Annotated in this window: 56 protein-coding genes and 1 tRNA gene (1 of these 57 only partly in view); 33 read left to right on the top strand and 24 right to left on the bottom strand. The window is 69.2% G+C overall.

Annotated elements, in window-relative coordinates; genetic code table 11:
• Window positions 1–449: the 5' portion of a dienelactone hydrolase family protein gene (locus ACFYQ6_RS31340; protein WP_388766207.1), read on the bottom strand. It extends 436 nt beyond the left edge of the window; the window shows 449 of its 885 coding nt (coding positions 1–449); its start codon is at window positions 447–449; its stop codon lies beyond the left edge, outside the window.
• A 53-nt stretch (window positions 450–502) separates the two neighbouring features.
• Between ACFYQ6_RS31340 and ACFYQ6_RS31335 the strand changes: the two genes are divergently transcribed.
• Window positions 503–1,501 (top strand): GlxA family transcriptional regulator, encoded by a 999-nt coding sequence (locus tag ACFYQ6_RS31335; protein ID WP_388766204.1) that lies wholly within the window; start codon window positions 503–505, stop codon window positions 1,499–1,501.
• Between the two features lie 155 nt (window positions 1,502–1,656).
• Here the strand turns inward: ACFYQ6_RS31335 and ACFYQ6_RS31330 are convergent, their stop codons facing one another.
• The 5 genes from ACFYQ6_RS31330 to ACFYQ6_RS31310 form a co-directional block, all read right to left on the bottom strand.
• Window positions 1,657–2,211 (bottom strand): TIGR03086 family metal-binding protein, encoded by a 555-nt coding sequence (locus ACFYQ6_RS31330; protein ID WP_388766202.1) that lies wholly within the window; start codon window positions 2,209–2,211, stop codon window positions 1,657–1,659.
• 146 nt (window positions 2,212–2,357) lie between these two features.
• Window positions 2,358–2,861 carry a MarR family winged helix-turn-helix transcriptional regulator gene (locus tag ACFYQ6_RS31325; RefSeq protein WP_388766200.1) on the bottom strand — a complete coding sequence of 168 codons (504 nt, stop codon included), beginning with the start codon at window positions 2,859–2,861 and terminating at the stop codon, window positions 2,358–2,360.
• A 209-nt stretch (window positions 2,862–3,070) separates the two neighbouring features.
• On the bottom strand, window positions 3,071–3,643 hold the full coding sequence (locus ACFYQ6_RS31320) for an HNH endonuclease (protein ID WP_388766198.1): 573 nt from the start codon (window positions 3,641–3,643) through the stop codon (window positions 3,071–3,073).
• 524 nt (window positions 3,644–4,167) lie between these two features.
• Window positions 4,168–4,782: an NYN domain-containing protein gene (locus tag ACFYQ6_RS31315; protein ID WP_388766196.1), complete on the bottom strand. Its 615-nt coding sequence runs from the start codon at window positions 4,780–4,782 to the stop codon at window positions 4,168–4,170.
• A gap of 174 nt (window positions 4,783–4,956) precedes the next feature.
• Window positions 4,957–5,898, bottom strand: a complete 942-nt coding sequence (locus ACFYQ6_RS31310) for a restriction endonuclease (RefSeq protein ID WP_388766194.1) — start codon at window positions 5,896–5,898, stop codon at window positions 4,957–4,959.
• Between the two features lie 233 nt (window positions 5,899–6,131).
• Between ACFYQ6_RS31310 and ACFYQ6_RS31305 the strand changes: the two genes are divergently transcribed.
• Window positions 6,132–6,731, top strand: coding sequence for a hypothetical protein (locus tag ACFYQ6_RS31305; protein WP_388766192.1), 600 nt, complete (start codon window positions 6,132–6,134; stop codon window positions 6,729–6,731).
• A gap of 196 nt (window positions 6,732–6,927) precedes the next feature.
• On the opposite strand, the gene ACFYQ6_RS31300 is transcribed toward ACFYQ6_RS31305, so the two are convergent.
• The 3 genes from ACFYQ6_RS31300 to ACFYQ6_RS31290 all read right to left on the bottom strand — a co-directional run bounded on the left by ACFYQ6_RS31300 (window position 6,928) and on the right by ACFYQ6_RS31290 (window position 9,346).
• The gene (locus tag ACFYQ6_RS31300) at window positions 6,928–7,203 is read right to left on the bottom strand and encodes a hypothetical protein (RefSeq protein WP_388766190.1); all 276 of its coding nucleotides are present in this window, start codon (window positions 7,201–7,203) and stop codon (window positions 6,928–6,930) included.
• Window positions 7,204–8,018: 815 nt separating this feature from the next.
• On the bottom strand, window positions 8,019–8,576 hold the full coding sequence (locus tag ACFYQ6_RS31295) for a GNAT family N-acetyltransferase (protein WP_388766188.1): 558 nt from the start codon (window positions 8,574–8,576) through the stop codon (window positions 8,019–8,021).
• On the bottom strand, window positions 8,573–9,346 hold the full coding sequence (locus ACFYQ6_RS31290; RefSeq protein WP_388766186.1) for a GntR family transcriptional regulator: 774 nt from the start codon (window positions 9,344–9,346) through the stop codon (window positions 8,573–8,575). The genes ACFYQ6_RS31295 and ACFYQ6_RS31290 overlap by 4 nt, the downstream gene beginning before the upstream one ends.
• A gap of 156 nt (window positions 9,347–9,502) precedes the next feature.
• On the opposite strand from ACFYQ6_RS31290, the gene ACFYQ6_RS31285 reads away from it, so the two are divergent.
• The 11 genes from ACFYQ6_RS31285 to xerC all read left to right on the top strand — a co-directional run bounded on the left by ACFYQ6_RS31285 (window position 9,503) and on the right by xerC (window position 15,957).
• The gene (locus ACFYQ6_RS31285) at window positions 9,503–9,832 is read left to right on the top strand and encodes a hypothetical protein (RefSeq protein ID WP_388766184.1); all 330 of its coding nucleotides are present in this window, start codon (window positions 9,503–9,505) and stop codon (window positions 9,830–9,832) included.
• A 2-nt stretch (window positions 9,833–9,834) separates the two neighbouring features.
• Window positions 9,835–11,187, top strand: a complete 1,353-nt coding sequence (locus tag ACFYQ6_RS31280; RefSeq protein ID WP_388766182.1) for an FtsK/SpoIIIE domain-containing protein — start codon at window positions 9,835–9,837, stop codon at window positions 11,185–11,187.
• Between the two features lie 84 nt (window positions 11,188–11,271).
• Window positions 11,272–11,448 (top strand): hypothetical protein, encoded by a 177-nt coding sequence (locus tag ACFYQ6_RS31275; protein ID WP_388766179.1) that lies wholly within the window; start codon window positions 11,272–11,274, stop codon window positions 11,446–11,448.
• A gap of 76 nt (window positions 11,449–11,524) precedes the next feature.
• Window positions 11,525–12,193 (top strand): DUF2637 domain-containing protein, encoded by a 669-nt coding sequence (locus ACFYQ6_RS31270; protein ID WP_388766176.1) that lies wholly within the window; start codon window positions 11,525–11,527, stop codon window positions 12,191–12,193.
• Window positions 12,194–12,213: 20 nt separating this feature from the next.
• A complete protein-coding gene (locus ACFYQ6_RS31265; protein ID WP_386156877.1) occupies window positions 12,214–12,402 on the top strand; it encodes a mobile element transfer protein in 189 nt (62 codons plus the stop codon).
• A gap of 15 nt (window positions 12,403–12,417) precedes the next feature.
• Window positions 12,418–12,702 carry a hypothetical protein gene (locus ACFYQ6_RS31260; RefSeq protein ID WP_388766174.1) on the top strand — a complete coding sequence of 95 codons (285 nt, stop codon included), beginning with the start codon at window positions 12,418–12,420 and terminating at the stop codon, window positions 12,700–12,702.
• 91 nt (window positions 12,703–12,793) lie between these two features.
• Window positions 12,794–12,976, top strand: coding sequence for a hypothetical protein (locus ACFYQ6_RS31255; protein WP_388766171.1), 183 nt, complete (start codon window positions 12,794–12,796; stop codon window positions 12,974–12,976).
• Window positions 12,977–12,981: 5 nt separating this feature from the next.
• Window positions 12,982–13,176: a hypothetical protein gene (locus ACFYQ6_RS31250; protein WP_388766168.1), complete on the top strand. Its 195-nt coding sequence runs from the start codon at window positions 12,982–12,984 to the stop codon at window positions 13,174–13,176.
• A gap of 2 nt (window positions 13,177–13,178) precedes the next feature.
• Window positions 13,179–14,579 (top strand): replication initiator protein RepSA, encoded by a 1,401-nt coding sequence (repSA, locus tag ACFYQ6_RS31245; RefSeq protein ID WP_388766165.1) that lies wholly within the window; start codon window positions 13,179–13,181, stop codon window positions 14,577–14,579.
• Entirely contained in the window at window positions 14,573–14,794 is a 222-nt protein-coding gene (locus ACFYQ6_RS31240; RefSeq protein ID WP_388766161.1) for a helix-turn-helix domain-containing protein, read from the top strand. The genes repSA and ACFYQ6_RS31240 overlap by 7 nt, the downstream gene beginning before the upstream one ends.
• On the top strand, window positions 14,791–15,957 hold the full coding sequence (gene xerC, locus ACFYQ6_RS31235) for a tyrosine recombinase XerC (RefSeq protein ID WP_388766158.1): 1,167 nt from the start codon (window positions 14,791–14,793) through the stop codon (window positions 15,955–15,957). Before ACFYQ6_RS31240 ends, xerC begins: the two co-directional genes overlap by 4 nt.
• An 80-nt stretch (window positions 15,958–16,037) precedes the next feature.
• Here the strand turns inward: xerC and ACFYQ6_RS31230 are convergent.
• Both ACFYQ6_RS31230 and ACFYQ6_RS31225 read right to left on the bottom strand, forming a co-directional pair.
• Window positions 16,038–16,111 (bottom strand) — tRNA-Pro (locus ACFYQ6_RS31230).
• An 88-nt stretch (window positions 16,112–16,199) separates the two neighbouring features.
• On the bottom strand, window positions 16,200–17,138 hold the full coding sequence (locus ACFYQ6_RS31225; RefSeq protein WP_145809469.1) for a metallophosphoesterase: 939 nt from the start codon (window positions 17,136–17,138) through the stop codon (window positions 16,200–16,202).
• A 79-nt stretch (window positions 17,139–17,217) separates the two neighbouring features.
• Here ACFYQ6_RS31225 and ACFYQ6_RS31220 point away from each other — a divergent pair, with 79 nt between their 5' ends.
• A complete protein-coding gene (locus tag ACFYQ6_RS31220) occupies window positions 17,218–17,682 on the top strand; it encodes a GatB/YqeY domain-containing protein (protein WP_073750322.1) in 465 nt (154 codons plus the stop codon).
• Between the two features lie 145 nt (window positions 17,683–17,827).
• Here ACFYQ6_RS31220 and ACFYQ6_RS31215 read toward each other — a convergent pair whose 3' ends face one another.
• The gene (locus ACFYQ6_RS31215; protein WP_361579684.1) at window positions 17,828–20,053 is read right to left on the bottom strand and encodes a transglycosylase domain-containing protein; all 2,226 of its coding nucleotides are present in this window, start codon (window positions 20,051–20,053) and stop codon (window positions 17,828–17,830) included.
• Window positions 20,054–20,450: 397 nt separating this feature from the next.
• Between ACFYQ6_RS31215 and ACFYQ6_RS31210 the strand changes: the two genes are divergently transcribed.
• The gene (locus tag ACFYQ6_RS31210) at window positions 20,451–20,828 is read left to right on the top strand and encodes a WhiB family transcriptional regulator (RefSeq protein WP_361579682.1); all 378 of its coding nucleotides are present in this window, start codon (window positions 20,451–20,453) and stop codon (window positions 20,826–20,828) included.
• A gap of 51 nt (window positions 20,829–20,879) precedes the next feature.
• Here ACFYQ6_RS31210 and ACFYQ6_RS31205 read toward each other — a convergent pair whose 3' ends face one another.
• Window positions 20,880–22,388 carry an ArsA-related P-loop ATPase gene (locus tag ACFYQ6_RS31205; protein WP_361579680.1) on the bottom strand — a complete coding sequence of 503 codons (1,509 nt, stop codon included), beginning with the start codon at window positions 22,386–22,388 and terminating at the stop codon, window positions 20,880–20,882.
• On the bottom strand, window positions 22,385–23,419 hold the full coding sequence (locus ACFYQ6_RS31200; RefSeq protein ID WP_388766154.1) for an ArsA family ATPase: 1,035 nt from the start codon (window positions 23,417–23,419) through the stop codon (window positions 22,385–22,387). Before ACFYQ6_RS31200 ends, ACFYQ6_RS31205 begins: the two co-directional genes overlap by 4 nt.
• Window positions 23,420–23,490: 71 nt before the next feature.
• Between ACFYQ6_RS31200 and ACFYQ6_RS31195 the strand changes: the two genes are divergently transcribed.
• The 4 genes from ACFYQ6_RS31195 (at window position 23,491) to ACFYQ6_RS31180 (ending at window position 26,193) form a co-directional block, all read left to right on the top strand.
• Window positions 23,491–23,649, top strand: a complete 159-nt coding sequence (locus ACFYQ6_RS31195) for a DUF4177 domain-containing protein (RefSeq protein WP_019992579.1) — start codon at window positions 23,491–23,493, stop codon at window positions 23,647–23,649.
• Window positions 23,649–24,119 (top strand): RidA family protein, encoded by a 471-nt coding sequence (locus ACFYQ6_RS31190; RefSeq protein WP_031090861.1) that lies wholly within the window; start codon window positions 23,649–23,651, stop codon window positions 24,117–24,119. The genes ACFYQ6_RS31195 and ACFYQ6_RS31190 overlap by 1 nt, the downstream gene beginning before the upstream one ends.
• A gap of 302 nt (window positions 24,120–24,421) precedes the next feature.
• The gene (locus tag ACFYQ6_RS31185) at window positions 24,422–25,366 is read left to right on the top strand and encodes an NUDIX hydrolase (protein WP_361579676.1); all 945 of its coding nucleotides are present in this window, start codon (window positions 24,422–24,424) and stop codon (window positions 25,364–25,366) included.
• Complete coding sequence (locus tag ACFYQ6_RS31180) at window positions 25,363–26,193, top strand: MBL fold metallo-hydrolase (protein WP_361579674.1); 831 nt, start codon at window positions 25,363–25,365, stop codon at window positions 26,191–26,193. The genes ACFYQ6_RS31185 and ACFYQ6_RS31180 overlap by 4 nt, the downstream gene beginning before the upstream one ends.
• 122 nt (window positions 26,194–26,315) lie before the next feature.
• Here ACFYQ6_RS31180 and ACFYQ6_RS31175 read toward each other — a convergent pair whose 3' ends face one another.
• Complete coding sequence (locus tag ACFYQ6_RS31175) at window positions 26,316–26,990, bottom strand: Crp/Fnr family transcriptional regulator (RefSeq protein ID WP_014046869.1); 675 nt, start codon at window positions 26,988–26,990, stop codon at window positions 26,316–26,318.
• A gap of 253 nt (window positions 26,991–27,243) precedes the next feature.
• Here ACFYQ6_RS31175 and nth point away from each other — a divergent pair, with 253 nt between their 5' ends.
• From nth to ACFYQ6_RS31160, 3 genes are all read left to right on the top strand, one after another.
• Window positions 27,244–28,146, top strand: a complete 903-nt coding sequence (nth, locus tag ACFYQ6_RS31170; protein ID WP_388766151.1) for an endonuclease III — start codon at window positions 27,244–27,246, stop codon at window positions 28,144–28,146.
• Between the two features lie 208 nt (window positions 28,147–28,354).
• Window positions 28,355–29,092, top strand: coding sequence for a CoA pyrophosphatase (locus ACFYQ6_RS31165; protein ID WP_361579670.1), 738 nt, complete (start codon window positions 28,355–28,357; stop codon window positions 29,090–29,092).
• A gap of 91 nt (window positions 29,093–29,183) precedes the next feature.
• Complete coding sequence (locus tag ACFYQ6_RS31160) at window positions 29,184–30,389, top strand: MarP family serine protease (RefSeq protein WP_361579668.1); 1,206 nt, start codon at window positions 29,184–29,186, stop codon at window positions 30,387–30,389.
• 214 nt (window positions 30,390–30,603) lie between these two features.
• Here ACFYQ6_RS31160 and ACFYQ6_RS31155 read toward each other — a convergent pair whose 3' ends face one another.
• The 6 genes from ACFYQ6_RS31155 to ACFYQ6_RS31130 all read right to left on the bottom strand — a co-directional run bounded on the left by ACFYQ6_RS31155 (window position 30,604) and on the right by ACFYQ6_RS31130 (window position 38,961).
• A complete protein-coding gene (locus ACFYQ6_RS31155) occupies window positions 30,604–30,816 on the bottom strand; it encodes a hypothetical protein (RefSeq protein WP_361579666.1) in 213 nt (70 codons plus the stop codon).
• Window positions 30,817–30,920: 104 nt separating this feature from the next.
• Entirely contained in the window at window positions 30,921–31,898 is a 978-nt protein-coding gene (locus tag ACFYQ6_RS31150) for an alpha/beta hydrolase (RefSeq protein ID WP_361579664.1), read from the bottom strand.
• On the bottom strand, window positions 31,895–32,437 hold the full coding sequence (locus tag ACFYQ6_RS31145; RefSeq protein WP_361579662.1) for a phage holin family protein: 543 nt from the start codon (window positions 32,435–32,437) through the stop codon (window positions 31,895–31,897). Before ACFYQ6_RS31145 ends, ACFYQ6_RS31150 begins: the two co-directional genes overlap by 4 nt.
• Window positions 32,438–32,476: 39 nt before the next feature.
• Window positions 32,477–33,880 (bottom strand): Na+/H+ antiporter NhaA, encoded by a 1,404-nt coding sequence (gene nhaA, locus ACFYQ6_RS31140; protein ID WP_361579660.1) that lies wholly within the window; start codon window positions 33,878–33,880, stop codon window positions 32,477–32,479.
• Between the two features lie 419 nt (window positions 33,881–34,299).
• Window positions 34,300–36,267: an acetate--CoA ligase gene (gene acs, locus ACFYQ6_RS31135; protein WP_388766147.1), complete on the bottom strand. Its 1,968-nt coding sequence runs from the start codon at window positions 36,265–36,267 to the stop codon at window positions 34,300–34,302.
• 186 nt (window positions 36,268–36,453) lie between these two features.
• On the bottom strand, window positions 36,454–38,961 hold the full coding sequence (locus tag ACFYQ6_RS31130; protein WP_388766145.1) for a SulP family inorganic anion transporter: 2,508 nt from the start codon (window positions 38,959–38,961) through the stop codon (window positions 36,454–36,456).
• 299 nt (window positions 38,962–39,260) lie between these two features.
• Here ACFYQ6_RS31130 and ACFYQ6_RS31125 point away from each other — a divergent pair, with 299 nt between their 5' ends.
• Complete coding sequence (locus tag ACFYQ6_RS31125; RefSeq protein ID WP_361579654.1) at window positions 39,261–40,589, top strand: hypothetical protein; 1,329 nt, start codon at window positions 39,261–39,263, stop codon at window positions 40,587–40,589.
• A 28-nt stretch (window positions 40,590–40,617) separates the two neighbouring features.
• On the opposite strand, the gene ACFYQ6_RS31120 is transcribed toward ACFYQ6_RS31125, so the two are convergent.
• The gene (locus ACFYQ6_RS31120; RefSeq protein ID WP_361579652.1) at window positions 40,618–41,613 is read right to left on the bottom strand and encodes an ATP-binding protein; all 996 of its coding nucleotides are present in this window, start codon (window positions 41,611–41,613) and stop codon (window positions 40,618–40,620) included.
• 102 nt (window positions 41,614–41,715) lie between these two features.
• Here ACFYQ6_RS31120 and ACFYQ6_RS31115 point away from each other — a divergent pair, with 102 nt between their 5' ends.
• Window positions 41,716–42,540 (top strand): oxidoreductase, encoded by an 825-nt coding sequence (locus tag ACFYQ6_RS31115; RefSeq protein WP_356744359.1) that lies wholly within the window; start codon window positions 41,716–41,718, stop codon window positions 42,538–42,540.
• Window positions 42,541–42,960: 420 nt separating this feature from the next.
• Here the strand turns inward: ACFYQ6_RS31115 and ACFYQ6_RS31110 are convergent, their stop codons facing one another.
• A complete protein-coding gene (locus tag ACFYQ6_RS31110) occupies window positions 42,961–43,800 on the bottom strand; it encodes an HAD-IB family hydrolase (RefSeq protein ID WP_361579648.1) in 840 nt (279 codons plus the stop codon).
• A gap of 497 nt (window positions 43,801–44,297) precedes the next feature.
• Between ACFYQ6_RS31110 and ssd the strand changes: the two genes are divergently transcribed.
• From ssd to ACFYQ6_RS31075, 7 genes are all read left to right on the top strand, one after another.
• Window positions 44,298–45,440, top strand: coding sequence for a septum site-determining protein Ssd (ssd, locus tag ACFYQ6_RS31105; RefSeq protein ID WP_388766142.1), 1,143 nt, complete (start codon window positions 44,298–44,300; stop codon window positions 45,438–45,440).
• Window positions 45,437–46,585: a TadA family conjugal transfer-associated ATPase gene (locus tag ACFYQ6_RS31100; protein ID WP_388766140.1), complete on the top strand. Its 1,149-nt coding sequence runs from the start codon at window positions 45,437–45,439 to the stop codon at window positions 46,583–46,585. The genes ssd and ACFYQ6_RS31100 overlap by 4 nt, the downstream gene beginning before the upstream one ends.
• A 44-nt stretch (window positions 46,586–46,629) precedes the next feature.
• The gene (locus tag ACFYQ6_RS31095; RefSeq protein WP_388766269.1) at window positions 46,630–47,451 is read left to right on the top strand and encodes a type II secretion system F family protein; all 822 of its coding nucleotides are present in this window, start codon (window positions 46,630–46,632) and stop codon (window positions 47,449–47,451) included.
• On the top strand, window positions 47,448–48,260 hold the full coding sequence (locus tag ACFYQ6_RS31090; RefSeq protein WP_361579644.1) for a type II secretion system F family protein: 813 nt from the start codon (window positions 47,448–47,450) through the stop codon (window positions 48,258–48,260). Before ACFYQ6_RS31095 ends, ACFYQ6_RS31090 begins: the two co-directional genes overlap by 4 nt.
• A gap of 315 nt (window positions 48,261–48,575) precedes the next feature.
• The gene (locus ACFYQ6_RS31085; protein ID WP_388766267.1) at window positions 48,576–48,797 is read left to right on the top strand and encodes a DUF4244 domain-containing protein; all 222 of its coding nucleotides are present in this window, start codon (window positions 48,576–48,578) and stop codon (window positions 48,795–48,797) included.
• On the top strand, window positions 48,784–49,188 hold the full coding sequence (locus ACFYQ6_RS31080) for a TadE family type IV pilus minor pilin (protein WP_388766137.1): 405 nt from the start codon (window positions 48,784–48,786) through the stop codon (window positions 49,186–49,188). Before ACFYQ6_RS31085 ends, ACFYQ6_RS31080 begins: the two co-directional genes overlap by 14 nt.
• A complete protein-coding gene (locus ACFYQ6_RS31075; protein WP_388766135.1) occupies window positions 49,080–49,955 on the top strand; it encodes an Rv3654c family TadE-like protein in 876 nt (291 codons plus the stop codon). The genes ACFYQ6_RS31080 and ACFYQ6_RS31075 overlap by 109 nt, the downstream gene beginning before the upstream one ends.
• Here the strand turns inward: ACFYQ6_RS31075 and ACFYQ6_RS31070 are convergent.
• Window positions 49,897–52,386 carry a DEAD/DEAH box helicase gene (locus tag ACFYQ6_RS31070; protein WP_388766133.1) on the bottom strand — a complete coding sequence of 830 codons (2,490 nt, stop codon included), beginning with the start codon at window positions 52,384–52,386 and terminating at the stop codon, window positions 49,897–49,899. The two genes, ACFYQ6_RS31075 and ACFYQ6_RS31070, sit on opposite strands and share 59 nt — an antisense overlap.
• A 79-nt stretch (window positions 52,387–52,465) precedes the next feature.
• Between ACFYQ6_RS31070 and ACFYQ6_RS31065 the strand changes: the two genes are divergently transcribed.
• Both ACFYQ6_RS31065 and ACFYQ6_RS31060 read left to right on the top strand, forming a co-directional pair.
• Window positions 52,466–52,819, top strand: a complete 354-nt coding sequence (locus tag ACFYQ6_RS31065) for an STAS domain-containing protein (protein WP_003967428.1) — start codon at window positions 52,466–52,468, stop codon at window positions 52,817–52,819.
• A gap of 205 nt (window positions 52,820–53,024) precedes the next feature.
• Window positions 53,025–53,468 carry an ATP-binding protein gene (locus ACFYQ6_RS31060; RefSeq protein WP_361579636.1) on the top strand — a complete coding sequence of 148 codons (444 nt, stop codon included), beginning with the start codon at window positions 53,025–53,027 and terminating at the stop codon, window positions 53,466–53,468.
• The last annotated feature ends 620 nt before the right edge of the window (window positions 53,469–54,088 follow it).

Below are 54,088 nucleotides of genomic sequence, written 5' to 3'. Positions count from 1 at the left end.
GCGACGACGGCGCTCTCGAGCATCATGGTGATGGCGAAGTTGCCGGTGAAGCACATCCCGACCGCGCCCACACCTGATCCCCCGCACTCACGGTGCGCCGAACGAGCGAGGGCCATCAACCACGTCGTGATGGGGCTCGACTCGCCACCGCCGAGTGCCCGGAACTCCTTCGCGACGCAGAGACGACGAAACACCTGTGCCCCGCTGTCGGCGTCACCGAGGGCGCCGTCGGTGCCGAAGAGGGAAGGAAGGTAGACCGTCATGCCACGATCGCGGACCCATCGGGCGAATCGAGCGACGTGTGGACTGATGCCGGGCATCTCGTGCATCACGATCACGCCGGGACCGTCACCACTGACATACACGCGGCGCACCTGGCCTAGGAGCGAGATGGACCGGACGGTGAAGTCCGCGAGGTCGTCGTCTCGGGTCACGTCGTGATCCGTCATAGAGATCCCCCTGCGATGGATCGTCGCGGAGTGCGGCCGATCTGGTGACTACGATGGATCACGATGAAGTCCTTGAGAGAGCGAGACCGGCCATATTTCGGGCGGTTCGAGACATGACCTCGGTCCGCGTCCTGGATCTCGAGGGAGCGATGGCCACCTCCGTGGCCATCACGTTCGATGTCCTCGACACCGCGAACCGGCTGGCCCTCCGATCAGGACGCGCCGCTCAGTTCGACCTCCAGCCCTGGGACGCCAACGGCTATGGAGACGCCACGGATCCGGTGGATCTCGTGGTCGTCCCTGGCCTCGGGATGAGAAACAGCCAAGAGGTTCGCAGCCGACTCGCAGCGCCCGACGCCAGAGCGGGGGCGCACTACTTGAAGGAAGCCGCCGCAGCAGGTAGCGAGATCGCAGCCTCGTGCGCCGGAGTGTTCCTCCTGGCCGAAGCCGGCATCCTCGATCAGCGACGTGCGACTACCACCTGGTGGCTGGCGCCGCTGTTCGCCTGCAGGTACCCCGCAGTCCGGTTGACACCTGCTGATCTCGTCGTCACCGACGGCCCGGTGACAACCGCAGGGGCAGCCTTGGCGCACCTGGACCTCATGCTGACGCTCGTAGGGCGTCACGGTGGGGAGGCGCTCGCCCGGGAGTGCGCCAGGTACCTCGCGGTTGACCGTCGTCGGTCGCAGTCTCCCTACGTGATGCCCGAGACGATCGAGGGCGCCGACAGCGATGTCGCAATCGCGCGGTCGTGGGCGCTCCAGCACCTCGACACGAGCATAGGAGTGGGGGACTTGGCTGCTGCCGCGCACCTCAGTCCGCGCACCTTCACTCGCAGAATCAGCGCAGCCACAGGTATGTCACCTGCTCGATTCCTACGACGCCTGCGTGTCGAGCGAGCTGTCGAGCTTCTGCACAACACCGATCTCGCCGTCACCGGAGTCGCCCATGCAGTCGGGTACAGCGACCCGACGGCACTTCGACGGGCCATGAGCCAAGAGCTCGGCATGAGCCCCCGGACAGTCCGCGGACAACGTACCCGCGCCCACTGAATGACATCCGCGACCGGCGCGCCCCATCGCTTTGCACGAGAGCGTCGGACGGCCGTCGGCACTCGGCTCGGCCGAGGGTCCTTCAGCGGACCAAATTGCCCGGAGGGCGTAAGCCACCAGAGCAGGAGGGTCATCCGCACGATCGGAGATGTCGGCTATGGTCGTCGCCCGAACGAGTCGAGCAGCCGGATCTGTGGTGACGCGTCAGCAGGCAGCGTTCCACTCGGACCGGCGCCATACGCTCCGAAGGCAAGCATTTCGTCCAGGTGCGGCTCGACCGTGTTCAGCACGCCGACAACAGTCTGCGGATCAAGGGTCTCGTCGAGACGCGCGGCACGCAGGAGGTCCCACGCATGCACCACCAGGTCGACGAGACGGAATCGCAAGTAGGCAGCGACGGGAACATCTCCGTTCGGGCCCGCGACCTGTTGCTCGGGCGATGTCGCGAAGAACGCCTGTGCTTGGCGCTGTGCGGACTCACTCACGTCAGCGACTGGGTCATCGCCGACCTGCTTGGCTGCGAGCATGGCGTGGGCCTCGTCGCGCCCAACGCCTGCCAGGAGAAGTGCGGTGAAGCGGTTTCCCACCACCACGTGCTCAATCAATTCGCGTACCGAGATTCCCGACGGCGTCGGTTGCTCCGACGAGTCCGCGGGCAATTGGCGCACAACTCGTTCGAACTCTGCCGAAGCTGTGCTGATCAACTCCATGTGTTACAGGCTAGCGGCACGAGCCGCTCGTCCGGGAGGCGACCAACCCGAATTGCCTGCATCCCCCGGCAGGAGTCCACACAACTCCCGATGATCACGTGATGGCCGCACCCGTTCCCAGCCGGTTCCGTAACGAGATCGACAAATCAGAACGGATTTCCAGAAGTCCTGTCGCCCTCGACATTGATCACCATCTTGCGCAGCACCTTGAGCGCGGCCACGTACTCCTCGTCGCTGATGTCCTTGTGGACTACGGCGCGTACCTCGGTCGCCAGCTCACGGAGCCGAGCTCTGGCGGCCTCCCCGGCATCCGTGAGGTGCAGGCGCTGCCCATCATCGATCCGGAGCCATGCGCGGTGGAGCAACTGGTCGACGACCCTGGCGATCTCGTGCGGCCCGTCGGCAAGGTCCGTCAGCTGAGCGACGACTTCCTCACGGCTCGGCGCCGCAGGGCCTCCGTTCACGCGGTTAAGTACCCAGTACTGCGGCTGCGTGACGTCGATCTTGGCCAAGGCGTCACGCAGATGCCGGGTGACGGCCATCTGGGTCAGCCCGCACCAGTAGCCGACCGGCTGAGTGGCCAGCATGTCATCGGTCGCGGCCGGGTTCGCCGGCGCCTGGACAGTGGCGGTTCCGATCAGCGGTTCCATGATCGCGACGTTACATTCCCCCGGCGCGCTGAACCACCGGAATGCGCCATTCCCTGCCACTCGTCCTGTATACGCCCCGGAACCGCCGACCACCGTCATTCTCAGGGGCGCCCCAGCCTCACACGCCACCATTCCACGAGCCGACGCAGCGACTACCAACACCGCTCGCCCGCGCGCCAGCGGGTGGATCGCGAAACCGCACCGGAGTACTAGGAGGGCTGGGCCTCGCCAGGTCCCCAGGTGTCTCCCTTGCGGATGTTGCAGATCCAATGGGCTGCCTGCAGGTTCTCGGCTGTGTGCGCGCCGCTCTCCGTGACCGGCTGGATGTGGTCGAGGGTGGCGGACCACGGGTCGGGCCACTCAATGGAGGGGTTCATCGCGCGGTGGCACAGCTGGCATACCCATTGATCGCGTTCGTAGATGTCGAATTGGTCCACCTGGTCAGCGCCTGCGTTGAAAGTGCCGTAGCCGCGCATGCGGGCCTGGTAGCTGTTGCGGGCCCGGGTGGAGCGCCGCTGCTTTTCCGAGCGGGCGGCGTATGCCGGAGTCCAGAGGGTGGGTGTCGGTTCGGCGACGCAGACCCAGGCTTCCCAGTCGAAGGTCTTCCCGCCTTCGTCCACGTCACGGAAGATCTCGTTCTGCCAGTGCCACTGCCGGCCGTCTTCTCCCTCGAACGAAGTCTGCGGGACGAGGGGGTGTTCTTGGCCGGGCACCTTGGTCCACCACAGGATGCGGCCCGTGTAGGCCAGAAGCGCGCCGGTCTGCTGGTGGACCGCGACCATCGGCTCTGCGTGGGGCTCGGAGTTTGACGGACCAGCGCGACGAGCTCGTCAGCGCCCGGGGACGATGCGGTGGCGTACGTCGTGACGGAGTCGTGCCGCTCGATCACATCGCCTTCGATGGGGCTCAGCCCGCAGAACTCATAGGGGAAGTCGTCGTCGGCCGCCCTGGTGCCGAAGACAGAAGCGTAGGAGGCGTGCCTCCCGTGCCGGGCGATCGTCCGCTGGGAGAAGCCGACCAAGATCTTCTCCCAGATTTCTCCCAAACGATCTCCGGGAACGAGTCAGGGGCCTGATCCACTAAGTGGATCAGGCCCCTGACCTGGTGTTTCAGCTGTCGGGGTGGCGGGATTTGAACCCACGACCTCTTCGTCCCGAAGCAACTTGGAACGCTCACTGTCCTCGGGCTGCTACGGCCATCACCTGCACGGTTGGTCCGCTGACGTCCACGGTTGTTCGTGGTCGTGCGTCGCGGTTGTCACGCAGTTAGACACTCACCCCGCCGCATGCCGGGGGCCATCGGAGGCTTAGCCACTAGTGGTGTAGTCCGTGTCGTCACGAACCGTTTTGTAGATGTCCTCTCCCACCCAGTGGCAGTAGAGGTTCCTGCCCTTGATGGCGAGGCGTCGGCAGTGCTGGCCGTCGACTGACCATGCTGCGACCTCGGCTCGTGGCCTACCGCGGGAGGCCGTCAGCTCGGCCACATACTCAAGCGCAGGCTTGAGATCGGTGTCAGCCGACACCATGATCCCAACGTCAAATTCGCCCCGGGTGGCCATGACGGCAAAGTCCATGCTCAGCTGGACATCTATGCCCTTCTCCTGGGCTCGTTCCTGAGGCCATGCGGACGGGTAGCGCAAAGGGCGAGTGACGAGTTTGACGAGTGGGTTGCGCTCCCACTGGGCGTGCTGCCGCCGCGAGGCCCCGTAGGAGCCGGGCTGTCTGCTTGCGTCAGGCTGGCCACGATAGATGCGTACCTGATGCAGGTGGCGATCATAAGGGCTGTCTGCGGCCAGGTGCTGGGCGAGAGCAACAGGGTCGAACTGTCCCTTGTTCCACCCCTCCCAGCGCTCGTGGTAGAGCCTTCGGGCTTGCATGTAGGTGTTTTGGTAGTCGTAGAAGACGACGACGCGATCGCTCAAGGTCCCCCCACGAACGAATAATCCCCGCCAGTGCGGGCTAGGCCCGGACGGCGGGGAGGAGTAGTTAGAAGCTAACGCGTCGCACCGCAGATAGCAACCCGACAGCTCGCACCTTCTGTGACGGTCTCCATGGGTGAGATGAGTGCGCCAAGAGTCGCTCGGGATGTGAGCGCTCTACTGCGGAAGCGCCTTGGGGTTGGTGCTGGTGAAACCCTTGCCCTCAGGCCAGATGACGGCGCAGTCCTGCGTCTTGGCCAGGGCCAGGAGGTCTTCCCGCGGTTCGGAGGGGAGCAGGATGGCGCGGATGGTGTGGTCGACGAACCTGCTGTAGTCCGCGAGCTGGCCGATGGCCATGCGGATGTTCTCGCGGGTGACGCTGCCCTTGGCCTCGATCAGGAGTCCGAGTCCCTTGGCGTGGAGATCGGTGAAGAGGGGGCGGCTTTCACCGGGGGGCAGGATGCGCTGCCGGCCGGACTGGTGGCCGTTGCTGGTCAGGTAGTCGGCGAACGCCTTGACCAGGCGGGCTTCCTTGCGGTCGGCCTCGTAGGGCTCCTGGTTCGGGTTGACGAACGTGGTCTCGCTCTCGTTCCTCTCCAGGGGGAGTTCGTCCACCTGGTTGGGGTGCGAGACGAGCAGCCGGCCGAGCTTGGTGGCGGGTTCCTGGGGTGCGGTGTCTACCGGGTTGAGCCGGAAGACGATGACCTTGCGGAGAGGGCCGTCGTTGGTCTCGGGGGCGTCCGCGGAGTACCAGGGGTTCTCCTGGTCGACGGTGAACTTGCCGCGGTAGGTGACCGTTCCGCGGGCGCCCTGGAATACGCGGAGCGCACGTCCTTCGGCCTGGTGGTTCAGGATGCTGGCGTTGCCGGAGATCATCCGCTGGTCGCCGTACTGGCCTTCGCCGCTGTAGTGGAAGCGGCCGTCCGGCATCCAGTCGTCGTAGTAGCCGTGCTTCTCGCCGGCGACGGGGTCCGTGAAGACGAAGACGTTGGGCGTCTTGGCCGACGGCCCGATGCCTCCCTGCGTCCGCCCCCCGAACTTGCTGTGCAGCGCCTTGCGTTCGATCTGATCGCCGGGCTTGAGCTGCCACTCCACGGTGTCCGATGCCGTCTCGCTCATGGGCCTCCTTCGGGAGCTGCCGTACCTCACAGTGAGATGCGATCGTAAGAATCATGAACGCATGCGAATCGGATGTCAAATTTCCGCATCCGATTCCCGCCTACGGATCCACTGTACGCCGGCTCTGTGCATAGATGCGCCCCTATGTGCACTACCGCGCTGAGGTCTGGGTCGGGACGGTGGGCGCGGTGCTGCTTTGGCGGGCGAGATGCTCGGGGGAAGGGCGGTAGGCGATGAACGTGGTAACTCCGTGGGCCAAGGAGACATTCGGGGAGGTGGCGGGGGCTCTGGCTCACGCCATACCGGCGTGCCTGACACGAGCCCACGAGCGGGCACGGAACGGTCACCAAGGCGTGCACACCCAAACGCTGGAGGCGTACGGACACGGTCTCCACGCCGTGCAGTACGAGGAGCTCGCCGCCGGCCTCGAACATCTCCCCGGCGCGACCGCGGTCCGCCTCCAGGCCCGAACCGTCATGATTGTCGCGGGCAGCGTGGTCTACCCGATCCGCTACGCCAAGACGGACGTACCTGTCACCGCGGCGAGACTCCGACGAGCCACGGGCCTACGTGCTGACCTCATTCGACGCCACGGGCCAGAACCTATGCAGGGAGAGCTGGACCTCGGGCTTGAGGAACTCGAAGAATCCGAAGCCCACCGGGACCTCGGTCAGCTCCCTCCGGAAGTTGGCCTGGTCCTCGTCGCCTACGCCTGTTCCATGAACGCCGGCGTGATGCGATTGGAGTGGGGCGCCGCCGAGCTGCGCCGAGAAGATCGATACCTCATCTGGCATCACCACGAGCCCCTGATAACCGGTCCGGCAATGCCTTAACGGCTGAGTCAAACCAAATGGGGCGCCACCCTGAAAACGAGCGGCGCCCCATCCGGGCTACTAGAGCCTCATCCTTATCAGGTCGGTTCAACCCTTGCAGGGGGCCTGATCAACATGGACTACGACCAGCCAGTGCCGGTTCGTGTATCCGCTGCCGATCGCGTGGAGTCGCGGCTGTTGGTGTCAGCAGTTGATGTCATTCGATCGTCCGGGGCTGGACACCCGTGAAGACGCTGGTGCACGTCGTCGCGAATCGATCGCTGATCACCAGCACGAGGACGAGCACGATCAGAGCCACGATGAACCATGTGGCCTGCCTCAGCACGCTCGTCAGGCTGTCGCCGTTAATGACGCAGGCCAAAACGAAGGCCGCTGCGAACAGCGGTTCTTTGCGGCTGTCAGTGCGGCGTGCGACAGTACGGAGAAGGTGGGCGCCATTGAGTGCCGCCCCACCGAGATCCGGGATGAACATGTTTCCTCCGGGTTCTTGAAGGGCACGCCCGACGCATCTTCCCCAAGAGGCGGGCGTGCCCTTCGGTTTGGTGCTCCTACGCTATGGCACGGCACCGACAAACCGTGACGCCGGCCGAGTTGCCGTTCTGGACGTTGTGGTTGTTGTTCACCTCGAACTCCGGCGCGGGCGTGGATTCCGCGACCACATCGCGTAATGCCCTGACCAGCCGCGATACCCGGGCTCCTCGATGCCATATCACATAGGTACGACAACTGACGGCCCAACATCCCTGCAAACCCGATGTCTCATGGCCTTATATTCCGACTGTGGGGTTTTTGTCGCGTGACCAGGATCACGTGATTATTGAGCCGCGCGTCCGACATGTCCCATCCACCACTCACCCCGGCTCCCATCCCGTCCGCCTTCGACCCACACACCGTGGAGCGGGCGTGGTTCAGGGCGTCAAGGTGGAGCGCGCCACTGTACGAACGACCTTGACGCCCTGGGCCGCGACTGCTCGGCTCTGCCTGGGTCGAAGGTGGTCGGGATGGGAGCCCCACAACGCTCGCCAAGCTCCGGCCGGCACTCGCGAACGGCGCCCCTCTCATCCCGGTGCCGTAGCGCCCCCGCCGGAGGCATGTCTTGAAGCTGCGGGCTTGGTTCTCGTCTCATGCCCAACGGGCCTATCCACTGCGGGCGCGCGTCGGCGGCGGCAGCGCCGAGCGGGCCGAAGGCAGGAGCGCGGGCGCAGCCAGAGCCGGGAAGCGCGCCCGGCGGAGCGGAGCGCAGCCGGGTGCCTTGATGAGGTAGAGAAACCTGTAACAGCTCAGCGTTCAAAGGGCTGCGGGACTTGGCGTCTGGTCCTCGAATCCGTGCTGAGCTGGGGACGCGAGGCGCTGAGCAAGCCAGCCTGAGACACGTGGGCCGCCGTTGATGGCGCCACCCTCTCGCACAGTCCGAACGTGCTCAAAGTCGTGTTTCAGGTAGTAGCGCTGTAGTGCAGTGTTGTTGGTCCACGCGTCAAGGCGAAGCCACTTGGCCGATGCTCGGTATGCGCGATCTCCCGCCCAATCGAGGAGCCTGCCTCCAAGATCCTCACCGGCGTAGTCGCGGGACACCGTCAGCTTGTTGACGAAGATAGACGCCTCCCTCAACTCCTCCGGAGCCCACAATCCCTCTTCCGCCTCCGGCGTGAGCGTGATGGTCCCAGCGGTGCGCTTCCCGTCCCGGAGCATGAAAACGGTCCCGGCCTCGATGGTCGCCAACAGGCGATCTGCGGGATACGGGCGGCTCCACTGGTCACTCCCCAGTCTGCTGATCCAGGCCGCGGCCTCTACTCGGAAGGCCAAGAGCTGGTCCAGGTCGCTCGGTACGGCGGTCGTGATTCTCACTGAGGGTCGTTCTCGTTTCGGGCGGACAGGTCGCCGATTTCGTAGGTCATCCGGTTCAGGTCTCCCCGGAACGTGGTGATGGTGCAGCGCACGGGGCGCTCGGAGGAGTAGCCGGTTCGCGTCCACAGGAGAACGGGAACGCCCGCCCCGATCTCCAGGAGCCGGGCTTCGTCGGGCGTCGGCATCCTCGTCGCGATTTCGTCGGCGTACCCGATCTGCTCGATGTCGAGGCTCGCGAGGTACCGAGTCGTTCCCTCCGCGATATCGCCCGGCTCAGTCAACCGAGGGGCCTTCTCGACCAGCCAATCGGGATAGTGCGTGGCCTGGGTGGACCAAGGGACATCGTCAACGAACCGGTGGCAGAACCGGAGCACGGCCCGGGACCCTGCTTCGACTTCCAGCCGCGAGGCCACGGATTCGGATGCGGTGGTTAGCTCGACTCGGAACGTTTGGTGAGGGCGGCGGCCGGCGTTTGTGACGTCGGTGGAGTACGCGTCACCGGCCTGCGGGAAGCTCAGGTTCTCGAACCGCGACGCGTTCAGTTCGAAGACTTCGTGCTTGCGGACCTCGTACCCGAGTCCCTGGCTAGAGGTGATCAAACCTTCGCTGACCAGCATGCTCAGGCCGGAGCGAACAGTGTTTCTGGACGCGTCGAAACGAGTCGAGAGCTCACTCTCCGAGGGGAGCTTTGCGCCGGGTCCGTAGGCGCCGCTGTCGATCTCACGACGTAGTGCGTCGGCCACCTGTCGGTACTTCGGCTGCTTGCTCATGACCCCATCATGACGCACTCGGTCAACTTGTTGGTACATGTTCGCGTGAAGTGCTTGACGACTCACGCTCGGTGCTGCAATCTCTAGGTATCAGCTTGTACCAACAAGTTGAGCAAGAGGTCCAAGAGGTATGGACCGTGCATCTAGGAGACTGCTATGCCGTCGTTCAAGATCGATCTTTCGTCCGCTGTCGTGTTCGTTGCGACGCCCCCGACTCCGAAGCTCGTGAGCAAGCAGACCGGTGAGATCGCGATGGACCGGGAGACCGGTGCGCCGCTCGCGACGGTGGGTCTGCTGATCTCGGATGAGGGGGAGGGCAACCTCTACCAGGTGACGGTGCCGAGCACGGGTGTCCCGGAGAACCTGACGCCGGGGACGCCGGTCACGGTGATCGGGCTCAAGGCCCGTGACTGGGAGAACACGTTCAACGGTCAGACCCGGCACGGGATCAGCTTCCGCGCGGTGGCCATCACGGCGGGTGCCTGACCATGTCGGACCTGTCCACGGTGATCGAGGTGGCGGGGGCCTTATCGGCTGCCGGCGGTCTCGGCTATGCGAAGGTTCGCGCGCCTCGCGTGTTCTGGTCGCTGGCCGGCCTGCCGGTCGCCCGGGTCCGCTTCGCCGCCACGTACCGCTCGACGATGGATGTGTGCGGGCTGACGGTTCAGCCGTCCCGCCTGCGGGCGTTCATGGTCCGCAACGTGGCCCGTCGCCCCGACGTTCAGCCGGTCCCGCCGAAGGTTCGCCGGGTCCGCGGTTCCGCCACCGGCATGCGGGTCACCCTCCGCCTCCCGGCCGGCCTGGAGCCCGCCGACGTTGCCGCTGCTTCGGAACGTCTTCGGCACGCTTGGGGCGTCCACTCCGTGCATGTCGTGGAGATCAAGCCGGGCTTCGTCGAACTCCGTATGACGGGGTACGACGTGCTGCGTCGGGTGAAGATGCCGCGCCGCCTGTCCCGGAAGGTCGCCTCGGGTCCGTTGGTGGTGCCGGTGGCCTTGAGGGAGGACGGGACCGCGTTCGTACGCGACTACCAGAAGATCCCGCACAGCTTGACCCTGGGCGCGAACCAGTCGGGCAAGTCGATGTTTCAGCGCAACCTGATCACCGGTCTCGCCAAGCTCCCGGTCGGCCTGGTCGGGATCGACTGCAAGCGCGGAGTCGAGCAACGCGGCTACGCACCCCGCCTCTCGGCCCTCGCCATCACCCCGGACGAAGCAGCAGACCTCCTCGAAGTCCTCGTGCGGGAGATGGAAGAGCGCTTCGACACCCTGAGTGCCCACGGCGTCTCAGACCTCTGGGACCTGCCGGTCAAGGCTCGCCCGGTGCCGCTGGTGGTGCTGGTGGACGAGGTGGCGGAACTCTTCCTCGTCGCCGTGAAGAAGGACGAGGAACGCCGGGACCGCATGGTCATGCACCTGGTGCGCCTCGCGCAGATGGCCCGTGCGGTCGGGATCTATCTGGAGATCTGCGGGCAGCGCTTCGGCTCGGAACTCGGCAAGGGCGCCACCATGCTCCGCGCTCAGCTCACCGGCCGCGTGGTCCACCGCGTCAACGATAAGCAGACCGCCGACATGGGCCTGGGCGACATCGCCCCCGATGCGGTCTTCGCTGTCACCACGATCCCGCCGGATCGCCCCGGGGTGGCCGTGGCCGGCGATTCCTCCGGCGGCTGGTCCCGCATCCGCACCCCCGAACTGAGCGCCGCCGACGCCGTGGCCATCTGCCACGAATATGCGCACATGACCCCCGACGTCTCGGCTCTGGCCCCGTTCCGCCCGGTCGTCCGTACCGCCCCAGGATCGGCTTCGCCGCTGGTTCAGCCGCGGCCGGTCACCGAGTAACACCCCCGCACTCCCGGTTGGCGTGACCGTCTCGCGCCAGGTCCCTACCCCGCCCATGCCCGGAACCGGAAGGAACCCAGCGTCATGGCCACACGGACCACCAAGCCCACGAAGCCCCCCGAGCCGGATATCTGCAAGCCCTGTGGCGGGACCGGAAACGTCCCCACCACGGTGCGCGTCGGCCGCAAGCGCCGCCCGGTCGGCCAGCAGGACGGCCTCTGCCTCAACTGCCTCGGCTCCGGCACCGACCCCGACGCCTGACCCTTCGCCCCGGGTGCCGGGCGGTGACCACCACATCCCGCCCGCCTCCCGGCCACCCCCGAAAGGAGGTGACCTGATGTCCCGCAAGCTCCGCCTCGACGCCGTGCTGATCCAAGCCGTCATTGCCGGCGCGCTGTCCTTCTCCCATCTGCATGACCTTGCCGAAGCGGCCGGGCAGGACGGTTGGAAGGCATGGGCCTACCCGATCAGCGTGGACCTGCTCCTTGTCGCCGCATGGCGCCGCATGCGCACCCACGCCGACAACCGCGCCGCCTGGATCTGGTTCGTCATCGCCCTCGCTGCCTCACTGGGCGCGAACATCGCCACCGCCGGACTCCTCGATCTCGAAGAGGTCCCGGCCTGGCTGCGCATCCTGGTCGCCGGCTGGCCCGCTCTCGCCTTCCTCGGCGGCACCCTCCTCGCCCACACACCCACCACACCGGAGCCCGTGGGCCCGACCGCTGCACCACTGGCTGCCCCGGACCCCGAACCGGCCCCGGACGTCACGGTCGAGCGGGCCCCCGAGCCAGCCCCGGAACTCCCGGCCGCTCCTGCCCCATCCGCGGCTCCTGCTCCGGCGACCCTGCCGGCTGTGGCTGTTCCTCCGGCCTTGCTCGATCACGCCCGGAAGGTCGCGGACACGCATCACGCGACGACCGGTGCCCGGATCGACTCGGCCACGCTCCGCGCTCGCCTCGGCGTCCCGCCCCTGCTGGCCGACGCCATCAATGCCCAACTCACCTGACTAGACAAGGAGGTTTCCCCATGGCCCGCCCGAACCGCTTCACCAACGTCATCCGCATAGGCCCGGTCCAGGTCGGAACGCACTACGACGGCCGGGGTCGCACCAAGCACACCGCGGCCTGCACCGCCCCCGGTTGCAACTTCTCCGCCGACTACCACGGCCGCCCGGCTGCCGAGCTCGCCGCCCGCACCCACCGCTGCAACCCCTGACAGGAGGTGAAACCCGTGCGCTACCCCGAGGACCAGATCAACGCCGGTCACATCCCGGCTGACCTACTCGGCCAGCTCCCGCCCGGCACCGAACCGAAGCAGATCGTCATCGTTCAGGCCGCGCCTCGCAACTACACCGGCCCCATCGTGCTGGCCATCACGGTCGCCGGCGGTATCGCCCTGATCATCCTGATGGTCGCCGTGACCCTGCACGTGTTCGCCGCCGCGACGGTCGCTGTTCTCTCGGCCACGGGCGGCGTGGGCCTCACGCTCAAGCGCTCCTCGCACCGCAGCAAGTAGCCCCCGGGGCGGCCTCGGTCGCCAAACTTCCGCCGCCCCGGGCGCCTTTCCCACCTTCCAGATCTAGCTGACCCGAAAGGGAGACCCCATCATGCCCGAGAACCCCGCGCCCCGGCCGATCTGCGCCTACTGCGACGGCTTCCCCACCGTCGCCATCACCACTGGCCAGACCACCTCCACCGGGCACCGGCAGACCATCACCGCGGACTGCCCCGCCTGCCGCGGTACCGGCCACACCCACCTCGCCCGCGCCCACGCCCGGATCGGGGCGTGATCGTCATGTCCGATCTGACCCCCACCCCGGAACGCCCCGGTCTGCACGTAAGCAAGCCGTCCCCCAACACCCCCGCCACCGGATCCGCGGTGTGCCGCTGCGGCGCCTCTGCCACCGCCACGGGCGACAGCCAGGTACGTGCGCTGGTCGAGGGCTGGACCGCCAACCACGGCCCCGCCCACAACCGAACGGGCCGCTGACCATGACCAACACCGCCACCGCGGCGGGCCTGGACCCGGCCACCCTCGCCGACGTGCTGAGGGTGGCCGGGTCCACCGGCTTCGACCGCTGGACCGAACAGATCCGCCGCACCGGAGGATGCGCACAGCCCATCCACCTCACCGGCGCCACCAAGACCACCGACCGGGCAACCGGCACCCTGCTCCACCACTACACGACCGACACCGAGCCTGGCGGACGCTTACGGATCGCCTGCGGCAACCGCCGCGCCTCCCGCTGCCCCGCCTGCGCCTGGACCTACGCCGGCGACACCTACCACCTCATCCGCGCCGGCCTCACCGGAGACCCCGACAAAGGCACCCCGCACACCATCCGCGACCACCCCCGCGTCTTCGCCACCCTCACGGCCCCCTCGTTCGGCCCGGTCCACAACCGGCCCGGAAACCGGCCCTGCCGCTGCGGCACCCACCACCCGGAAACCGCCCCCGAACTCGGCACCCCGCTCGATGTGGCCACCTACGACTACGCCGGCGCGGTGCTGTGGAACAACCACGCCTCCGACCTCTGGCGCTACTTCACGATCTACCTCCGCCGCGAAATCGCCCGCCGAGCCGGCCTCACCCAGAAAGCCGCCCGCGAAGAAGCACGGCTGTCCTTCGGGAAGGTCGCGGAGTACCAAAAACGCGGAGCCGTCCACTTCCACGCCGTGATCCGCTTCGACGGACCCGAAGGCCCCGACTCACCGCCCCCGGCCTGGGCCACCCTCGACCTCCTCGACGACGCCATCCGCGCGGCTGCCGCCCGAGTCGAAGTCACCGTCCCGGCCAACCCTGCTGCCGGAATCGCCAACGACTGGGTGCTCCGCTGGGGCGCTCAGATCGACGTCCAGCCGATCGGCGCCTTCGGCAACGGTGAGGACCTCACCGAACAGGCCGTGGCCTCCTACGTCGCCAAGTACGCCACCAAAGCGGCCGAGACGACCGGCACCGTCGATCACCGCATCGGCAACAAAGAAGCCCTCGTGCTGCTCGATGTCCCGGAACACCCACGGCGCCTGATCGAAACATGCCTCGACCTCCACCACGCCTACCCCGAACGCAAGCTCCGCGACTGGGCCCACATGCTCGGCTTCCGCGGCCACTTCTCCACCAAATCCCGCCGCTACTCCACCACCCTCGGCGCCCTTCGTCAGGTCCGCGCCGACTACCGCGCCGCACAGCAACGCGAAGCCCTCGGACTGCCCGACCCGGACGACCACCCCGAAGCCACCACGCTCACACTCGCGCACTGGACCTACGCCGGCCACGGCCACACCCCCGGCGAATCCTGGCTCGCCGCCAACATCCACCGCGACATCCAACACAACCGCGATACCGCCCGCGAACACCGTGCCGAACTGATCACTGCCGAGGAGGAATGGTGACCGTACTCGATGTCCGGACTGCCGAGATCGCCCCTGTCCTCTACCGGATCCCCGACGCCGTGCAAGCTTTGGGACTGAGCCGAAGCGTGGTCTACGACCTGATCCGCGCTGGGCGCCTCCGAACCGTGAAAGAGGGTCGCACGCGCCTGGTTCCTGCTTCCGCGATCGATGAGTACGTGGCCCTCCTGGAGCGAGAAGCCGGGGTAGCACGATGACCAAACGACGTAGCCGCGGAGACGGCGGGCTGCACTGGGACGAGAAGAGGCAGCGGTGGATCGCCACGGCGAACCTCGGCTTTGATCCGAGCGGTAAGCGCCTTGTCCGGCGGGGGAGTGGCAAGACCAAGACGGAGGCGAAGAACAAGCTCAAGGAAGTGTTGCGGGACTACGAAGACGGCCTCGCCATCGCTCCCACGAACTACACAGTCACCGATGCTGTGAACGACTGGCTTGCGTACGGCTTGGCGGGCAGGGACCAACGCACGATCGAGAACTGCACCTCGTTGAGCCAGCAGCACGTCGTCCCTGCGCTCGGTGCCCGGAAACTGCGTGATCTGAGCGCTGAAGACGTAGACCGCTGGTTGGCTGCCAAGTCCAGAGTTCTCAGCACTCGTACGCTTCAGGCGGTCCACTCCTGTCTGAATCGTTCGGTCAAGCGCGCCATGGCCCGGGACAAGGTCAAACGAAACGTCGTCGAGCTATGCGCGGTACCGCAGGGCCAGGCAGGGCGTCCGTCCAAGGCGCTGACCTTCGTGCAGGCCGGGGCAGTGCTGAAGGCCGCTGCGGGCACCTCGATGCACGCCTACATCGTTGTCGCCTTGCTTACTGGCGCTCGTACCGAGGAACTGCGGGCTCTGACCTGGGACCACGTGTTTCTGAAGAGCCAGCCGAACGCCGAGCCGCCTCAGCCCCCGCATATCGCCGTATGGCGTTCGGTCCGGCGCGGCGGGGACACGAAGACTCGGAAATCTCGGCGGACGCTGGCTCTGCCGGCGCGATGCGTTGAAGCTCTCTGGCAGCACTTTGAAGACCAGGGCTGGGATCGGCTTGCCGCGGGTGATGGCTGGGAGGAACATGGGCTGGTCTTCGCGTCGGCAGTCGGTAAGCCTCTCGACTCGACCAATGTCCGGCGTTCCTTCCGGCAGGCGCTCAAGGCGGCCGAAGGCGTAGATGCCGACGACTGGACCCCCAGGGAGCTCCGGCACAGCTTCGTGTCCCTGCTGTCCGACCGTGGTGTCCCGCTGGAGGAGATCTCCCGGCTCGTCGGGCACTCCGGTACGGCCGTGACCGAAGAGGTCTACCGGAAGCAGATCCGCCCCGTGATCCAGACCGGGGCCGTGGTCATGGATGGCATCTTCAAGGGCGATCACGAGCGGTAGTCACGCAGAACTACACGCAGCAACGGCAGAGGGCCCAGTGACACTTACACACTGGGCCCTCTGACCTGCTATTTCAGCTGTCGGGGTGGCGGGATTTGAACCCACGACCTCTTCGTCCCGAACGAAGCGCGCTGCCAAGCTGCGCTACACCCCGATGTCCACCGATTGTCCCGGCGACATCGATTACTTTAGCCCACCCGCGCCCGGAGGCGAAATCCGGTTTGTGTGCACGGCCGGGGACCTCAGTCCCGGGGCGTCAGCGTCAGCAGCGTGGCCTCCGGCGGGCAGGCGAAGCGGACCGGGGTGTAGCGGTTGGTCCCGCAGCCCGCCGAGACGTGGAGGTAGGAGCGGCGGTCGCCGACCGTGTGGCCGGAGAGGCCCTTCACCCGGTCCGTGTCCAGGTCGCAGTTGGTGACGAGGGCGCCGTAGAAGGGGATGCAGAGCTGGCCGCCGTGGGTGTGGCCCGCCAGGATCAGCGGGTAGCCGTCCGCGGTGAAGGCGTCCAGGGAGCGCAGGTAGGGGGCGTGGACCACGCCGATCGAGAGGTCCGCGCCCGTCTCGGGGCCGCCGGCGACCTCGGCGTAACGGTCACGCTTGATGTGCGGGTCGTCCAGGCCCGTGAAGGCGATCTCCAGGCCGTCGGCCTTGATCCGGCCCCGGGTGTTGCTGAGGTTGAGCCAGCCGGCCTCGTCGAACGCGTCGCGCATCGGCTCCCACGGGTTGTGGACGACGCCGACCGCCGGCGCGTTCCCGTTGAGGCCGTGCTTGCCCTGCATCTTCTCCATGAGATAGCGGGCGGGGTTGCGGAGCTTGGGGCCGTAGTAGTCGTTGGAGCCGAAGACGTAGACGCCGGGGAACTCCATCAGTGGGCCGAGCGCGTCGAGCAGCTCCGGCACCGCCTCCGGGTCGGAAAGGTTGTCGCCCGTGTTCACCACGAAGTCGGGCCGCAGGCCGGCCAGCGACTGGAGCCAGGCCCGCTTCTTGCGCTGGCCGCTCACCATGTGGATGTCGGAGACCTGGAGCACGCGCAACGGGCGTGCCCCGTGCGGGAGTACGGGGACGGCGATCCGGCGGAGGCGGAACGAGCGTGCCTCGAATCCGGCCGCGTACACGAGGCCCGCGGCGCCCACCGCTGCGCCGACTGCCGTGACTTTCAGGGGTACTCCGTAGCGTGCGCGCATGCGCCCATCGTCGCAGACACAGTGCCACGGGACGAAAACAGGCGGGCGGCGAGTGCCCGGTACCTGTCACAATCTCCGCATGACCACGCTCAAGTCCAAGCTCAAGGAAGACCTCACCACGGCCATGAAGGCGCGTGACGAGCTCACCTCGTCCACCCTCCGGCTCACCCTCACCGCGATCACCAAGGAAGAGGTCAGCGGCAAGACGTCGCGCGAGCTCTCCGACGACGAGGTGCAGAAGGTGATCGCCAAGGAGGCGAAGAAGCGCCGTGAGGCGGCCGAGGCCTTCGCACAGGGCGGCCGGACCGAGCAGGCCGAGCGGGAGAAGGCAGAGGGTGAGCTGCTCGACGCCTACCTGCCCAAGCAGCTCTCCGACGACGAGCTGAACGCGATCGTCGCGCAGGCCGTCGAGGAGGCGAAGGCCTCCGGCGCCGAGGGCCCGAGGGCGATGGGCGCCGTGATGAAGATCGTCAGCCCCAAGGTGGCCGGGCTCGCCGAGGGTGGCCGGGTGGCCGCGACGGTGAAGAAGCTGCTCGCGGGCTGAGTCGGCTCGGCGTGACGTCGCGGGCCGAGAGGCCCGGCGAACCCCGCGGGCCGAGTGACCCGCGTACGAATGAGGAGGGGCACCCCCGGCCGGGGGTGCCCCTCCTCATTCACGCGTCATGACCTCGCCCGGCGAACCGGAGGGCTCAGCGGCCGTTCCCGCCGCGCGGGCCGCCGTCGTTGCCGCCGATGATGCCCGGCGGCAGGGTGATGCCGCCGATGGGGTCGGCACCGGGCTTGTCGCCGCCGGTGTCCTCGTCGCGGCCCTCGCCGGGCCTCTTGTCCTTCTCCTTCTCCTTGGCGCGCGGCACCGAGATCGGGTTGAAGGACGGGGTCTCCGAGGCGTTCAGCGCGCCGGTCATCGCGGTCTTCCAGATGGGACCGGGCAGACAGCCACCGCAGACCTTGTCGTAGTACTGACCACCGATGGTGATGTCGTACATCTTGGTGGTCTTCTCGCCGACATCGTCGCCGACCCAGACCGCGGTGGAGAGGTTCGGGGTGTAGCCGACGAACCAGGCGTCGAGGCGGTCGTTGGTCGTACCGGTCTTGCCCGCGTTGTCCCGGTCGGTGAGCCCGGCCAGCGTGCCGGTGCCGTCCTCGACCACACCCTTCAGCATCTGGCTGATCGTGTCGGCCGTCGTCTCGCTCATCGCGCGGGAGCACTCGGTCTTCGGTACGCCGACCTTCTTGTCGTTGGCGTCGGTGATCGACTCGATGGCGATGGGCGAGCAGTACGTACCCCGGTTGGCGAACGCGGCGTACACCGAGGCCATCGAGAGCGGCGTACTGACCTCACCGCCGAGGGTGATCGAGGCGTGCTCCTCGATCTCCTTGCCGTCGCCCCGCTCGTAGCCGACCTTCTTCGCCATCTCGACCGTCTCGCAGAGCCCGGTCTTCTGCTCCAGCTTGGCGAAGTAGGTGTTGATGGACTTGCCGAGCGCGCTGGTCATGTCCCAGCTGCCCTTCTCCGACTCCATCTCGTTCTGCAGGTCCCAGTTGGAGCTGCCGGTCGGAGACCCCGCACAGTTGCGGAAGGAGTTCAGCGGAAGCGAGATCTTCCAGTCCGTGGCGTAGCTCTGGGCCGGGCTGATGCCCTTCTCCAGGGCCGCGGCGGCGGTGATGGGCTTGAAGGTCGAGCCGACCTGGAAGCCGTAGGTGCTGCCGCCCATCTTGTTGCTGACGGCGAGGTTGATCATCGTCTCGTGCTTCTTCTGGTCCAGTCCGTACGGCCGGGACTGTCCCATCGAGAGGATCTTGCCGGTGCCGGGCTCGACCTGGACGACCGAGGCCGCGACCTTGTCGTCCTTGTAGACCTTCGACGTCGCGGCCTCGTCGGCCGCCTGCTGCGCACGCGGCGACAGCGTGGTCTTGATGGTGAGACCGCCGAGGTTCCAGAGCTTGGAGCGCTCCTCCTCGGTCTTCCCGAAGGCCGGGTCCGTGAGGATCGTCTTGCGCACGTAGTCGCAGAAGAAACCGGCGCCGCTGACGGCGGTGATGCAGCCGTTCTTGGGCTTGCTGACCTTCAGGGCGAGAGGGGAGGCGATGGCCTTGTCGGCTTCGGCCTGCGAGATGCTGCCCACGGCCGCCATCCGCGCGAGCACGGTGTTGCGACGCTTGGTCGCCTCCTCCGCGTCGTTGACCGGGTCGTAGCGGGTCGGCGACTGGACGAGGCCGGCCAGCATCGCCGCCTCCTCCAGTTTCAGGTCCTTGGCGTGCTTGGAGAAGTAGCGCTGCGACGCGGCTTCGATGCCGTAGGCCTGCTGCCCGAAGAACGTGATGTTGAGGTAGTTCTCCAGGATCTTCTTCTTGCCGAGCTCCTCCTCGACCTGGATCGCGTACTTCAGCTCGCGGACCTTGCGGCCCAGCGTCTGCTGCGTGGCTTCCGCGACCTTGTCGGGGTCGTCGCCCGCCTCCTCGACGAAGACGTTCTTCACGTACTGCTGGGTGAGTGTGGAGGCGCCCTGGGCCGCGCCGCCCTCCTGCACGTTCCGGTTCATCGCGCGCAGGATGCCCTTGAGGTCCACCGCGCCGTGCTCGTAGAAGCGCGAGTCCTCGATCGCGATGATCGCGTCCTGCATGTACGGGGAGATGTCCTTGAGCGGCACGACGGTGCGGTCGCGCGAGTAGACCGTGGCGAGCGCCCCGCCCTCGCTGTCCAGGATCGTCGTCCGCTGGCTCAGCGGCGGGGTCTTGAGGTTGGAAGGGATCTCGTCGAATCCCTCGACCGTCCCCTTGGCCGCGAGCCCCAGCGCGCCGGCGGCCGGCAGCGCGATGCCTGCCAGCACAGCTCCGGACAGCGCGGCGACACCGAGGAACTTGGCGGCCTGCTGGGTCGTCGTAAGACCCCCGCCTGAGCGCTTCTTTGGCATGGGGGCAGCCTACGTTCTCATTCGCCGGACACGCGTACAGGCCTTGGCCTAAGCTGCTCTCAACTGTCACAGCAGTCCGATTTTGTAGCAAGCCCTCTGCGTGGTCCGAATGGAATCCAGCCAGGCATCAAGGCGCCCCCGAATTCGCCCGTCGTGTCGCTGAATGTCCGTTACGGCTCGGGTATTCTGTCCCGATTCTCTCGGGATAGTCCCGCATGTCCATGCGTCACTCCTCTGGGTGATCTCCCGCGCACGCATAGTCCGTTCGGGCCATTCAAGATTGGGCCCGAAGGGGGTGTTGTGCTGTCGCCACCTTCCGTAACGTCCTCAACTGGCAGCGGTGAATATGCCTCTGCCGCCGTGGGGGAGCCTCGATTCGGGAGAGGACGGCGCCAGGATGGGCTGGGTAACCGACTGGAGTGCGCAGGCAGCCTGCCGCACTACCGATCCGGATGAACTGTTCGTACAAGGGGCAGCGCAGAACAGGGCCAAGGCGGTGTGCACCGGATGCCCGGTGCGGACCGAGTGCCTGGCCGACGCGCTGGACAATCGCGTCGAGTTCGGCGTGTGGGGCGGAATGACGGAGCGGGAGCGCCGAGCGCTGCTGCGCCGCCGTCCGACCGTCACGTCCTGGCGCCGCCTGCTGGAGACCGCACGCAGTGAGTACGAGCGGTCCACAGGTCTGCTGCCCGCAGCGGTGGGCCTGGACGACGATCTGCACGACGACGGACTGCACGACGACGAACTGCACGAGAGGTTCGCCGCCGTGGGGTGATGCCCGGGGTGTGCCCCCGTGGGGCCGCCCGTGAGGGCGCCTGCACTCGTCCTACGCAGCTCCGGCCGGAGCTGAACCGGTCGCGAGCCGCTCCCCGACGGCCCTGAGGCCTGAGAGGTCGTGCACGTCACCGGGCAGCGCGGCCACCTCGGTCACGGGAACCTCGGGGTGAAGCGTGGTGAAGCGGTCACGCGTGTGCTGCTCACGCGCGACGACCTGCATCCGCTCGGCATGCAGCCGCAGCAGCCCTGCGGCCAGCTGCTCGACGCTCACGGCGTCCTCGGCGGAGGTGTCGTGCCTGCGTGCTTGCGTGTGGGTGGATGGCTCGGACGGGTCAGACGACTTCCGGCCACGCGCCTCGGGGGTGGGCGGTGTCCGGGTGCCCGACGTCGGTTCGTGCCGGGGCGGCTCGTGCTGTGCCGACGCGTGCTGCGTCGGCGCGAGGTCGTGCGGCTCATGTGGGTGCGGTGCGCGGTCGTGCGGCTCGTGGGCGTGCGGGTGCGGCTCGGTGCTCTGCTCGGGGGAGAGCGGCGACTCCGGGGCTTCGGGAGAGCTGGCGGCCACCGGGTCCGCCGGGTCACCAAGGCCAGCCTTCCCGGTCGCCTGATCCACAATGCCGATGCCCTCAAGATTTTCTGCGGCCGTCTGCGCCCGCTCCGCCGAGAGCCGTGCGGCCTCGCTGCCGTGCACCCGGTTGAGGACCAGGCCCGCAAGCGGCATCTCCTCGGCGGCCAGGCGTTCCACGAAGTAGGCGGCCTCGCGAAGCGCGTCCCGCTCGGGCGTCGCCACGACGAGGAACGCCGTCCCCGGAGCCTGGAGCAGCTTGTACGTCGCGTCGGCCCGCGTACGGAATCCGCCGAACATGGAGTCCATCGCCGCGACGAAGGTCTGTACGTCGCGCAGGAACTGCCCGCCCAGCAGCTTGCCGAGCGTGCCGGTCATCATCGACATGCCGACGTTCAGGAACTTCATCCCCGCCCGTCCGCCGATCTTCGCCGGAGCGATCAGCACCCGGATGAACTTCCCGTCCAGGAAGGAGCCGAGACGTTTCGGCGCGTCCAGGAAGTCCAGGGCGGAGCGGGACGGAGGGGTGTCGACGATGATCAGGTCCCACTCGTCGCGCGCCCTCAGCTGCCCGAGCTTCTCCATCGCCATGTATTCCTGCGTGCCCGCGAACCCGGCCGACAGCGACTGGTAGAAGGGGTTCTCCAGGATCGCGCGGGCCCGCTCGGCGTCCGTGTGCGCCTCGACCGTCTCGTCGAAGGTGCGCTTCATGTCGAGCATCATGGCGTGCAGTTCGCCGTCGCCCGCGATGCCGTCGACCCTGCGGGGGACGTTGTCGAGGCGGTCGATGCCCATGGACTGGGCGAGCCGGCGGGCCGGGTCGATGGTGAGGACGACGACCTTGCGCCCGCGTTCGGCGGCCCGTACACCGAGAGCCGCGGCGGTTGTCGTCTTGCCCACGCCGCCTGATCCGCAGCACACGACGATACGGATCTCCGGGTCGTCCAGGAGCGCGTCCGTGTCCAGCCCCGGTGCGATCTCCGTGCTCAGCGTCATGATCCCGCCCCTCGTCCGGAGCCGCGGCGCTCCTCGCCCCGGGGCGTCCGCCCCGCCTCGTCCGCGGTCTCGTCGCCCACACCCTGCTTACGGAACCCCTCCGCCAGCTCGTACAGAGCGGGCAGGCTCACCCCCTCGCCCATCAGCGGGAGCTCGGCCGTGGGCAGTCCCAGCCCGGCCAGCACCGCCCGCTGCTCACGCTCCAGGCCGACGCGCTGCGCGTGCTCGGCCGCCTGTTCCAGCAGGGGGCGTACGAGCCCCGCGGAACCGGTCACGCCCGCCCGGGTGAGCGTCTTCGCGAGCTCCTTGCGGCGGGTCCCCGACGCCGTACGCAGCGCGTCCTCGTCCAGCAGATGGGGCCTCACCATGTTGACCACGATCCTGCCCACGGGGAGTTCGGCGGCCCGCAGCTCCGCGATGCCGTCGGCCGTCTCCTGGACCGGCATCTCCTCCAGAAGCGTCACCAGGTGGACGGCGGTCTCGGGGGACTTCAGGACCCGCATGACGGCCTGCGCCTGATTGTGTATCGGGCCGATCCTCGCCAGGCCCGCCACCTCGTCGTTCACGTTGAGGAAGCGGGTGATCCGGCCGGTGGGAGGCGCGTCCATGATCACGTGGTCGTAGACGAACCTGCCCTGCTTGTCCTTGCGGCGTACGGCCTCGCAGGCCTTGCCGGTCAGCAGGACGTCCCGTACGCCGGGGGCGATCGTGGTGGCGAAGTCGATAGCGCCGAGTTTCTTGAGCGCCCGGCCGGCGCTGCCCAGCTTGTAGAACATCTGGAGGTAGTCGAGGAGCGCGCGCTCGGCGTCGATCGCCAGAGCGTGGACCTCGCCACCACCCGGCGCCACCGCGATCCTGCGCTCCTCGTAGGGGAGCGCCTCCGACTCGAAGAGCTGGGCGATGCCCTGTCTGCCCTCGACCTCGACGAGGAGGGTGCGCCTGCCCTCGGTCGCGAGGGCGAGCGCGAGTGCGGCGGCGACCGTGGTCTTACCGGTCCCGCCCTTGCCGCTGACGACCTGGAACCTGCTCACGTCTTCGAGCCTAACCAGTCGGCAGGCAGGCTACGCACGAGGCCGCCTGTGCCAGGCATTACAGTCGGCTCATGACCAAGTGGGAATACGCGACCGTGCCCCTTCTCGTGCACGCGACCAAGCAGATTCTGGACACCTGGGGCGAGGACGGCTGGGAGCTGGTCCAGGTCGTTCCCGGCCCGAACAACCCCGAGCAGCTCGTGGCCTACCTGAAGCGGGAGAAGCCGTAGTGGCGGGCGCCGTCGAGGCGAAGCTCGCCGAACTCGGCCTGGCGCTCCCGGACGTCGTACCGCCGCTGGCCTCCTACCAGCCGGCCGTGCGGTCCGGGGTGTACGTCTACACCTCCGGGCAGCTCCCGATGGTGGACGGCAAGCTCGCGGTGACCGGCAAGGTCGGCGCCGAGGTGACGCCGGACGAGGCCAAGGAGCTGGCCAAGACCTGTGCGCTGAACGCCCTGGCGGCCGTGAAGTCGGTCGCCGGCGATCTCGACCGGATCGCCCGCGTCGTGAAGGTGGTGGGCTTCGTCGCCTCCGCCTCGGACTTCACCGGGCAGCCGGGCGTGATCAACGGCGCGAGCGAACTGCTCGGCGCCGTCCTGGGCGACAAGGGCGTGCACGCCCGCAGCGCCGTGGGCGTCGCGGTACTGCCGCTGGACGCCCCGGTGGAGGTCGAGGTCCAGGTCGAGCTCGTCGACGCCTGATCCCGTACACCCCCGATCCCGCCCGGTCCCGCGACCGGGCGGGATCACGCGTGTTCGGGCCATGCCTCACCCGGGTGACAGGACTGCGCGTAGGGGCTTGGCCTCGGCCCCGTGACAGGACTGCGTGTACGGGTGTGGCCTCGCCCCCGTGACAGGACTGCGTGTACGGACGTTGCCTCGGCCCATGAGCAGGACTGCGCGTACGGACGTGGCCTCGGCCGCCTGACAGGACTGCGTGTACGGGGAAGGCATCCGTGTCCGAGGCCCTCGAACATCGGCGCGGTTCCGGATAGCCTCCGGCCATGTCCAACGGTCAGTGGTACCCACCGGAATGGCCCGCCCGGATCAGGGCCCTCGCCAGCGGCGAGCTGACGGCCGTGGTCCCCAGGAGAGCGGCCACGGTGATGCTGCTCCGGGACGCACCACCGGGCGCCGGCACCACGGGCCCCTCCGTCCACATGCTGCGCAGGCGCACCTCCATGGCGTTTGCCGGGGGCGCGTACGCCTATCCGGGTGGCGGGGTCGACCCGCGCGACGACGACCACCTCGTGGGGTGGGCGGGACCCTCCCTGGAGAGCTGGGCCACGCGCCTGGGCGTGGACACCGCGGCCGAGGCACAGGCCGTGGTCTGTGCGGCGGTCCGCGAGACGTACGAGGAAGCCGGCGTCCTGCTTGCCGGTCCGACCGCCCACACCGTCGTGAGCGACACCACGGGCGCCGACTGGGAGGCCGACCGCGAGGCCCTCGTCGCCCGGGAGCTGTCCTTCGCCGGCTTCCTGGAACGCAGGGGCCTGATCCTGCGCTCCGACCTGCTGGCGGCGTGGGCGCGCTGGATCACCCCGGCCTTCGAACCCCGGCGCTACGACACCTGGTTCTTCGTGGCCGTCCTCCCGGAAGGCCAGCGCACCCGGAACGCCTCCACCGAAGCCGACCGGACCGTCTGGATCCGCCCGGGCGACGCCGCCGACGGCTACGACCGGGGCGAACTGCTGATGATGCCGCCCACCGTGGCCACCCTGCGGGCGCTGACGCCGTACGGGACGGCCGGGGAGGCGCTGAAGGCAGCCGATTCCCAGAACCTGGCTCCCGTGCTGGCAGAAGCCCGCATGGAGGGTGACGAGCTGGTGCTGAGCTGGCCGGGACACGAGGAGTTCACCAAACACGTAGCGCCGGGCGGTTCCGCCCCTGTCGGCGACACGGGCGGTTCCGCCCCCGCCGGCGGCACGAAGGACGGTGACCCCGCATGAGCGACGCCGCAGCACTGCCGGGCCAGCCGCGCGGTGGCGTCCTCTCCGGGCCGGCCACCGCCCGTACGGTCAATGTCCTGGCCCCCAACGCCTCGGCGATGACCCTGGACGGCACGAACACCTGGATCGTCGCCGAACCGGACTCCGACCTCGCCGTCGTGATCGATCCCGGGCCGCTCGACGACACGCATCTGCGAGCCGTCGTCGACACCGTGGAGCGGGCGGGCAGGCGCGTCGCACTCACCCTGCTGACACATGGCCACCCCGACCACGCGGAGGGGGCCGCCCGTTTCGCCGAGCTCACGCGTACGCACGTGCGCGCCCTCGACCCCGCGCTACGGCTGGGGGAGGAGGGCCTCGCGTCCGGCGACGTGATCACCACGGGTGGGCTCGAACTCAGGGTCGTGCCCACCCCCGGGCACACCGCCGACTCGCTCTCCTTCCACCTGCCCGCCGACCGCGCGGTGCTGACGGGCGACACCATCCTGGGGCGCGGCACCACCCTCGTCGCGCACCCGGACGGACGGCTCGGCGACTACCTGGACACGCTGCGCCGGCTGCGCTCGCTGACGGTCGACGACGGCGTGCACACGGTCCTCCCGGGCCACGGGCCGGTGCTGGAGGACGCGCAGGGCGCGGTCGAGTTCTACCTCGCCCACCGCGCGAGCCGGCTGGCGCAGGTCGAGACGGCCGTGGAGGCGGGCCACGGGACGCCGGCCGAGGTCGTCGCCGCGGTGTACGCGGACGTGGACCGTTCCCTGTGGCCGGCCGCGGAGCTGTCGGTGCGCGCCCAGATGGAGTACCTGACCGAGCACGGCCTGATCTGATCCGGGCGCTCCCGGCCGCCACCATGCCGAAGGGCCCCACCGCGCGGTGGGGCCCTTCGGCATGTGCGCGTGCCCCGCTTACCGGCCCGGCTGCCCCGGGCGGCGGCGTACGGGCGGAGGCGTCAGCGGGAGCGCTTCGCCAGGCGCTCCACGTCCAGCAGGATCACGGCGCGCGCCTCGAGGCGCAGCCAGCCGCGGCCCGCGAAGTCGGCGAGCGCCTTGTTGACCGTTTCGCGGGAAGCGCCGACCAGCTGGGCCAGCTCCTCCTGGGTCAGGTCGTGCACGACGTGGATGCCCTCCTCCGACTGCACGCCGAAGCGGCGGGACAGGTCGAGGAGCGCACGGGCGACGCGGCCCGGCACATCGGAGAAGACCAGGTCGGACATCTGGTCGTTCGTCTTGCGCAGCCTGCGGGCGACGGCGCGCAGCAGCGCGGTGGCCACCTCGGGCCGGGCGTTCAGCCAGGGCTGGAGGTCTCCGTGGCCGAGGCCGAGAAGCTTGACCTCGGTGAGCGCCGTCGCGGTCGCGGTGCGGGGGCCCGGGTCGAAGAGCGACAGCTCCCCGATCAGCTCGCCGGGGCCGAGGACGGCCAGCATGTTCTCCCGCCCGTCGGGTGAGGTGCGGTGGAGCTTCACCTTGCCCTCGGTGACCACGTACAGGCGGTCGCCCGGGTCGCCCTCGTGGAACAGCGCGTCGCCGCGTGCGAGGGTCACCTCACTCATCGAGGCGCGGAGCTCCGCGGCCTGCTCATCATCGAGCGCCGCGAAAAGCGGGGCGCGCCGCAGAACGTCGTCCACGAGTTCTCTCCTTGTCGGCCTGTTCAGGGAAGCGTGGTTTCCATGATGCCGGACGGTAAAACAGTGCGATCGATCACAAACCAGTTTGACGCACGGGCGTGCCGGACCCTACGGCAGGGGGCCGATTGGGCGTGGATGCGCGGTGACCGGGGCGGATGTCAGCCCCTGGCTCTAGGCTGGCCGGGTGTCCGGTACGCCGGTGACAACACAGGCCAAGGGGGCTGATGGGGTGTCGAGAGACAAGAATTCCGCTGTGGGCGAACAGGGTGTACGAAGTAGGAAAAAGGGCGCGTCTGGCTCCGCCAAAGCGGCAGCCGACCAGCCCAGCTACGCCGGAGCGGCAGCCGGCAAGCCCACCTCCGCCAAACCGGCGGCCGGCAAGCCCGCGAAGCCGGAGTCGCATCTCGCGATGGTGCGCCGTGCCCGCCGGATCAACCGTGAGCTCGCCGAGGTCTATCCGTACGCCCACCCCGAGCTGGATTTCCGCAATCCCTTCGAGCTCCTGGTCGCCACGGTCCTCTCCGCCCAGACCACCGACCTGAGGGTCAACCAGACCACCCCCGCCCTCTTCGCCGCATACCCGACGCCCGAGGACATGGCCGCCGCCGTCCCCGAGAAGCTCGAGGAGATCATCCGGCCGACCGGCTTCTTCCGGGCCAAGGCGCGTTCCCTCATGGGCCTGTCGGCCGCCCTGCGGGACGACTTCGGCGGTGAGGTCCCGGGCCGGCTCGCGGACCTGGTGAAGCTGCCCGGAGTGGGCCGCAAGACGGCCAACGTCGTCCTCGGTAATGCGTTCGGGGTGCCCGGCATCACGGTCGACACCCATTTCGGCCGCCTGGTCCGCCGGTGGAAGTGGACCGAGCAGGAGGATCCGGAGAAGGTCGAGGCCGAGGTCGCCGCGATCTTCCCGAAGAGCGAGTGGACGATGCTCTCGCACCGTGTGGTCTTCCACGGCCGCCGCATCTGCCACTCCCGCAAGCCCGCCTGTGGGGCCTGCCCGATCGCCTCGCTCTGCCCCGCCTACGGGGAGGGCGAGACCGACCCGGACAAGGCGAAGAAGCTCCTGAAGTACGAGATGGGCGGCTATCCGGGGCAGCGCCTCAGCCCGCCCCCGGACTACCCGGGCCGTCCCGCCCCGCCCCTGGGAGCCGGGTGAGCGGAGACCGCCCCGGCTCCGGCGGCCCCCCGGCCGACGTGGCACCGGCCCCCGCGCCGGGTACGGAGCGCGGCGCGGCCCATGGCTTCCGCAGGATACGGAGCGCGTCGCGGGGCACCGGAAGACCCGGACGGACAGCTCCGCCCGCCGTGAGGGGCCGGGCGGAACGAAATGGCGGACGACAGGCGTTGGAACGACGGGGGTGCCCATGACGCACGCACAGAGCACACGGGCCGCGGCCGACGCGGCCACCACGGGAGAAAGCGCCCCGCACGACAGCGCGCTCACCGTCTCCGCCGAAGGGCTGCCCTCCTGGCTGGAGCCGGTCGCCCGGGCGGCGCGGACCGTCAGAGCCCAGCAGCTGAGCCGCTTCCTGCCGCCGGAGAACGGCGCCGGACGCCAGTCCGCCGTCCTGATCCTCTTCGGTGAGGGTGAGCGGGGCCCGGAGCTGCTCCTGATGGAGCGGGCCGGCTCCCTGCGCTCCCACCCCGGCCAGCCGTCCTTCCCGGGAGGTTCCCTCGACCCCGAGGACGGCGACCACACCACCACAGGGCCGCTCAGAGCCGCCTTGCGGGAGGCCGAGGAAGAGACCGGGCTCGATCCCGGCGGCGTCCAGCTCTTCGGCGTCCTGCCCCGGCTCTACATCCCGGTGAGCAGCTTCGTCGTCACCCCCGTCCTCGGCTGGTGGCGGACACCGAGCCCCGTGGGAGTCGTCGATCCGGCAGAGACCGCCCGGGTCTTCACGGCCGCCGTGGCGGATCTCACGGATCCGGCCAACCGGGCGACTGCCGTGCACCCCAGCGGCCACCAAGGCCCGGCGTTCCTGGTCGAATCCGCTCTGGTGTGGGGATTCACAGCCGGTGTGATCGACAGGATTGTGCACTACGCGGGGTGGGAACGCCCCTGGGACAGGACCAGGCAGGTGCCGCTCGACTGGCGCGCATGACAGGCTGACTCCCGTGCTGCGCTGTTCCGGGCCTGGCCCGGACCCCGTCGAACCGGACGGGCCAGGTGACGAATCTGCGAGGCTATAGACGGTGAACGTGCTGGACATCCTGCTGCTCGTCGGCGCCGTGTGGTTCGCGGTCATCGGGTACCGCCAGGGCTTCGTCGTCGGCATCCTGTCCGTGATCGGCTTCCTGGGCGGCGGCCTCGTGGCCGTCTACCTGCTGCCGGTCATCTGGGACAAGCTGACCGACGGATCGGAAGTCTCCTCCACCGCCGCCATCGTCGCGGTAGTGATCGTGATCGTGTGCGCCTCCGTGGGCCAGGCCTTCACCACCCATCTCGGAAACAGACTCCGCCGCTACATCACGTGGTCGCCGGCGCGCGCACTGGACGCCACCGGCGGCTCCCTGGTCAACGTGGTGGCCATGCTCCTGGTCGCCTGGCTGATCGGGTCAGCGCTGGCGGGCACGTCACTCCCGACGCTGGGCAAGGAGGTCCGTAACTCCTCGGTGCTGCTCGGGGTCTCCAGGGTGATGCCCGATCAGGCGTCCAACTGGTTCACGGACTTCTCCTCGGTCCTCGCGCAGAACGGCTTCCCGCAGGTCTTCAGCCCGTTCGCCAACGAGCCCATCACCGAGGTCGAACCCCCTGACCCCGCCCTCGTCGGCAGCCCCGTCGCGGCCCGCGCGAAGAAGTCGATCGTCAAGGTCGTCGGCATGGCGCCGGGCTGCGGCAAGGTCCTCGAAGGCACCGGCTTCGTCTTCTCCGACCGTCGCGTGATGACCAACGCCCACGTGGTCGGCGGTGTCGACGAGCCGACCGTCCAGATCGGCGGCGAGGGACGGCTGTACGACGCGAAGGTCGTCCTCTACGACTGGCAGCGGGACATCGCCGTACTGGACGTCCCGGACCTCGACGCCCAGCCGCTGCGCTTCACCGGCACGGACAGCGACGCCGAGAGCGGTGACAGCGCCATCGTCGCCGGATTCCCGGAGAACGGCGCCTACGACGTACGCTCCGCCCGCATCCGTGGGCGCATCGACGCCAACGGCCCGGACATCTACCACCGGGGCACCGTGCGGCGTGATGTGTACTCGCTGTACGCGACCGTCCGCCAGGGCAACTCCGGCGGCCCGCTGCTCACCCCGGACGGCAAGGTGTACGGAGTGGTGTTCGCCAAGTCGCTCGACGACCCGGACACGGGATACGCCCTGACGGCGGACGAGATCCGCCAGGACATCGAGCTCGGCAAGTCCAGCGTCCAGCAGGTCGACAGCCAGGGCTGCGCGCTCTGAGGGCTTCTGCCGCATGACGGGCCCGCGGAGCCATCCGGCCCCGCGGGCTCATGTGCGTGGCGGAGCCCGCCGGCCCCTGTTTGCACTCAGGAGACCCCCGGGCTCTTTGCACTCAGGAGACCCCCGGGCTCCAAGGCGCGGGGGTCTCTCATGCGATGTCAGGTCGGGTGATCCGGTGGCCGGTTCAGGCCCGGTCAGGCCAGGTCAGGACCGGTCAGGACCGGTCGGCCCGGGGATGGCGCAGCCGTGCCGACACCCAGCGGGCCCGGCGGTGGAGGATGCGCGGAATGCCCAGCCGCAGCTCATGGAAATCACTCACATCGTGCACCCGGCTCGGAGAGCCGCCCCCCTCGTGAACGCTCGGACCAGCAGGAGCGGTCGAGCGGCGGTTGCGTGCTGCGTCATTGAAGTCGCGCGTCCAGCCCATACCCCGACGTCTGCCCGTGACCCAAGGTCGGTAATCGCGTGCGAGTCAGCCAATTGGCTTATGCGGCAGGCAATTGGCTGTTCGTCGGAAATCTGTGCCCGCGCCTACCGGTCGGGCTCAGGATCCTTGAGCCAGTTGATGAGTTCGGTCGAGAACCCGACCGGATCCTCCTCGTGGGGGAAGTGACCCAGACCGTCGAAAAGTCGCCACCGGTACGGCGCCTCGACGTACTCGCCCGACCCCGCGGAACTGCGCGTCCGGATCGCCGGGTCGAGTGATCCGTGGAGATGCAGCGTCGGTACCCGCACGGGCCGCTTCATCCGCCGGTTGAACTGGACGCCGTCAGGGCGGGCGAGCGAGCGGACCATCCAGCGGTACGGCTCGATCGAGCAGTGCGCGGTCGACGGGATGCACATCGCGCGCCGGTAGACGTCCACGGTCTTGTCGTCGGGGAAGTCGGGTGTACGGGGCCCCGACCAGTCGCGGATCAGCCGGGCCACCAGGGCCGCGTCGTCCGCGACGAGCTGGCGCTCGGGGACCCAGGGCCGCTGGAACCCCCAGACGTGCGAGCCGGCCCGGGACTGCGCGAAGTCGGAGAGCATCGAGGAACGCCAGCGGCGCGGGTGCGGCATCGAGGACACCACGAGCCGCCGCACCAGCTTCGGACGCATCACGGCAGCCGTCCAGGCGAGATAACCACCCATGTCGTGGCCCACCAGCGCCGCGTCGGGCTCCCCGAGCGAGCGGATGACACCGGTGACGTCGAGCGCCAGGTTGGCGGGGTCGTACCCCCGGGGCGTACGGTCGCTGCCGCCGACTCCGCGGAGGTCCATCGCGACGGCGCGGTAACCGGCATCCGCCAGGGCGGTCAGCTGGTGGCGCCAGGTCCACCAGAACTGCGGGAAACCGTGCAACAGCAGCACCAGCGGCCCGTCGCCCATTTCGGCGATGTGGAACCGCGCGCCGTTGGCTGCCACGTCGCGGTGGGTCCAGGGCCCGTCCAGGCGGACGGGGCCGCCGGAACCGGCCGCCGGTCCCAACGGCCCTACCGGGCCGGATGCGCTGTAATCAGGGTCGGTCATGTGGATGAGCGTGTCACAGAGACCGCCTTGTCCTGGACAGGACGGTTCTCGATGGCCTTGTCCGCGAGTGAGCTGCCCTGGGCCCGCTCGATCGTGACAGCGGTAACGGCGGGGCGGGGGTGCGGCTTGACGCCCTGAAGGACCGCTGCGGTCTGCTTGGCCGAGGCGATGGACTTCTCCGGCGGCTTGACCTTCTTGAACTTGGCCAGCCCGAACAGGGCCAGCAGGATGCCCAACAGGATGAACGCACCGCCCACGATCAGGAACGACCAGGCGAGACCGAGCCCGAGATTGTGGATGCCGTACGCAGCCGCGAAGCTCAGCACGGGGATCGCGAACAGGATCAGCACTCCCGTGACGATGAACGCCACGCTGCCGATCACGCCGCGCTTCACGTCCTGGCGGACCTCGGCCTTCGCCAGGGCGATCTCGTCATGTACCAGCGCGGACATCTCGGCGGTCGCCGAAGCGAACAGCTGTCCGAGGCTGCGGTCGGTGCTGCCCGCATAGGTGCCCGCGTAGTTGCCGGGGTCGCTCATCCCTGACTCCCTCTCCTCTTCCGTACATCCGATGTCAGATCATGCCGGACTGTCCGGCTTGCTGCTCGCTGCCCCCGCCCGTTCGGCAAGGCGGCGGTGCTCGGCGGCCTTCCTCTCGTGGATCGCTGCCATCCGCAGGTGGTACTCCGGGTCGTCCTGCTCGTAGATGTCGGGGACCCCGGACGCGTCCGCGTCGAGTTCCTCGGCCGCGTACAGCGCCCTGTATCTGCGTACCCGCAGTTTGAGCAGTACACCGGAGAGTACGGCGGCAATCAGGGAACCGACGAGGACCGCGGCCTTGACCTCGTTGATCATGTCCTCGTCGCCGGCGAAGGCGAGCTCCCCGATGAGCAGGGAGACGGTGAACCCGATACCGGCGAGCGTGGCCACCGCGAAGACGTCGGCCCAGGCCAGATCCTTGTTGAGTCGGGCCCTGGTGAAGCGGGTGACGGCCCAGGTGCCGCCGAAGACGCCGATGGTCTTGCCCGCCACCAGACCGAGAATCACCCCGAGCGTCTCGGGCCGCTCGAAAACGCCGGCCAGGGCATCCCCCTTGAGGGTGACACCGGCAGAGAAGAGTGCGAACAGTGGAACCGCGACGCCCGCGGACAGGGGACGCACCAGGTGCTCGATGTGTTCGCCCGGGGAGCGCGTCTCGCCCTCGCGCCTGGTGCAGCGCAGCATGAGCCCCATGGCGACACCGGCGATCGTCGCGTGGACGCCGCTGTTGTACATCAGACCCCAGATGACCAGCGCGAGCGGGACATGGATGTACCAGCCCCGCACCCCGGAACGCAGCAGCGCGTAGAACACGGCCAGGCAGGCGAAGGCGCCGCCGAGCGCCAGGAAGTCGATCTCCTCGGTGAAGAAGACGGCGATGATCAGGATGGCGAAGAGGTCGTCGACCACGGCGAGCGTGAGCAGGAAGGCCCTCAGCGCCGCCGGGAGCGAGGTCCCGATCACCGCGAGCACGGCGAGCGCGAAGGCGATGTCGGTGGCGGTGGGGACGGCCCAGCCGCCGGTGGATCCACCTCCGAGCACTGCGGTCAGCGTGTAGACGAGGGCGGGCACGGCCATGCCGCAGAGCGCCGCGGCAACGGGCAGGGCTGCCGCGCGGGGATCACGGAGTTCGCCGGCGACCAGTTCACGCTTGAGCTCGACGCCCGCGACGAAGAAGAAGACGGCGAGCAGCCCGTCCGCCGCCCAGTGGGCGACCGAGAGGTCGAGCCCCAGCGCCTCGGGGCCGAAGTGGAAGTGGCTGACGGCCGCATAACTCGAACCGGCGACGTTCGCCCAGACCAGCGCGGCCACGGCCGCGACCAGCAGGATGACCCCGCCGACGGTCTCGGTACGCAGGGCATCGGCGACGTAGTTCCGCTCCGGCAGAGGCAGTCGGCCGAAGAGAGTGCCGCGGTTGTCGGACGAGGGGGCGGGCGTGGCCACGGGGGAGACCTCCGGGTCGGGTTACGGCATTGGTGGCATGGCGAATTCGCATGCCGACCAGACTTCCCGGCGCCCCTGTGGAGATGTCCTATGTGGTTGTCCCGCCTGGACGGTCCCGTCAGACGGGCCCGCTCCGGCGTCCTGCGCGGTCGGTACGGGCGCGCCTGCGCGAGGTGCCCGTACTGACGGCTCCGTCCTACGCGCTCGGCCTCACTCGCTCCGCATCACGTGTTCCGTCGACGAAACGACCACTCTACCTGGGGTGTCGAAACGGTATCCGGATCCGGTGCCCACCGCCCGGTGGCGTGCGGAGCGTGTCGTTGTTCCGGAGGGCGGAGCGTGCCGTTGTTCCCGGGATGCCCGGAGGGGCACCCGGTCCTGCCGGGTGCCCCTCGGTGCCGTGCGTGACCGCGGTCGTGTCAGTCCTCGGAGGACGCGGCGGGCAGCTGCGTCTGGATGAGGGACATGACCGAGGAGTCGGTGAGCGTCGTGACGTCGCCCAGCTCACGGTTCTCGGCGACATCACGCAGCAGGCGGCGCATGATCTTGCCCGACCGGGTCTTCGGCAGCTCCGCCACCGGGAGGACCCGCTTGGGCTTCGCGATCGGCCCGAGCGTGGTGCCGACGTGATTGCGCAGCTCCGCGACGAGCTCGTCGGAGGTGGTGGCGGTGCCGCGCAGTATCACGAAGGCGACGATGGCCTGGCCGGTCGTCTCGTCGTTGGCACCGACCACGGCCGCCTCGGCGACCGCCGGGTGCGACACGAGGGCCGACTCGACCTCGGTGGTCGAGATGTTGTGCCCGGAGACGAGCATGACGTCGTCGACCCGGCCGAGCAGCCAGACGTCGCCGTCCTCGTCCTTCTTGGCGCCGTCGCCGGCGAAGTACTTGCCCTCGAAACGCGACCAGTAGGTGTCGATGAAGCGCTGGTCGTCGCCCCAGATGGTGCGGAGCATCGACGGCCACGGCTCGGTGAGGACGAGGTAGCCGCCCCCTCCGTTCGGGACCTCACGGGCTTCGTCGTCGACGACGGTGGCGGAGATACCGGGCAGTGCCCGCTGCGCCGAACCCGGCTTGGTCTCCGTCACCCCGGGGAGCGGCGAGATCATCATCGCGCCGGTCTCCGTCTGCCACCAGGTGTCCACGACGGGGCACTTGTCGGCGCCGATGTGCTTCCGGTACCAGATCCAGGCCTCGGGGTTGATCGGCTCGCCGACCGAACCGAGGACACGCAGCGACGACAGGTCGAACTTGGCGGGGATGTCGTCTCCCCACTTCATGAACGTACGGATCGCGGTCGGCGCGGTGTAGAGGATCGTGACGCCGTACTTCTGGACGATCTCCCAGAAGCGCCCCTGGTGGGGCGTGTCAGGGGTGCCCTCGTACATCACCTGGGTCGCACCGTTGGCCAGGGGGCCGTAGACGATGTACGAGTGCCCGGTCACCCAGCCGATGTCGGCGGTGCACCAGTACACGTCGGTCTCGGGCTTGAGGTCGAAGACGGCGTGGTGGGTGTACGCCGCCTGGGTGAGGTAGCCACCCGAGGTGTGCAGGATGCCCTTGGGCTTACCCGTGGTTCCCGAGGTGTAGAGGATGAAGAGAGGCTGCTCGGCCTCGAAGGCCTCGGGGGTGTGTTCCGCCGACTGCCTGGAGGTGATCTCGTGCCACCAGACGTCCCTGCCCTCGGTCCACGCGGTGTCCTGGCCGGTGCGCCGCACCACCAGGACGTGCTCGACGCTGTCGATACGGGAGACCGCGTCGTCCACCGCGGGCTTGAGCGCGGAGGGCTTGCCCCGGCGGTAGCCGCCGTCGGAGGTGATGACGACCTTGGCGTCGGCGTCCTGGATGCGGGCGGCGATGGCATCCGCCGAGAATCCGCCGAAGACCACCGAGTGAGCGGCGCCGATCCGGGCGCACGCCAGCATCGCTACGGCGGCCTCCGGAATCATCGGCAGGTAGACGGCGACCCGGTCTCCCTTGCCGACACCGAGCTCGATAAGGGCGTTGGCCGCGCGGGAGACCTCGTCCTTCAGCTCGGCGTAGGTGATCGCGCGGCTGTCGCCGGGCTCGCCCTCGAAGTGGATGGCGACCCGGTCGCCGTTGCCCGCCTCGACGTGGCGGTCCACGCAGTTGTACGCGACGTTGAGTTCGCCGTCCGCGAACCACTTCGCGAAAGGCGGGTTGCTCCAGTCGAGGGTCTCGGTCGGCTCGGTGGCCCAGGTCAGGCGGCGGGCCTGCTCGGCCCAGAAGCCCAGCCGGTCCGCCTCGGCCTGCTCGTACGCCTCCACGGTCACGTTGGCGTTCGCGGCCAGATCGGCAGGCGGTGCGAACCGCCGCTCCTCCTTGAGCAGATTGGCCAGGCTTTCGTTGCTCACGACATCTCCCATTCCCAGGGTGTCCGTTGTGTCCCGGGGGACAGCTCATCAGGCCGCAGGCCACGTGACAAGTGTCTGCCGGGAATTGGTTTAGACCTGTTCCTCGTGCTACGGAGTCACACGTCCCGCTCCCGCAGGCAGCGGTGTGCGATGCGAGAGCGGGACCACAAGGTCTCACGGACCGGGGGTGTGAGCGGTTCAGGCGCCCACGGGGGAGTCGGCGGTGACGTGCGGGGCCTCGGCGCCGGGGGCGGCACTCCACACCGCCTCGGGAGCGACTCTGGCGAAGACTTCGTCGGGGCCGGTCCCCGAACTGACGCCCTCCGTCAGCAGGTATGCCTGCGCTTCCCCGACATGGAAGTACATGCCGTGCAGTTGCAGTGTGCCCGCCGCGAGCCGGCGAGCCACCGAGCCGTGCGCGCGAAGGTGCTCCAACTGCTGGACCACGTTGGTCAGACAGAGCTGTTCCACCGCGTCGGCGGGCAGGCGTCCGGCGATGCGGGCCCAGGAGTGATGCTTGGAGCGCATGCGCTCCAGACTCGGAAGGCCGTGCCGCAGCCAGCGCCAGAGCGGTGTCCTGGGCGTCTCCGGCGCGGCCCCCAGCAGGGCCTGCATGGCTCCGCATCCGGAGTGGCCGCAGACGGTGATCGATTCGACCTGCAACACGTCCACCGCGTATTCGATGGCGGCGGCCACCGAGTCGTCGCCCCCCGCATCCCCTCCGGTGCCCGGCGGGGGAACGAGATTGCCGACATTCCGTACGGTGAAGAGGTCGCCGGGGCCGCTTGCCGTAATCATGCTGGTGACCAGGCGGGAGTCGGCGCAGGTGAGGAACAGCTGGGAGGGCCGCTGCCCTTCGGCAGCCAGCCGGGCCAGTTCCTCCCGGACCAGGGGCGCGGTGGTGCGCTGGAACGAGCTGAGGCCGCTGAGGAGTCGATGGGCGCCGTGCCGCTCACCCACAGGGCCCGCCACCGTGACTGGGGCCGTCGGTGCCACGGTGTGAGACGTGGGGTCGGCGGTGGCCGGTGCGGCGTCCTGCACGCGGTCATGGCAGTGATGGTTACGCCATGGGGTCCACGGGCGGCAGCAGGAATGAGCCGCCGACGCGGGCTCGGCGATCCGGCCCCCGGAACGTCCCGTGAATTCGATCTGGCCCCCCGAGGCCGTCTGCGCCGCATACCAGTCCTGGATGGTCTCGTAGGCCGCGTGGTCCATGAAGAAGCCGTCCAACTCGACCACGGCGTGCACGCCTTGCGGAAGTCGCCCGAGCATTCGGCTGAGGCGCGGGACGGCCAGGAAGGTCAGCTGCCCGCGAGCGGTCACCAGGTAACGGCCGTCCTGCTCCGTCACCGTGATCCTGGTGCGGGCCAGTCGGTGCAGCGCGACGGCGACCGCCACGACGATGCCGATCGCCACACCTTCGAGCACCCCGACAAGGAGAACGCCGCTGATGGTGGCGCCGTACACCAGGAATTCGCGGTGCCGGTGCACCTTGCGGATGTGCGCGAAACTGACCATCTGTACGCCGACCACCATCACCAGCGCGGCGAGCGCCGCCAAGGGGATCCATTCCAGGACAGTGACCAGTAGCGCGGCCGCGAGGAGCACCCAGAGGCCGTGCAGCACGGTGGCCGCCCGGCTCTCCGCGCCGGCCCGCACGTTCGCGGAACTGCGCACCGCTCCACCGGAGATGGCCAGCCCTCCGGCCAGTCCGGACAGTGCGTTGCCTACGCCCTGAGCACGCAGTTCCCGGTCGAGGTCCGAGCGCCTGACAGGTGCCGGCGCTTTGCGGCCGTTCCTGGAGGGGGCCGCGGCTCGATCGGCGGCCAGCTTGTCCACGGAGACCGCGGCGAGCAGGGATTCGAGGCTGGCTACGAGTGTGACGGTCAGTACGGCCGCTGCGAGGGCTGCCACGGGGCCCTGCGGCATCTCGGGAAGAGCGTGCGAGTGCCAGGAAGGAAGATCCACCCGGGCGATCCCGGGTGTGGCCACGGCGGCCACAGCCGTCGCTACGGCCACTGCGGCGAGGGCGGCGGGGATCTTGCGCAGCGCCCCTCCCACCCGTCCGGGCAGCCGGGGCCACAGCACGAGAAGTGTGATGGTGAGCGCCCCGATGCCGGGTGCCGCCGGGCTGAAGTGTTCCAAGCGCGACGGCAGTGCGAGGGCGTTGTCGAGAGCCGAGCTCCGAGGCGCCTCGCCCAGCACGATGTGCAACTGGGCGAGCGCGATGGCCACCCCGATCCCGGCGAGCGTGCCGTGGACGATCGCGGGGCTGACGGCGAGAGCGCTGCGTGCGGCTCTCAGTGATCCCAGCAGGATCTGCAGCAGGCCCGCGCCGATGGTGATGGCACATGTGGTGCGCCAGCCGTAGATCTGGATCAGCTCGGCGGTGACGACGGTGAGGCCGGCCGAAGGGCCACTCACCTGTAGAGGTGTGCCGCCGAGCAGTCCGGCGACGATGCCGCCGATCGCCGCCGAGACGAGTCCGGCGGCCAAAGGCGCGTCCATGGCGACGGCGAGCCCGAGCGACATGGGAACGGCGATCAGGAAGACGGTGATCGATGCGGAAAGGTCGGCGCCCGAGACGCGGAAACGTCCTCGGCCCGGCGGGGACGGCGGACTGTGCGGCCGCTTGACCCCCGAGGCGCGGGGCGGGCGTGAACTGCGGGGCGAGTGGTCATCGCGGGTTGGGACGCAGGCAGACATGTTCCCGTCTCCTCCGGGGCAGCGCGGTCGCGGTATGTGAGTGACGGCGGCCGTGGTTCACGGCGTGCGGCGGTGGGGTGATACGGCGGGATTTCTCAACTCTCCGTAAACGAAGCGTAATGGAGAGTAAAGAAGGGTGTCCATGCTTTCGAGCAAATAGCCCAATGAGTCACTCCTTGAAGTGAATAAGCAGCTTTTCATCCGGCTTGTCGTACTGGTTCCAGCAGGACTGCGTGTGACGTTGACCGCGCCGCGTCGGCACTTCAACGCACGACTCCTGCAAGGAAGAGGGTGGACGGATGATGGCCGCCACGAAGCGGATCGCCCTGGGTGCCGTGGTCACGGCGCTGATCGCCGGCCTGGCCGGCTGCTCGGGTCCGGACGCGGGGGTCGCCGGCCCCGGGTCCGGAAAGAAGCAGACCCCTGGCGCGGAGGGGAACTCTCCGGCGGCGGCGCCCAAGGGGGCGGTCAAGCTCATCGGTGACGGTTCCACCGCGTTCACCGGCACCCAGCCGAAGCTTCCTGCGGTCAAGCGCCTGAAGCCCGGGCAGAAACCGCCCCAGTTCGTGGTGTTCTCCTGGGACGGCGCCGGTGAGGACAGCCAGAAGCTGTTCTCGCACTTCCGCGAGGTCGCCAAGAAGTACGACGCGAAGATGACGTACTTCCTCAGCGGGGTGTACCTCCTGCCGGAGGAGAAGAAGGCGCTGTACGACCCGCCGCAGCATTCGGCGGGCCGCTCCGACATCGGCTTCAACGACACCGAGGGGATCCGCGCCACCCTGAAGGAGCTGCGTGCGGCCTGGCTGGACGGAAACGAGATCGGCACGCACTTCAACGGGCATTTCTGCGGGCCGGACGGCGGTGTCGGTACCTGGTCGGTCGAGGAGTGGAAGAGCGAGATCAGCCAGGCGAAGGCATTCGTGAAGGGCTGGAAGACCAACGCTCCGACGCTCAAGGCGGAGGCTCCGTTGCCCTTCGACTACGACAAGGAACTGATCGGGGCCCGCACTCCGTGCCTCGAAGGGCAGAAGAACATGGTCGCGGCAGCGCGGACCATGGGGTTCCGTTACGACTCCAGCGGCGTCGGCAATCAGGTCTGGCCCACGAAGAAGGACGGACTCTGGGATCTTCCCCTGCAACTCGTCCCGGTGCCGGGACGGGCGTTCGAAACGCTCTCGATGGACTACAACTTCATGTTCAACCAGTCCGGTACGGCGACCCAGGGCGACCCGGGGCGCCACACCTACTGGGGCAATCAGATGCGGGACGGCCTGCTCCAGGCGTTCGGCCGCGCCTACAACGGCAATCGCGCACCGCTGATCATCGGTAACCACTTCGAATCCTGGAACGGCGGCACCTACATGCGCGCCGTCGAAGAAACGATCAAAACCGTGTGCACCCAGCAGGACGTGCAGTGCGTGTCCTTCCGTCAGCTCGCCGACTGGCTCGACGCGCAGGACCCGGCGACGCTCGCCAAGCTCGGGACGCTGAAGGTGGGCCAGGCGCCGAAGCCCGGATGGCCGGCCTTCCTCGCGGGAACGGCTCCGGGCAAGCCGGCCGGCAGCCCCGTGCCTGCCAGGCCGGCGGACCAGCCGGCAGGCCAGGGGGCAGGCAGCGGCGCGGAGTAGGAACCCTCCCGGCGCCGCCCGCGGGATTTCAGGCTGGCTGGGCCGCGTCCGCGGCGCCGGAGTGCTCGTGCAGGACGAAGGCGGGGTCGACCTGGGCAGCCAGGTCGGCACCCGTCTTCTCGTTGCCCCAGCTTTCCGCGTTCTTCAGGTGGAAGTGCACCATCTGCCGTGTGTAGCGCTCCCAGTCGCGCAGTTCGTACGAGTCCTCAGCGACGTCCTGCAGGGACTGCAGAGCCATCCGGTTGTCCGCCTCCAGGAGGTCGAAGGGCGCCGGCCGCCCCTTCTCCATCGTCCGTACCCAGTCCGAATGGCCGATGCCGACCAGCAGATCCTCGCCGACCTCGGCGCGCAGGAAGTCGAGGTCCTCCGGGCCGTGCACCTTGTTGCCCACGACCTTCAGAGCGACACCGAAGTCCCGGGCGTACTCCTTGTACTGGCGGTAGACGGAAACGCCCTTCCTGGTCGGTTCGGCCACCAGGAAGGTCATGTCGAATCGGGTGAACATCCCTGACGCGAACGAGTCCGATCCCGCCGTCATGTCCACCACCACGTACTCGTCCGGGCCGTCGACCAGATGGTTGAGGCAGAGCTCGACCGCCCCGACCTTGGAGTGGTAGCAGGCGACGCCCAGATCGGACTCGGTGAAGGGCCCGGTGGCCATCAGCCGGATATCGCCGTCGTCGAGACGGACCGGGCGGGCGCAGGCGTCATAGACCGGGTTGTCCTCACGGACCCGCAGCAACCGTGAGCCCTCACCGGGAGGCGTGGTCTTGATCATTGTTGCCGCGGACGCGATGCGGGGGTTGCTCCCCCGGAGATAGTCCTTGATGAGGGGCAGCTGGGCGCCCATGGCCGGCAGTGCGGCGGCTTCCTCCTCGTCGAGACCGAGCGCGGCCCCGAGATGCTGGTTGATGTCGGCGTCCACCGCGATGACATGGGCTTCATTGGCGGCGAGATGGCGGATGAAGAGCGAGGACAGCGTCGTCTTCCCGCTGCCGCCCTTCCCTACGAAAGCGATCTTCATGTTCACCTAGGGTAGTCGCTCCATCGCTCAGCGCTGTCATGGTTGGTGAAGAAGGCCACTCGTGGGCTGCATTCGTGCGCCGGACGCGTAGCCTCCCTACTTATGAGTACGACTTCCTCGGACCCGCTGGCCGCCCTCGGTGCTTTGCCCGGAGTCGGCGACGCGGTGGACTCCGTACGCAAGGCTGTGGACCGGGTCTACGGCCACCGGGTCATGCGGCGGCGCAGTAATGAGGTCACCGCGGAGGCTGCCCTGCGCGGAGCCAGGGGTTCGGCGGCGCTCTCGGGCGCCGACTGGAACCTCGAGGAGGTGCGCAGGCGCACGGACTTCAGCGGTGACGGTGAGGCTCGCACCGTGGGTGCCGCGCTGCGGCTCACCGCTGAAGCGGGTCAGCTGCTCTCCATCTGGCGTCAGTCGCCGCTTCGTGTTCTGGCTCGACTGCACCTCGTGGCGGCAGGCGGGGTGACTCCGGACGATGCGGTCGGCCGGCCTCGGCTGGCCGGTGAGCGCGTCGACGAGCCGCTGATCGAAGCGCCTCTCCCGAGTGCCGACGAGGTGTCCGGGCGGCTCGAAGGGTTGTCGCGGCTGATCATCGACGGCAGCGCGGCGCCCGCGCTGGTCATGGCTGCCGTCGTGCACGGCGAGCTTCTGGCGCTGCGGCCCTTCGGGTCGCACAACGGCCTGGTCGCCCGGACCGCCGAGCGGGTCGTGCTGATCGGCAGTGGCCTCGACCCCAAGTCGATCTGTCCTGCCGAGGTCGGGCATGCCGAGCAGGGCCGAGCCGCGTACGTGGCGGCGTTCGAGGGCTATCTCTCGGGGAGTCCGGAGGGTATGGCTGCGTGGATCGCCCACTGCGGGCGCTCGGTGGAGCTAGGAGTCAGGGAGTCCACGGCGGTGTGCGAGGCGCTGCAGCGCGGCGCGGCTTGAGGCGGAAGCGCCCCGAGGGCACTCGACCGGACCCGGAAAGGGTTGCGGCGGTACCGTTTCCGGTACCGCCGCTGGCATGTCCGCCCAGTTACCAAGCGTCCTCGATATGTGCCCATCAGGCCGGGGTCGTTGCCCGTCACCTGGTGCGGCTGGCCCGTAATCGACGGGTCGACGTCGCGTGGGTGCTCGGCTTCCATGCTCGGTCCGTGGGGCCATCTGTGCGTGAAAAGGTGATCCTCTCGGATGTCCTTGGTCTCGCGGGCCGTTGACTCCTTTGTACTCCTGGTCAGGGGGGAGTGGAAGCCCTGGCCGCACTTCTTTACTTTTCGGTTCAAACGATACTTATTCGGGCATCGGGATAGGCGGTGCCGACCACGGCTCCCTGCGCCTGTCCATGGAGAAGAGCCCCTGTGACGTCTCTCAGAGGGCGGCCGCTGCGGAGCGGCGACGGTTGGCGTACCAGACCAGCCCCGCTGTCACGGCAGCCGCACCCACCGCTGCTGCCGCCACCAGCGCCGGTCGTGGCGGCATGGAGAACGTGGGCAGGCGCTGCTTGAGCCGCACCGGCCGGTCGAAGACGAGAATCGGCCAGTCGCGGAGCGTCGCCTCGCGACGCAGCGTGCGGTCCGGATTGACGGCATGCGGATGGCCCACCGCCTCCAGCATCGGCACATCGGTGATCGAGTCGCTGTACGCGTAACAACGCGAGAGGTCGTAGCCCTCCGACTCGGCAAGAGCCTTGACGGCCTCCGCCTTGGTTGGCCCGTAGGCGTAGTACTCGATCTCGCCCGTGAAGCAGCCGTCGTCGCCGATGACCATCCTGGTCGCGACGACCCGGTCGGCACCGAGCAGCTCTCCGATGGGTTCGACGACTTCGGCGCCGGAGGTCGAGACGATGACCACGTCGCGCCCGGCTGTGTGATGCTCCTCGATGAGGGTTGCGGCCTCGTCGTAGATGATCGGGTCGATCAGGTCGTGCAGGGTCTCGGCGACGAGCTCCCTGACCTGCTGGACGTTCCAGCCCTTGCAGAGCGCTGAGAGGTATTGACGCATCCGCTCCATCTGGTCGTGATCGGCGCCCCCGGCAAGGAACACGAACTGTGTGTACGCGGTGCGCAGTACGGCGCGGCGGTTGATCAGCCCGCCCTGGTAGAAGGACTTACTGAACGTGAGCGTCGACGACTTCGCAATGACCGTCTTGTCCAGGTCGAAGAAGGCTGCTGTACGCGGCGAGAAGCGATTTTCCACAAAGGTGAGCATAGGGGCCCGCCATTCGGCGTAAAGTCCGGTGGGTGGGTTTGCCTGAGAAGGCGCTCGGGTACACCATGGAAGTCACGGATCGTTCGCGACCGTGCTAACCCGGTCCGACTCCTCCCCCCCCGAGTCGGCCGTGGGGACGACCCCCGCTCTCCCCCCCGGCGGGGGTCGTCGCATGTCCGGACGCATTCCGGCCGCAGCGCCAGGCCTGTGTCAGCCTCGCTGCCCCACTCTCTCCCGTTTCTGCGGTGGACTCCCTCGATCATGGCTCGTGACGGTGCGTAGCGGAAGGGCTGCGCTCCGAATGTCCCCTGTACGAGCTACCGAGATATTCACATTGCTGCGGTTGTCCACAGCATTTGAGCAAGATCCACATGTTTTTCCGAGGCGTTGCATGTTGATTCCGCCCGTGAAGTCCGCGGGTTCCGGAATCGCGCATCTCGGATCGGTCCGAGGCGGCCGCGAAACCGCACTGAAGGGACAGCGAGAAGGGGGCGGAGATGGTGGCTGGATCTTTCGCGGACGTAGGTCTGCCGGGCGCCGATCGGCTGTGTGGCGGCCCGATGATCGTGACCGAGGACGCGGATCTGCTCGACGATCTGCTCAGACTGTGCGCGGCCGCCGGGGCGGTGCCCGAGGTGCATCACGGGCTGCCTGAGGAGAAGGGCCGCTGGGAGCGGGCCCCGCTGATCCTCGTGGGTGACGATGCGGCCCGGCGATGTCTCGGGGCGTCCAGGCGAGGTGGGCTCATGCTCGTCGGAAGGGGCGGGGCCGACGCGGACGTGTGGCGACGTGCCGTCGAGATCGGGGCCGAGCATGTGCTGAGGCTGCCGGATTCCGAAGGATGGCTGGTGGACCAGATCGCCAATGCGGCCGAAGGCGTGGGCGGGCCGGCGCTTACCGTGGGCGTGGTGGGAGGGCGCGGTGGATCCGGCGCATCCACGCTGGCCTGCGCGCTTGCGGTGACGGCGGCCAGGTCGGGCAGACGGACCATGCTGATCGACGGGGATCCCCTGGGCGGCGGCATCGACGTTCTGCTCGGAGGAGAGGAAGCCGAAGGTCTGCGGTGGCCGGATTTCGCCCGTTCCAAAGGGCGGCTGGGCGGCGGGGCGCTGGAGGAGTCCTTGCCCGCGCTGCATGGTCTGCGAGTTCTCAGCTGGGGCCGGGGTGACGAGGTGGCCGTCCCTCCGCAGGCCATGCAGTCGGTACTGGCCGCAGCGCGTCGGCTCGGCGGAGTGGTCGTGGTGGACCTGCCGCGCCGGTTCGACGACAGCACGGCGGAAGCGCTGGCACAGCTCGACGTCGGGCTGCTGGTCGTGCCCGGCGAGCTGAGGGCGGTCGCGGCGGCCCGGAGGGTGGCGGCGGCAGCCGGTGTGGTCCTGGGCGACCTGCGGGTCGTGGCACGGGGTCCCTACACGGCGGGTCTGGACGAACAGTGGGTGGCCCAGGCGCTGGGCTTGCCTCTCGTGGGTGATCTGCCGCGGGAGCCGGGGCTGTCCTCGGCCCAGGACGATGGTGAGCCGCCGGGCAGCAACCCTCGTGGTGTTCTGGCCCGCTTCTGCAAGGAGTTCTGGGGCCGGGTGGATGTGCCTGACCGCCTCGAGGGCATCCATGCCCGGCAGTCCGGCGGAGGAAGGTCATGACCGACGCACTGCTCGACGCGGTGCGGCAGCGGCTGGCCAGAAGCGGTGCCGCGCCGACTCCTGCCGGGGTGGCAGCCGCACTGAGGGAGCAGGGCCGCCTGCTCGGCGACACCGAAGTGCTCGGCGCGGCGAAGGAACTGCGGGGCGAACTGGTCGGCACGGGCGTGCTCGAGCGGCTGCTGGCCGATCCGGCGGTGACCGATGTCCTGGTGTCCGCCCCCGACCGGGTATGGGTGGACCGGGGCGCGGGTCTCGAGCTGACCCGGGTCACGTTCCCGGATGCGATGGCGGTACGCAGGCTGGCTCAGAGGCTCGCGGCGGTTGCGGGTCGGCGGCTCGACGATGCCCGGCCGTGGGTGGACGCGCGGCTGCCCGACGGGACGCGCATGCACGCCGTCCTGCCGCCGGTGGCCGTGGGCTCGACGTGTCTTTCGCTGCGCGTGGTGCGGCCCAAGGCCTTCACGTTGGCCGAGCTCGTCCGGGCCGGGACGTTGCCGCCCGGCGGTGACCACCTGCTCAGGGCGCTGGTGCAGGCCCGGGTGTCGTACCTCATCAGTGGGGGAACGGGTGCGGGAAAGACGACGCTGCTGTCGAGTCTGCTGGGCGCGGTGGGCGAGCGGGAGCGCATCGTGCTCGCCGAGGACTCCGCTGAACTGCGACCGGATCACCCCCATGTGGTGCGTCTCGAGTCGCGCCCTGCCAATCAGGAAGGCGCGGGCAGGGTGACCCTGCGGGACCTCGTGCGCCAGGCCCTGCGCATGCGTCCCGACCGGCTGGTGGTGGGTGAGGTGCGGGGCGCTGAAGTGACGGAGCTGCTGGCCGCCCTGAACACCGGACACGAAGGCGGTTGCGGCACAGTCCATGCCAATGCCGCGGAGCACGTCCCTGCCCGCCTGGAGGCTCTGGGGACGGCTGCGGGGCTCGATCGGGCGGCTGTGCACAGTCAGTTGGCCGCCGCGCTCTCCGTGGTGATTCACCTCGTGCGGGACACAGATGGGCGGCGGCGACTTTCCGAAGTCCATGTGCTCGAGCGGGACTCGGCAGGTCTGGTGGTCACCGTGCCGGCTCTGCGATGGGGTGCGGAGGGATTCGTGCCGGAGCGGGGCTGGGGACACCTCGGGTCGCTGATCGGGCAGCAGTCGTGAGCGCGGCGACGCCCGGCGCGCTGGTGCCGGCGTCGGCATGGGTGATGGCGGTCTGCGCCGGAGTGGCCGCCGGTATCGCTGTGGCGAGGGAGCCGGGAGCACGGCGGGCACGCGCGCTGACGGCGAGGGGGCGGGCGGAGCTTCCTCGATCGGCGGGACGGGCACGACTCCGCGCGCTCTGTCTTGAGCGGAAGGAATGGCTCTGCGCCCCTGTGGCGGCTCTTCTTGCCGCTGTCGGGGAATCGGTGCTGCCGTTGTTCGCGGGAGCCGTGGCGGTTCCGCTGGTGCGGCGCTGGATACGGCGTAGGGCGCGGCAGCGTGAGCGCGAGCGCGTTGCCGACGGGGTGACGGCTCTCTGCGCTGCTGTGGTGGGTGAGCTGCGGGCCGGTCACGAGCCTGGACAGGCTCTGCTCACCGCCGGGCGTCACGCCGGGGCGCTGGGCGCTGCCGAGTCCGCGGTGCTGGCGGCAGCTCGCTTCGGCGGGGACGTACCAGGAGCCCTGCTCCAGGCAGCGTCCAGGCCCGGCTGCGAAGGACTCGCGGGGGTGGCAGCCTGCTGGCGGGTGGCAGTGGACGGCGGCGCCGGCCTCGCGGCCGGTCTGACCCGTCTGGAGTCCGCGTTGCGGGCCGAGCGGCGCCGGAGGGGGGAGCTCCGCGCCCAACTGGCCGGTGCCTGGTCGACCGTTGTGGTGCTGGCGTTGCTGCCGGCGGTGGGGCTGGGGCTCGGAGCGGCTCTCGGAGCGGACCCGCTCGGAGTGCTGCTGCACACCCCGGGCGGACTCGTCTGCCTGCTGGCGGGAGGACTGCTGGAGGCTGCTGGGCTGTTCTGGGCATCGCGGATCGTGCGGTCGGGGGAGGCCGGATGAACGGGATGCCGGACCCGGGCGAGCAGTTGGGGATGGTGGGCGCGGCCGGCGCTGTACTCGGCACGGCCGTGTATCTCACTCTCGTGTGGAACGTGCGACGGCACGAGCGGGTCATACGGCGGCGCGCGGCGCGGCTGTCCGGGTCCCGCTCCCTCGAGCCTCGTCCGGAGTGGCCGGCCATGCGGAGGCCAGGTCTGGGCCGTGCCCGGAGGTGGGGGCCGCCCCTGGCCGCCGGGGCGGCCGGCTGGATCCTCGTCGGTGGATCCGCGGGCTGGGCGGCCGGCCTGGCCGCGGCGTACGGGGTGTGGCGGTGGCAACGCTCCGGAAAGCGCAGCGGAGCGGGTGAACGGGAAGCGGAAGCCGCTCTCGTCGTCCGGCAGTTGCCGCTGGTCGCGGATCTGCTGGCTGCCTGTGTCTCGGCGGGTGCCGGACCGCGGGACGCGGCGGAGGCGGTCGGAGAGTCGGTGGGCGGTCCGGTCGGTGACCAGCTCGCCCGCACGGCGGCGGAGATCCGGCTGGGAGGAGAACCGGCCGATGCATGGGGCCGGTTCGGTGAGATACCGGGTGCCGCACCCCTGGCCCGCTGTCTGGAGCGGGCCGGCTCGACGGGGGCGCCGGCGGCCGAGCCTGTTTCCGCGTTGGCCGACGAGATGCGGGCCGAGCGGGCGAGCGCGGCGACAGCGCGAGCCCAACGGGCCGGGGTGTTGATCACCGCACCGGTCGGGCTCTGCTTCTTGCCTGCCTTTCTGGCGGTAGGCGTGGCCCCGGTCGTGATCGGCCTGGCGACCGGCTTGTTGCAGAACCGCTGAACGAAGCGGCTGAGGCGGTTCCCTGCCCGGCAGTCGTCGGCGGACGCCCCTCGGCCGCTGCCGGCGCCCGCCGATGGGTGCTTGCCGGCCCGTGTCCGGCGCATGTCCCGCTGCGGTGTCCGGCCGGGCGGGTTCCCGGACGTCGCGTCCCAGCCCGTCGGTGTCCCGGCCGTGGCAGGCCCGGCCGGCCGGTGGCCACCTGTGCCACAGCTGAGCGGAGCCAGGGCGGGCGCGGGGCGGCGGCAGATTCCGAAATGCAGTTCCGAATCGATGATCGAGACGAAGAAACGTGGGGTCGTGATGGGTGCGAAAGTCATGGGACGGATGCTGGCTACGGCACGTCTGGTCTGGGAGGACAGGTTCAGGCGGCGTATCGGGCGTGGAGCCCTGGACCGGGGTATGACGACGTCCGAGTACGCGGTGGGCACCATCGCTGCCTGTGCGTTCGCGGCGGTGCTCTACAAGGTGGTGACCAGCGGTGCCGTGCTCTCGGCGCTGCAATCGCTGATCAAGGATGCCCTCGATGCGAAATTCTGAGGCTCTGCGGGATGCCGAGGCCTCGCGGGAGGAACGGGGCCGGCGCGGCGACCGGGGGGCGGTGGCCGCGGAGGCTGCGATGGCCCTTCCCGTGCTGGTCGCCTTCGTCCTGGCCCTCGTCTGGGCTCTGGTGGCCGCGGCGGACCAGATCCGCTGTGTGGACGCCGCACGGGCGGGGGCGCGGGCCGCGGCCCGGTCGGAGCCGGAGGCCATGGTCAGGGCCGCGGCGAGGGAAGCGGCGCCGACCAGGGCCGAGGTGGCTGTGGAGCGGGTGGGCGAGCTGTGGCGGGTACGGGTCGAGACACCGACGCCGGGGCCCGGCCCGCTGGCCCTGACGCTGGCCGCCGAGGCGGTCGCGCTGGCCGAGGACACGGTGGGGGCGGCGCCTTGATCGCGACGCGACGCGGACGGGTGACCGACGACCAAGGGCTGGCGACGGTCTGGGTGGCCGTCACCACGGCGACACTCTGCGCGGTGTTCGGGGTGGTGCTGGCTCTCGGCCAGGCCGTGTCTGCCCGCCACCAGGCGGGCGGGGCGGCGGACCTGGCGGCGCTCGCGGCTGCCGACCGGGCGCTCCGCGGCACAGAGGCGGCATGCGGGACGGCGAGCGAGGTTGCCAGAGCCCAGGGTGCGGAAGTCGTCCGGTGCGCGATTCAGGGGGAGATCGCCGATGTGACCGCCCGCGTGCGCTTCGGCCCGTACGCGCCGGAGGTGCGATCGAGAGCGGGGCCTCCAGACGCCGAGGCCCCGGGCTTGCCCCGTTCCGCGACGTCGGCGGTCACCCGGGCGGGGCCGGTGCCGGGCCTGCCCCCTTTCGCGACACTGGCGCTCACCCGGTCGGGGCCGGAGCCGGGTCTGCCCCGTTCCGCGACACGGCGTCCACGCGGGCGGGGCCGGTGCCGGGCCTGCCCCGTTCCGCGATACCGGCGTCCACGCGGGCGGGGCCCGTGCCGGGTCTGGCCGGTTCCGCGACACCGGCGGTCACCCGGGCGGGGCCGGTGCCGGGCCTGCCCCGTTCCGCGATACCGGCGTCCACGCGGGCGGGGCCAGCTCGGGCGGACACCGGCCCGTACCGGGGTCCCGGCGCGGTCAGGTGAGCTCAGCGTTTCTCCCCGTCCGGAGGGCCAACTTCCTCCGGTGTGGTGGGTGCGGTCCTGAGGAGCTCGGTCAGGAGGCGTACGGCGCCCCGTTTGTGCAGCGGCTCGTTGCCGTTTCCGCACTTGGGGGACTGGATGCAGGACGGGCAGCCCGCGTCGCACTCGCAGGACGCGATGGCCTGACGCGTAGCGGTGAGCCAGCTACGTGCCGTGTGGAAGGCGCGTTCGGCGAATCCCGCGCCGCCGGGGTGGCCGTCGTAGACGAACACCGTGGGAAGGAGTGTGTCCGGGTGCAGCGGGACGGAGACGCCGCCGATGTCCCAGCGGTCGCACGTGGCGAAGAGGGGCAGCATGCCGATGGAGGCGTGTTCGGCTGCGTGCAGCGCTCCACCGAGGATCTCGGGGCTGATCCGGGCGGCATCGAGCTGGTCCTCGGTGACCGTCCACCACACGGCCCGGGTGCGCAGGGTGCGGGGCGGCAGGTCGAGCTTGGTCTCACCCAGGACCTCTCCGGTGATCAGCCTGCGGCGGAGGAAGGAGACGACCTGGTTGGTGACCTCCACGGAACCGAAACAGAGCCGCCCATCACCCCAGGGGATCTCGGTGTCCGTCTCCAGGACGGCGATGGCGGTCGTGTCGCGGGCATTGGTCGAGTAGGGAGGTACGGCTTCCTCGACCAGAGCCACCGAGTCCTCCAGATCCAGTCGGCGCACCAGATAGGTCCTGCCCTGATGGAGGTGGACGGCGCCTTCGTGGACGGCGGTGTGCGCGGCGGATTCGTCGACGGTGCCCAGCAGCCGGCCGGTTCCCTCCTCGACGATCTGCACCGGACGGCCGCCCCCTCCGCGGATGTCGGTGAGGTCGGCGGCGCGTTCCCGGCGGGTCCAGTGCCAGCCGGTCGTTCGCCTGCGCAGCAGCTTCGCGGCCTCCAGTTGCGGCAGCAGCTCGGGGACCGCGGGGCCGAAGAGCGCGATGTCGGCCTCGGTCAGCGGGAGTTCCGCGGCCGCGGCACACAGGTGCGGAGCGAGTACGTACGGGTTGTCGGGGTCCAGGACCGTGGACTCCACCGGTTGCTGGAACAGCGCCTCGGGATGGTGGACGAGGAAGGTGTCCAGCGGATCGTCGCGGGCCACCAGTACGGCCAGGGCGCCCTGGCCGGCGCGTCCGGCACGGCCCGCCTGCTGCCAGAGGGAGGCACGGGTGCCGGGATAGCCGGAGATGATGACGGCGTCCAGGCCGGAGACGTCGATGCCGAGTTCGAGGGCGGTCGTCGCGGCGAGGCCGAGCAGGTCGCCGGAGTGCAGGGCCCGTTCCAGGGCCCGGCGCTCCTCGGGCAGATAGCCGCCCCGGTAGGCCGCGACCCTCCCGGGAAGGGAGCGGTCCACCTCGGCCAGCCGTTCCTTCGCGATGACGGAGATGAGCTCGGCGCCGCGCCGGGAGCGTACGAAGGCGACCGAACGGATGCCCTGCAGGGTCAGGTCGGTCAGGAGATCGGCTGTCTCGGCCGTCGCGGTACGGCGAACGGGAGCCCCCTTCTCGCCGTGCAGATCGGTCAGCGGCGGCTCCCAGAGTGCGAAGACCATCTCGCCCCGGGGCGAGGCGTCGTCGGAGACCTCTCTGACGGGCAGGCCGGTGAGCCGTCCCGCGGCGACCGAGGGCTGTGCCGCGGTGGCGGAGGCGAGGAGGAAGACGGGGTCGGAGCCGTAGCGCGCGCACAGGCGGCGCAGCCGGCGCAGCACCTGGGCGACATGGGAGCCGAAGACGCCCCGGTAGGTGTGGCACTCGTCGATCACCACGAAGCGCAGCGAGCGGAGGAAAGAGGCCCAGCGAGGGTGGGAGGGAAGTATGCCCCGGTGCAGCATGTCGGGGTTGGTCAGGACGTAGTTGGCGTACTGGCGCACCCATTCGCGTTCTTCGACCGGCGTGTCGCCGTCGTAGACCGCAGGCCGCACCGCGGCGCCCAGGGGTGCCGCCAGCGCCTTCACAGCGCGGCGCTGGTCCGCAGCGAGGGCCTTGGTCGGCGCGAGGTACAGAGCGGTCGTGCCGCGGCCGTTCGGGGCCTGCGAACCGTCCACGAGGGCGCTCAGGACCGGTGCGAGGTAGGCGAGCGACTTGCCGGACGCCGTGCCGGTGGCGATCACGACGGACTCGCCGTCCAAGGCGTGCTCCGCCGCCGTGGCCTGGTGCGTCCACGGATGGTCGATCCCGGCCCGGGCAATTGCCGAGATCACCTCCGGCCGGATGCGGTCCGGCCAGGTGGCATGGGTTCCCGCACGCGGGGGCAAGTGCTCCGTATGAGTGATGCGCGCTGCCCGGCCCGCCGCTGCGGCGAGCCGGTCGAGAACCACCGTGGGAGAGGGGCGCGAGCCCGCGTTCTCAGGTGGTCGACTGGGGCGGTGATTCTTGGCCATCGGCACCGAGTGTGTCACTGGCGTGACGGACAATGGTCCCAAGGCGTCGTGCATGGCTGCTGGTAAGTGATTGAATGCCATCGCGGCTGGCGATCCGTCCCCTGGCCTCCGTCGGGGAGACCGAGGGGCGACCGCTCGATAGCAAGGTGCTGGAGGATCCGTGGACCTGTCCCTGTCGACTCGCAATGTGTCCGGCCCTGGTGGCGACCGTACGGTCGTCGAGGTCGGTGGCGAGATTGATGTGTATACCGCGCCCAAGCTGCGCGAGCAGTTGGTCGAGTTGGTGAATGACGGCAGCTACCACCTGGTTGTCGACATGGAAGGCGTCGACTTCCTCGACTCCACCGGCCTCGGCGTGCTCGTGGGCGGCTTGAAGCGTGTGCGGGCCCATGAGGGCTCGCTGCGACTGGTTTGCAACCAGGAGCGCATTCTCAAGATCTTCCGGATCACAGGTCTGACCAAGGTGTTTCCCATCCACACCACGGTCGACGAGGCTGTCGCGGCAACCGACTGACGGTCGGGGTACGCCGGTCCTTCCAGGGCCGGCAGGCACGCTGTGACAGGCCGGCAGGCGGCAGCTAGACAGCCGTCATGAGCAGGCGGTCGGCCCTTGTGGTCGGCTGCCGGCTTCGTCGGTTTCGGAGGGAATGAGAGCAGGGGTACCGGGCGCCACGCCCGGGCCCCTGAGATGCACGTCCGTACGTTTGAGGGGGATGGCCATGCCAACCGTTGAACTCCGCTTCAGCGCTCAGCCCGAACACGTCAGGACGGCCCGCCTCGTGGCAGCCGCCGTGGCACGCCGGGCAGGCGTCGATGAGGCGGTGCTCGACGAAGTCAGACTCGCGGTCGGCGAGGCATGCAGTCGTGCCGTCGGACTGCACAGGAGCCACGACATCGCTGCTCCGGTCACGGTCGTGCTGACCGAGGAGGAGAAAGCGTTCTCCATCGAGGTGGGGGACGGGCTTCTCGCTTCGGGAAGCGACCCGTCGCGGCCTGGCGCGGCCGGTGGCGCGGGTCCGGACGAGGCCGAAGCGGACAGCGAGGACGAGATGGGCCTCGCGGTCATCAGCGGTCTGGTCGACGACGTGGAGGTCCTCACGGGGGCCGAAGGCGGAGTGATCCGCATGACCTGGCCCACGGCCTCGGCCGCGGTACTTCCCTGAGCTTTCCGGTTGTCCTGCCGAGCAGCGGATGGGCCGGGCGATCAGCCGATCAGCCGAACGACTCCCCGAGGGTTTTTCGGCCGCACCGGGCAGCGCGACACGCAGCGCTGTCTCAGCCTCACCGCGGCTGGTGCCGGCCCTGAGCGGTACGCCGCCCTTGCCTCACCGCGGCTGGTGCCGCAGCCCTGAGCGGTGCGCCTCTGTTGCCGCTTTGCGCCACCCTTGCCACGTCGGCACGTGCTGTGCGATGGGCACCGCTGTCCGCCAACGCCTGCGGCGCGCCCTCTCGGGCGCGTTGTTTCCTTCCTGCTTGCCCCCGGAGCCCGTCATCCTGGGTGCCTCGCGCTGAGAAGGCTCGGTGCCGTCCCGGGGAGCCCCGTCGCCGATCACGGCGGCCTGGCACCTGAAATCGCCGGTGGTTCGCGCGCGCCTGCCTCGTGCCCCGCCAACCGCCACCCGTGCCCGCGTAGCTCCACCCGCCGCGTACGGCGTCTCGCCCCGCACGGCGTACCTCGGCCCCGCACGGCGTACCTCGGCCCCGCGCGGCGTACCTCGGCCCCGCGCGGCGTACCTCGGCCCCGTACTGCGTACCTCGGCCCCGTACGGCATACCCTGGCGCG

It is taken from the genome of Streptomyces sp. NPDC005494 (assembly GCF_042872025.1).
In the GTDB taxonomy this organism is placed as follows: Bacteria; Actinomycetota; Actinomycetes; order Streptomycetales; family Streptomycetaceae; genus Streptomyces.
This window is presented reverse-complemented; position numbering and strand designations above follow the sequence as displayed.

What these genes read in the sequence shown, in the direction of transcription:
- ACFYQ6_RS31335 (WP_388766204.1), top strand. Translation starts at nt 503, where the DNA reads ATGGATCACGATGAAGTCCTTGAGAGAGCGAGACCGGCCATATTTCGG.
- ACFYQ6_RS31330 (WP_388766202.1), bottom strand. Translation starts at nt 2,211, where the DNA reads ATGGAGTTGATCAGCACAGCTTCGGCAGAGTTCGAACGAGTTGTGCGC.
- ACFYQ6_RS31325 (WP_388766200.1), bottom strand. Translation starts at nt 2,861, where the DNA reads ATGGAACCGCTGATCGGAACCGCCACTGTCCAGGCGCCGGCGAACCCG.
- ACFYQ6_RS31320 (WP_388766198.1), bottom strand. Translation starts at nt 3,643, where the DNA reads ATGGTCGCGGTCCACCAGCAGACCGGCGCGCTTCTGGCCTACACGGGC.
- ACFYQ6_RS31310 (WP_388766194.1), bottom strand. Translation starts at nt 5,898, where the DNA reads ATGAGCGAGACGGCATCGGACACCGTGGAGTGGCAGCTCAAGCCCGGC.
- ACFYQ6_RS31305 (WP_388766192.1), top strand. Translation starts at nt 6,132, where the DNA reads ATGAACGTGGTAACTCCGTGGGCCAAGGAGACATTCGGGGAGGTGGCG.
- ACFYQ6_RS31300 (WP_388766190.1), bottom strand. Translation starts at nt 7,203, where the DNA reads ATGTTCATCCCGGATCTCGGTGGGGCGGCACTCAATGGCGCCCACCTT.
- ACFYQ6_RS31290 (WP_388766186.1), bottom strand. Translation starts at nt 9,346, where the DNA reads ATGAGCAAGCAGCCGAAGTACCGACAGGTGGCCGACGCACTACGTCGT.
- ACFYQ6_RS31285 (WP_388766184.1), top strand. Translation starts at nt 9,503, where the DNA reads ATGCCGTCGTTCAAGATCGATCTTTCGTCCGCTGTCGTGTTCGTTGCG.
- ACFYQ6_RS31280 (WP_388766182.1), top strand. Translation starts at nt 9,835, where the DNA reads ATGTCGGACCTGTCCACGGTGATCGAGGTGGCGGGGGCCTTATCGGCT.
- ACFYQ6_RS31275 (WP_388766179.1), top strand. Translation starts at nt 11,272, where the DNA reads ATGGCCACACGGACCACCAAGCCCACGAAGCCCCCCGAGCCGGATATC.
- ACFYQ6_RS31270 (WP_388766176.1), top strand. Translation starts at nt 11,525, where the DNA reads ATGTCCCGCAAGCTCCGCCTCGACGCCGTGCTGATCCAAGCCGTCATT.
- ACFYQ6_RS31265 (WP_386156877.1), top strand. Translation starts at nt 12,214, where the DNA reads ATGGCCCGCCCGAACCGCTTCACCAACGTCATCCGCATAGGCCCGGTC.
- ACFYQ6_RS31255 (WP_388766171.1), top strand. Translation starts at nt 12,794, where the DNA reads ATGCCCGAGAACCCCGCGCCCCGGCCGATCTGCGCCTACTGCGACGGC.
- ACFYQ6_RS31250 (WP_388766168.1), top strand. Translation starts at nt 12,982, where the DNA reads ATGTCCGATCTGACCCCCACCCCGGAACGCCCCGGTCTGCACGTAAGC.
- repSA (WP_388766165.1), top strand. Translation starts at nt 13,179, where the DNA reads ATGACCAACACCGCCACCGCGGCGGGCCTGGACCCGGCCACCCTCGCC.
- ACFYQ6_RS31240 (WP_388766161.1), top strand. Translation starts at nt 14,573, where the DNA reads ATGGTGACCGTACTCGATGTCCGGACTGCCGAGATCGCCCCTGTCCTC.
- xerC (WP_388766158.1), top strand. Translation starts at nt 14,791, where the DNA reads ATGACCAAACGACGTAGCCGCGGAGACGGCGGGCTGCACTGGGACGAG.
- ACFYQ6_RS31225 (WP_145809469.1), bottom strand. Translation starts at nt 17,138, where the DNA reads ATGCGCGCACGCTACGGAGTACCCCTGAAAGTCACGGCAGTCGGCGCA.
- ACFYQ6_RS31220 (WP_073750322.1), top strand. Translation starts at nt 17,218, where the DNA reads ATGACCACGCTCAAGTCCAAGCTCAAGGAAGACCTCACCACGGCCATG.
- ACFYQ6_RS31215 (WP_361579684.1), bottom strand. Translation starts at nt 20,053, where the DNA reads ATGCCAAAGAAGCGCTCAGGCGGGGGTCTTACGACGACCCAGCAGGCC.
- ACFYQ6_RS31210 (WP_361579682.1), top strand. Translation starts at nt 20,451, where the DNA reads ATGGGCTGGGTAACCGACTGGAGTGCGCAGGCAGCCTGCCGCACTACC.
- ACFYQ6_RS31205 (WP_361579680.1), bottom strand. Translation starts at nt 22,388, where the DNA reads ATGACGCTGAGCACGGAGATCGCACCGGGGCTGGACACGGACGCGCTC.
- ACFYQ6_RS31195 (WP_019992579.1), top strand. Translation starts at nt 23,491, where the DNA reads ATGACCAAGTGGGAATACGCGACCGTGCCCCTTCTCGTGCACGCGACC.
- ACFYQ6_RS31185 (WP_361579676.1), top strand. Translation starts at nt 24,422, where the DNA reads ATGTCCAACGGTCAGTGGTACCCACCGGAATGGCCCGCCCGGATCAGG.
- ACFYQ6_RS31180 (WP_361579674.1), top strand. Translation starts at nt 25,363, where the DNA reads ATGAGCGACGCCGCAGCACTGCCGGGCCAGCCGCGCGGTGGCGTCCTC.
- ACFYQ6_RS31165 (WP_361579670.1), top strand. Translation starts at nt 28,355, where the DNA reads ATGACGCACGCACAGAGCACACGGGCCGCGGCCGACGCGGCCACCACG.
- ACFYQ6_RS31155 (WP_361579666.1), bottom strand. Translation starts at nt 30,816, where the DNA reads ATGGGCTGGACGCGCGACTTCAATGACGCAGCACGCAACCGCCGCTCG.
- ACFYQ6_RS31150 (WP_361579664.1), bottom strand. Translation starts at nt 31,898, where the DNA reads ATGACCGACCCTGATTACAGCGCATCCGGCCCGGTAGGGCCGTTGGGA.
- ACFYQ6_RS31145 (WP_361579662.1), bottom strand. Translation starts at nt 32,437, where the DNA reads ATGAGCGACCCCGGCAACTACGCGGGCACCTATGCGGGCAGCACCGAC.
- acs (WP_388766147.1), bottom strand. Translation starts at nt 36,267, where the DNA reads ATGGGAGATGTCGTGAGCAACGAAAGCCTGGCCAATCTGCTCAAGGAG.
- ACFYQ6_RS31130 (WP_388766145.1), bottom strand. Translation starts at nt 38,961, where the DNA reads ATGTCTGCCTGCGTCCCAACCCGCGATGACCACTCGCCCCGCAGTTCA.
- ACFYQ6_RS31125 (WP_361579654.1), top strand. Translation starts at nt 39,261, where the DNA reads ATGATGGCCGCCACGAAGCGGATCGCCCTGGGTGCCGTGGTCACGGCG.
- ACFYQ6_RS31120 (WP_361579652.1), bottom strand. Translation starts at nt 41,613, where the DNA reads ATGAAGATCGCTTTCGTAGGGAAGGGCGGCAGCGGGAAGACGACGCTG.
- ACFYQ6_RS31115 (WP_356744359.1), top strand. Translation starts at nt 41,716, where the DNA reads ATGAGTACGACTTCCTCGGACCCGCTGGCCGCCCTCGGTGCTTTGCCC.
- ACFYQ6_RS31110 (WP_361579648.1), bottom strand. Translation starts at nt 43,800, where the DNA reads ATGCTCACCTTTGTGGAAAATCGCTTCTCGCCGCGTACAGCAGCCTTC.
- ssd (WP_388766142.1), top strand. Translation starts at nt 44,298, where the DNA reads ATGGTGGCTGGATCTTTCGCGGACGTAGGTCTGCCGGGCGCCGATCGG.
- ACFYQ6_RS31100 (WP_388766140.1), top strand. Translation starts at nt 45,437, where the DNA reads ATGACCGACGCACTGCTCGACGCGGTGCGGCAGCGGCTGGCCAGAAGC.
- ACFYQ6_RS31095 (WP_388766269.1), top strand. Translation starts at nt 46,630, where the DNA reads ATGGCGGTCTGCGCCGGAGTGGCCGCCGGTATCGCTGTGGCGAGGGAG.
- ACFYQ6_RS31090 (WP_361579644.1), top strand. Translation starts at nt 47,448, where the DNA reads ATGAACGGGATGCCGGACCCGGGCGAGCAGTTGGGGATGGTGGGCGCG.
- ACFYQ6_RS31085 (WP_388766267.1), top strand. Translation starts at nt 48,576, where the DNA reads ATGGGACGGATGCTGGCTACGGCACGTCTGGTCTGGGAGGACAGGTTC.
- ACFYQ6_RS31080 (WP_388766137.1), top strand. Translation starts at nt 48,784, where the DNA reads ATGCGAAATTCTGAGGCTCTGCGGGATGCCGAGGCCTCGCGGGAGGAA.
- ACFYQ6_RS31070 (WP_388766133.1), bottom strand. Translation starts at nt 52,386, where the DNA reads ATGGCATTCAATCACTTACCAGCAGCCATGCACGACGCCTTGGGACCA.
- ACFYQ6_RS31060 (WP_361579636.1), top strand. Translation starts at nt 53,025, where the DNA reads ATGCCAACCGTTGAACTCCGCTTCAGCGCTCAGCCCGAACACGTCAGG.